We start from the raw sequence: 40,902 nt of genomic DNA on the forward strand, positions 1-40,902 counted from the left end.
CAGCACGTTGTCGAGGGGGATAAAGCGCGATCGCTTCGGTCGCATGCCCAGCAGCAGCTCGCCTTTGATCGGGTTGTTACCCGAGAAGCCGGGGAAGGGCACAAACTTGCCGGCCAGGTTCTCGACCTTGCGGGAGGTGTCTTTAAAGGCGTTGAGGTTGTTGCCGTTTTCGTCGGTAAGGCTGAGGGTTTCGGCGCTGTCGCCCAAAATCAGCACCACGCCACTCAGCAGCAGCATAATCGCATCCCACACCGGGGTGCGCTGGCGGTGGTTGAGCACCGAGAAGGGCATGTAGTGCAGGCGGCCACCGCTCCACTCGCCGCCTTCGTAGACGCGGCCATTCTCATAGCGGAAGGTGTTGCGGGCCGGGTCGATGACAATGCGCTGGACGCTGCTGGCCGAGTTGGGGTCAAACACATCGATCTGCATTTCGCTGCCGGTGTTGCGCCAGGCGATGGGCATTATGCAGTGGGGCGCGCCGGTAAAGTCGTAGTTTTGCGATAGGCAGATCACCGGGTTGAGGCCCCGATTGTGGGCATCCCAGGTGTCGTTAAAGACGCTAACCGGGTTGTGGGTTTTGCCGCTGAGAAACTGGCCTACAAACCACCAGATGGCATCGGCCCCTACTTGGTAGGTTTGGCGCACGTTAAAGTCATTCTCGACCTCGGCCCAGTTGCCAAAGCGGTTGAGGGGGCGGCTGAGGCGGCTCATGTCTTTGTAGGCGTAGATGGCCTCGGTGGCCATGCCAAAGCAGTTGCCCCCGGCGGCGACGCCCTTGACCACCAGCTCGTAGAACAGCGCCTTGAGGCCATCGTCGATCAGGCCAAAGTCAAACTCCCAGTCGGGGTCAACATCGCCAAAGGCCGCGGCGTATTCGCGAAAATCGACGGTGGGGGTGCCCTGGTTGATTGTTGAGAAGAAGTCGAGGGGCGTATTGGCTCCCAGTTGGGGCTTAATCGACCAGTCCATAAAGTTCATCCAGGGGCCAAAGTTGCTGGCCCTGAAAATGCCGTTGGCGTTGTCGCGCAGGCCCCAGGCGTTGCGAATGTTGAGGTCTTTAGTAAAGCGACCCAGCAAGTCATCGTCGCCGCCGAACAGGTTACCCGAGTCGCACTCCCAAATTTCGACCTGGAACTGCACGTTGAGGTTGGGGTCGCCGGGCAGCACAGCGTAGGGCACGTTGAAGTTGACGTCTTTGATGTTGGCGCTGCTGAAGTGCTTGTCGCCCTCGGGCAGTTTTTTGTCGTAAACGCGGTGGCCATTCACCGAGATGGCAATGCGGCAATAGAGGTCGTTTTGGCCATCGACATCGAGAAAGTCGCGGTCTTCTTCTTTGGTGTCGACTCGGCCAATAAAGAACCGGAAGGGGTAGCAGACGTGGAGCTGGCCGTTAAACCAGAGAATGCTGCCCTGCTGGAAGGTGTTGTAGCGGGCGGGGCCAGACACACCGGGAATGTCTTCTTCTGAACTGGTGGGGAAGCCCAGCGCCCCCTGGGGGCCGCCGACTTCGAGGTATTTGCGGCGGATGTCGCCGTAGATGATGTGGGCGCCGGTGGCTCCGCTCCAGTAGATCGTGCAGCTCTCAAAGTGGCTGACTTTGCCGATTACCTGACTGTCGCGGCGCACGTCGCTCTCGTGGCTGACGGGGAAGCCCCAGCGGCTGACGCCCCCGGTGGCGTCATACTTGCCGAGGATGGAGCCGTGCACCTCAAAGGCGTTGGAGGCCCCGCTGCGATAATACATGCGCCCCCCCTGAAACTGCTGCATAACGCCGCCGGGGATGGCGGTTTGAGCGGCGGTGGGCAAACCGATCGCACTGCCACCTTCGCCCAGCATTTCGTAGTCGAGGTAGAGGCGACCGAGGACGGGCACCGCGCCGGTCTGGGGCGACCAGTAAATGCAGCCTTGGGCAAAGACGCTCTTGCGTGACCCGGCCCGACGACCGTTGATCTCGTCGCTGGCCGGGGCACCGAGGCTGCGGCGCAGGTTTGAGTCGCCTTGGTAGAGGGCGTAGATAGAGCCATGCATTTCAAAGGCGACACCGTGGATTTCGGTGTAGGAAATCAGACCGCCCTCAAAGGGCTGCACGTAGCTGGAGATGGCGGTGTCGAAGTAAAAATCTGAGATTTTATTGCCCAGGTTGAGCGTGGGCCGAATCGCGTTGTGCTTGTGGGTGAGAAACCACTCGGGGGTGGAGCGCTTGGCATCGAGGGCGGTTTCGAGGTCGGCCGGAATGTCGCTGTAGATTTGCACGGCGGCGATGTCGCCCTTGAAGGGCCAGCGCAGGCCATCGACCCAGGAGCCAATCCACAGTTTGTCGCCGCTGCCCGCGTTGAGGCCACCGTTGGGGAAAGCGGTGACGGCGAGGACGGTGTCATCGACCATGAGGGCGAGGGTGTCGAGGTCGTAGACGAGGCTGACGACGTACCAGGTGTTGAAGGTGAGAGCGACACGGTTGGTGGTGTGGGCGATCGCCCAGTCGACTCGGCTATTGGCCACGGCAACGACTAGGTTGAAGCAATCGTCAGTGCTGCCGGGCTCTAAAAACATGGCAAAGGGTAGGGCGGTGCATTCAACCAGGTTTTGCCGGGTGGTGACGGGACCGTTGGCCAAAAAGGCGACGCGAATGCAGAACCGGTTGGGGGTGATGGCCCCCGGTGACAGGGTGGTTTGAATGGAGGCCCCGGTGTCGAAGTGGAGGGCTTTGTCGAGGGTGCCGAGGGCGGTTGCGCCGGGTCCGGCAGCTTCGGTGCAGTTGGTGAGGATGGCGGGCAGGGTGCCGTCGGGGTTGGTGAGGGTGGTGGCGCTGGCGAGGGAGTAGTTGACGACGAGATCGGCCATGGAAAAATCTCCTTGGGTTGGCAGGTTCCCCGAGGGCTTTCGCTGAGGGGAGAGGGGGAGAGCCGTTGGGGTGGGCTAGGGTTGTAGATGCAGAAATGCTGGGCTAAGGCTGCCCTCAAGCAGGGAATGATGCGCTTCTCTGCAGCATTTCATGACAAAATCCTAGGCTCTGCGGAGGAGCGTTGCTATTACCCGCGCGGGTAATATTGGGCGGCCTTCTCCCTAAATTTCTCTCCCGAGGTGGGAGAGGGACTTTGAAGGGCTCTTACTCCCCTTCCTCCCAGCTTGGGAGGAAGGGGCTGGGGGATGGAGGGCGAGGTTGGCGGAAGGGAACTTGTTCTATGCCGCGATCGACCCTCTCCCTAAATCCCTCTCCCAACCTGGGAGAGGGACTTTGAAGTGCTCCCTTAGAGACTTTGAAGGGTTATGGCGATAGGGTTTTGACAGCTCTGTCGATGTCTGTAAGTACTGTGGAACAGTCGTGTTCAACGGTGTCGGTTGTGAACCGCAGTACGGTGAGGCCGAGTTCTTCGAGTAGGGTTTGTCTTTGGCGATCGCGCTCTGCTCTGTGAGCATGGCTTGACCCATCGATCTCGATGACTAACTGTGCTTGAGAAATATAAAAATCAACCACGAATGGACCGATCGGCTGCTGACGGCGGACTTTGTAGCCCCGTTGTTTACGCCGCAGGTGTTGCCACAACAGATTTTCGGTAAAGGTTTGCTCTTGCCTAAGCTGGCGAGCGACTTCGACCATGCGGCGGCGCAGGTCTTCGGGAATTTGCCATCGCTCTGTCGGTTGGGCAGACACTTGAGGGACTTTGAGGGTGTCTGGCTCCCCTTCCTCCCAAGTTGGGAGGAAGGGGCTGGGGGATGGAGGGCGAGGTTGGCGGGAGGTGGCTTGCCCTTTGCTGAAGTTTTCCCTCTCTCTAAATTCCTCTCCCAGATTGGGAGAGGGACTTTGGCACCCTTCCAACCTTTACTGGGGCGAAGAAATTTGCTGCACCGTCCTGTAGTATGTATACTACAAGTCAGCCATTGATGCTTTATTAGATCCGCAAGACCCAGCTCAGGAGCGGTTTGATGCTACATCCAGGTTGATTACTTCAATACTCTTGGGCAAAGACCATCTGTCTCACCCCTTGTCTTACTCGAGCCACACTCAGACGCAGTTCTGACCAACACAATTTAGATCGTAGGTGGGGGGAGGAAGATTCAATGAAACCCGTTTTCTATGTCATTTTGGCCAACTCATTGGTGGCGATTCTAACCAACACTTTGGTCTGGTTTGGAGTCACGTTTTGGGTTTACCTGCAAACCCGATCGGTGCTGGCGACCTCGGTGATGGCTGGCATATATCTGGTCACCGTCGCTGTTTCCGGCTTTTTCTTGGGTTCGCTGGTCGATCGCTACCGCAAAAAAAACGCCCTGCTGATTTCCAGCGTTGGTTCGCTGGTGATGTATGCGCTCGCCTACCTAATTTATGCATCTACGCCAGCGGCTGTTTTTGCCGATGCGTCTAGTGCCATGCTCTGGGGATTTATTGTGTTGACGCTGATGGGGGCGATCGCAGGCAACCTGCGCACCATCGCTCTGCCAACTCTGGTCACGATACTGATTGCTGAAACGGAGCGCGACAAAGCCAACGGCCTAGTCGGCACTATCAATGGCGTGGCTTTTTTGGGGGCTTCTGTGGTCAGCGGGCTGGCGATCGGGTTTTTGGGCATGTATTGGATGCTGGTGATGGCGATCGCGCTCACTGTCCTAACCATTCTTCATTTGTGCACTATTGCTATTCCTGAAAAGCGCATTGTTCAGACTGGGGCGAAAACTGATCACATCGATATTCGAGGCACGATTCAGGTGATTCGTCTGGTGCCGGGTTTATTTGCGCTGATCTTCTTCAACTGCTTCAACAACTTTTTGGGCGGCGTCTTTATGTCGCTGATGGATGCCTACGGGCTGTCTCTGGTGTCGGTGCAGGTTTGGGGCATTGTGTGGGGCGTTTTGAGTTTGGGGTTTATTGTTGGCGGGCTGGGTGTGGCTCGATTTGGGTTGGGCAAAAGCCCGTTGCGCACCATGTTTTTATCCAACATTGTGATGTGGATAGTGGCGATGGGTTTCACAATTCAGCCGTCGATTATTTTGCTGGCGGTTGGATTGTTGGTGTATTTGTGCTTGATTCCTGTGGTCGAAGCTTCAGAGCAGCTGATCTTGCAGACGATGATTCCGCTGGAGCGTCAGGGACGGGTGTTTGGCTTTGCCCAAAGTGTTGAGCAGGCGGCCTCTCCGCTCACGGCATTTATGATTGGGCCGATCGCCCAGTTTCTGTTTATTCCTTTTATGACCACCGGGGCTGGGGTCGATTTGATTGGTCCCTGGTTTGGCACCGGCACCGATCGCGGCATTGCCCTGTTGTTCACCCTAACGGGCTGCGTGGGGCTGGTGGTGACGGTGCTGGCAATGCGATCGCGCGCCTACCGCAATCTGTCGGCAGATTATCAGCGGCGTTATGCCGAGACTGTTCAGCTTGAGGCTGGGAATTTGTGATGAGACGTTCGCAAGTAATCTAGGGATCTCTTGTGAATTTGGGTTGCTCAGTTCAGATTTTGTTTGAACACAGTTGCGTTGATAAATGCAGCTTGAAAAAGTCCATCAAGGTCTGCCAAGCGTGCTCGGCGGCGGCAGGATGGTAGGACTCGCGCTCGTGGCAAAAAAATCCGTGTGTGGCATCTGGATACACTTGCACGGTGTAGATTTTGCCGAGCTGCTGAAACCTAGTCTCGATTTGCTGCACGCGATCGCCCCCAATAAACGGATCTTGACCACCAAAAAACAACAGCATTGGCACAGTAATATCCTGCACCGCTTCGATCCACTCATCGAGCACCATGCCGTAAAAGGGCGCAGCGGCGGTAATATCGGCTGAAAAGCGGCAGGCGGTGAGAAAGCTCAACCCTCCCCCTAGGCAAAACCCGGTGACGCCAATGCGATCGGTGTCGGGGCGCGCTTTGAGATAGGCGATCGCGGCTTTGAGATCATTCTCAACCGGCGGGCCAAAATCGAGCTGCCACATCAACGCCATAGCGGCATCAACTTGGTCGTAGCTAAAGGTATGGTCGGTCGGTTCGCGGTAGTACAAGTCGGGGGCCAGGACCACATAGCCCTCCTGCGCTATCCGGGCTGCCACGTCGCGAATGTGGGCGGTTAAGCCAAAGGCTTCCATTAGCAGCAAAACAGCGGGGAAAGGTCCCGATCGCGTGGGTTTGCACAAAAAAGCGGGCATGTAGCCCTCGGGGGTGGCCACGGTGACGTCAGCCTGTTCAATGGCTTGTTTAACCGGCATTGTAGTTTTTCTAGAGACTGCTATGGCCAGCTTAGACAGGGGGCTAACCCAGGCTCTAGAACAAAGCGGTGAACCCTTAGGAGATTTCTGCGATCACGATTGGCGAAACTGGGTGGGGGTGGCCCCGGTCAGGCGTTTGAACCAGCGAGTGAGATGGCTTTGATCGCAGAAGCCAACTTTGGCGGCAATCTCGGCCAGGCCCAGGGGGCTGTGGCGAAGCCAAAACTGGGCGCGCTCAACCCGGCGTTGCAGAATGTATTGGTGGGGAGTAACCCCCTCGCTGTGCTTGAATAGGCGGGCAAAGTAGGCTGGGCTCAGGCGGGCGATCGCAGCTAGCTCAACTAGCGTTGGCTCTTGATGCAGGTGGGCATCGATATAGGCCTTGACCTGTTGGCGCTGCGTCTGAGATAGCCCCCCGGCAACGCTGGCCAGCCTCGGCTGGGTGGTGCAGTAGTGGCGCAGCAGATGAATCGCTAAGGTCGTTTTTAGGCTATCTACCAGCAGTGGGCTGCCGAGGCCACCCAGTTCGGCCTCGGTTTTTAGCGTGGAGAGTACTGTGCTCACCAACCGATCGTCGGCCTCCATAAACTGCGGCCTTAGCTCAATGCGATCGACCTGCACCCAATCTTGCCCCATCTGTTGCAGCAGGTCGGGCTCTAGGGCCAGCACCATGAACTGCGCGGCACTATCCCAGCTACAGCGGTGGGTTGTGCCGGCTGGAATAATCGATATGCCGCCCGCTGTGCGATCTTCTCGGTGGCGCTTGCCGTCTAGCCAGCGGTACCCCGTGGGCATCTGATTTGAAGGATCAGGAAAACCCAGGGCGATCGCGTGCAGGGTGTGTTGATGCTCTGCGGTACAAAACTTTGGCTGCTGGTACAGCTCCAGGTGCAATCCGTCCCAGCCAGAGCTGGTTAAGACCGCCGGTTGGGGCAGCAATCCTTCCGCTGGATTCGCCTCCCGATGGTCAAGCACTGAGACAGTTGGGTCTATGGGCAACATGCTCAATTAGAAAGATTTAGAAATCAGATCTGCACCTGCTCATTGTGGAACCACATCGTCCTAGCTGGGATAGGTAAAACCAAAGTAACTTGGCAGCAAAGCTTTTCAATAACAGCTTATGCCTGAGTGGCTTTGGTATAAACCCAAGCTACAGCTGTTTAAGTAAGTTCAGCTTTGTTTTATAACTTTTCTGCAAACCTATAAGCGGGAGCAATGTTGGTTAACTGCGATCTAGCGTTGGCTTATGCCTTTGCAGCAGAGGTATAAGCAATGGCTGCTAACCTTTGGTGCAATGCTGTTAGGGCTACAGCTTTGGCAGGTAAAGAGTAATGGGGTTATCGTTAGGGCAAGTTTTGCGGCAACTCGACGATGTCTGGAGCAGCCTCGCCCCACCCGCCCCATTTGTCAGCCATCCAGCGGCTCAATTTCATTCGTACGCTGAATGCATTGCCAGTGCCACAGTTTGAGGAGCTGGTTTTTAGCTTGAACCCACCACGGGGCATTGTTCCGCCAGATGTGGCGGCTTTGGGAAATCGCACGTCGGTTTTGCTGCAATGGGCAGAAGGCTCGACTGGCCCTGGCCTGGCTCAGGTGCAAGACCTGTTGAGCCTGATTTTGGGAGAACCTAACCCTGCTGCATCTAACACCGTCAGTGCTAGCCCCCTGTTTTTGGCTCCGCGCCGGAACCCGTTTTTTACGGGGCGAGAGGAGCTGCTAAAGCAGATTCACCAGGCGATGGCGGCGGGGGAACCGGCAGCGCTGAGCGGGTTAGGGGGCGTGGGCAAAACGCAGATTGCGGCGGAGTATGCCCATCGCCACCGAGAGCAGTATAGCGATGTGCTGTGGGTGCGGGCCGAAACTCATGATGAGCTAGTTTCGGGGCTCACGGCCCTGGCCCAAGACTTGGGGCTGGCGCTGAGCCAGGAGACCGACCAGGCGGTGGTGGTGCAGGCGGTGAAAGGCTGGTTAAGCAAAAACTCTGGCTGGCTGTTGATATTAGACAATGCCGACCATTTGGAGCTGGTGAGAGATTGGCTGGGGCTGTGCGACCATGGTCACATTTTGCTAACTACTCGCGCCTCGGAGACGCGTCCGCTAGCGGTGTGTGTTGAGGTGCTAAAAATGCCAACCCAGGAGGGGGCGCTGTTTTTGCTGCGGCGCTGCGGTCGGGTGGGCCAGGAGGGCACTTGGGCAGAGGCAACGGAAGCCGATCAAACTCTGGCCTTGGCACTGTGTGAGCAGATGGATGGGCTGCCGTTGGCCCTTGACCAAGCGGGGGCCTACATTTTAGAAATGCCCTCTAGCCTGACGGAATATTTGCGGCTTTACCAAGCAGCTGAGCCGCAGTTGTTGGCCCAGCGGGGAGACAACGCCCTCGACCATCCTTCGGTGACGATTACATTTGGTCTAGCGGTGCGAGTAGCTAGCCAGCGACTACCAGCGGTGGCGGATTTTCTGAATCTGTGCGCGTTTTTGGCCCCAGATGGCATTCCTGAAGAGCTGTTTAAAGACGGTGCAGCTGCGTTTGAGGAACTGTTGCAGAGTGTCCTGACAGAGCCGCTGGAGTATATGGCACTGCTGCGAGAAGCGGGGCGATTTTCGCTGGTGGTGCGTGATGTGCAGGAGCAGACTTTTAGCCTGCACCGGCTGGTGCAGGCGGTAGTTCGCGATGGGTTGGATGAGGCGGCGCAGGAAAATTTAGTTCGACAACTACTGGAGGCCATAAGTAGTGCATTTCCAAAGATTGAGTTTGTGAATTGGTCGATGTGCGATCGCCTGCTGCCCCATGCCTTGGCCCTAGTAGGTTGGCAACAGCACTTTGCAATTGAGATTAAATCGACTGGACGATTGCTCAATCAAATTGCATTTTACTTGAAGGAACGTGGTCGTTACAGCGAAGCCGAACCTCTCTATCAAAATGCCCTGGCGATGCGCAAACGGCTGTTGGGTGACGAGCATCCCAATGTTGCTACCAGCCTCAATAATCTGGCTGTGCTCTACTACAGTCAGGGGCGCTATGGGGAAGCCGAACTTCTCTATCAAAATGCCCTAGCGATGCGCAAACGGCTGTTGGACGACGAGCATTCCGATGTCGCCCATAGTTTCAATAATCTGGCCAGTCTCTACTACAGTCAAGGGCGCTATGGGAAAGCCGAACCCCTTTTTCAAGAAGCCCTGGCGATGCAAAAACGGTTGTTGGGTGACGAGCATCCCAATGTTGCTCGTAGCCTTAATAATCTAGCTGTGCTCTACAACAATCAAGGGCGCTATGGGGAGGCCGAACCCCTCTATCAAGATGCCCTAGCGATGCAAAAACGGCTGTTGGGCGACGAGCATTCTGCTGTCGCTCGTAGTCTCAATAATCTGGCCATGCTCTACACCAATCAAGGGCGTTATGGGGAGGCCAAACCCCTCTATCAAGATGCCTTGGAAATGCGCAAACGGCTATTGGGCGACGAGCATCCTGATGTTGCCAGTAGCCTCAATAATCTGGCCATGCTCTACGCCAATCAAGGGCGCTGTGAGGAGGCCGAACCCCTCTACCAAAATGCCCTGTCGATATATAAACAGCTATTAGGCGACGAGCATCCCAAAACTAAGACGGTTCGGCAAGATCTGAAACGCTTGCAGCAGAGGCAAGAGTCTTAAGCGTTGCAGGTCGGGCAGAACATGGAGAGGTAGCCGTAAAGCTACTGAATGCAGTAATAACAAAACTGTAGAAAAAGTACTAAAAATTCGACATTCTCACGGTGATAGCTGCCTATTTTTAAAGAATACCTTAAGAATGTTGGCGGCCATACCAACATCAACCAGCTACCTAAGGGGGTATCACTATGGCACGCAAAAAGCGTAGTTCTCTAGTGGTTAAAAAAGCCGAACGGCGCGCGGCCAGCATGGCTGCGATCGCATCCGATCTCGACCTGGGCCACGGCATGTCGGTGCAGGAATTTAATAACAGTATTGAGCGCGTGCGCGAAAGAATTGCCACCTACAACCGCCTGCTCTCAAACGTAGACCAGGTCTACAACGACATGCTGCTCGAAGAAGCCGCCCTCTCTGAACTGACGGAGCGCATGCTGGCGGCGGTGGCTGCTAGGTATGGTCGCCGCAGCCCCGAGTATGAAATGGCTGGTGGCTCTCGCCGGGGCACCCAGCAGCGGGTGCTCTCCACTACCTCGGTGCTGGATTAAATTGCAATCTAATTAATATTACTTGCGTCCGTTTTACGGGTGGGGTAATGTGTGGAGCTAAGGTTGTCTGCGGGCAGCCTGGCTTCCCAAAAATTTGGTCAAGCGCCACTGGAAGGTGTGGGGACACCAACCAGCGGCTAACCTCGTCGACAGTAGCACCTGTCTCGGAGGCTAAGGTGATTTTACCTGGCCGTCTCGAACTGCAACATGTCTGGGGCGGCCAAGTTTTTGGGATTCCTTACCCATCACAAAAAAGGAATCCTTGAATATGTTGTGTTTGCCATATCTGGTGTCGTCTGCCCAAAAACGGGAGGCGACCAATCCGCTGCTGCTAGCGAACCCAAACGAGCAGCCAGAGCGCGAGCGATTGCGCCATCTGGTGATTGGCTCACCGGGCGGGGTGCGAGCCACCATCCACCAGCTGCACGTGCTGAACTATGCTGACCAAATGACCTGGAGCCAGCTCATCACCATCCCACCCTCAGGGATTTTGATTACCCCAGCCCAGGGCGAGGTGTTTAGCTACCTAGTGCGCTACCGCCAGAGTTGACCCGTGGGATGGGCAAAGTGAACCGTGCCCATCTGCTACCCATAGCGATCGCCACAAAAAAAGCGGGAACCGTAGTTCCCGCTAAGTGCTGAGTGTTGAGGGAAAAACACTGGAAGAAGGATCGTCGTTTCGCTGTCTAGAGGCTAGACATCATACATACGGGCTTCAGGTGCCTCGGGGTTGGCCAGGCAGTACTGAGCAAAGGCCGACTGCGCGGTGGCCCGTTGCTGGCGCTGGGCCACCTGAAGTTCTTCGACGGCTTCCCATGCGATCGCAACGTCACGGTTGCAGTGCCCATCCATAGCCGACAGCCGTCTAGCGTGCTCGAGGGCGGCCCGCAGTTGGCCCTCCAGAGATGCCTTGCGATCGGCGGGGGTAGCGGTGTTGGTAAAAACAGCGGTGGTTGCACTCATGGCCTTGCTCTCCGTAGGGTTGCTTTCGAACTTGAATTCACTATATCTATAACTCAATCGGATGACTAGACCTAAAACATATAAGCTTCCTCTATCAGTCATCAGGTTCTCTTACCAGTGCCTGAGCAGGCTATGGAGACCATAGAAAGACTTCGGCAATCTCAGCGTTCTTTCCCAGAGTGTAGGTTGGGCAGAACGCAGTGGAAACCCAACACCAGACTGAGCTTTGTTGGGTTTTGCTAACGCGCCACCCAACCTACACAGTGGCTACTGCGATCGCGAACTGCCCCCGTAGGAGAAAACCCAACAAACCCTTGATTCTGTTGGGTTTTCTCTTCACTGCGAAATGAGGTTATTTCCCTTTTTCTAACTCAGCTCGTATGCGGTCTTCCTGTTCCCGCAGCTCTGGAGTAAAGGCCTCGCCAAAGTCATCTGCCTCAAAGATCGGTCGAATCTCGATTTCGTCGTTTTGAAAAGGGCTGCGCTTAACCCAGTCAATCGCTTCTGCCATCGACTGCACTTGCCAAATCCAGAACCCGGCTAGCAGTTCTTTGGTCTCGGCGAACGGGCCGTCGATAACGGTGCGAGTTTTGCCCGAGCAGGCTACCCTCACCCCTTTTGAACTCGGATGTAGTCCCTCGCCCGCCAGCATCACGCCAGCGTTAGCCAGTTCTTCATTAAACTGTCCCATTTCAGCCAAAAGTGCTTCGCTGGGCATTACCCCTGCCTCCGAGTCGGCGTTGGCTTTGACTAAAACCATAACTTTCATGGTGAATCTCCTAATTAATCGGTGTTTAGTTCTGAGATGTAGAAGAAGTGAATGCTTAAATCGGGCGTAAACCTCCATAGATGGTTTGGCAGCGGGCTAGGTCTCAACCCTTAACCCTCTTTATGCGAAGTAGTCGAACCAAGAGACGGCAGATCGACAGAGCGGCAATATTCTTTCCAAGATTTAAGCTGTTCAGGGAATGCCTCTGCCACCAGACTGGGCTTGTTGGGTTCTGCTAGCGTGCACTCAAGCTACAAGCTTCATCTGCGCCCTCTACCGGTTTGGTAACTCATTCGTCACGTACGATTCACCCATAACCGCGATCTCGAACCGGCTATGGCATCAACTCGCCCCACTTGTGGCTCTGCATAAACAGTGAAACCAAGCACGCGATCGCTCACTGCGGCCATCGCCACATTTATCCTGCTTTAATCAGCCCCATTTCATTAAGAAAGCTTATTAGCTCTTAGGATTTTAGGCTCATTTGAGCTAATCCCTTCAGAATCCTTACTGCATCAATATCAAAAGCTATTGACACTACCAATGGATAATTGCTTGAGCATTAGAAAATTGGACCGGTAGCAAAGTCTATAACCATTGGCTGAGAAAGCTTCTAGAAAGACTCATCCTTGAGACGATACACCGCTTGGTCTTGATTGATAGGCTCTAGATAGAAATAAGAGAAAGTTATCTTTCAAGGAGAATTTGCTTTATGACCAGTACAAGCAGCAATCAACATCCATCTGGAATGCCTGAAGAAAGGATTGTAATTCAGGCCACCGATTTCCCTACTGCTCAATCTGAGCAGACAGAGGAAGCCGAAAAAAATCAAAGCGGTGGGCACACCGTAGCAAAAGCCGTTGGCGCAACCGGAGGTAGTGTTGCAGGTGCGGTAGTTGGTCGAATGGTCGGCGGTAAAGTGGGCGCAGCCATTGGCGCTGTGGGTGGCGCGATCGCAGGTGCAGCTATTGGTGATCAAGCCGCTTCAGGCATGGATCAGCAAGTAGAAAATGTGGCGGGTTCAATTAAGAGTGCAGCTGAAAGCGTTACCCATCAAGTAGAAGATACTCTTGATAGCGTTAAAGCAAAGATTGATGAAACCGATGTCAAGGGGCTAGCTGAGTCTGCAAAGCAGAAGATCAACGAAGCCGATGTCCGCGGTGTTAGTCAATCTATTCAAGGCAAGATTGATGAAGCAGATGTTCGCGGCGTAACTCAGTCTGTGCAAGGCAAAATTGACGAAGCGGATGTCCGCGGCGTGAGCCAGTCTATTCAAGGCAAGATTGATGAAGCCGATGTTCGTGGTGTAAGCCAGTCTGTAAAAGGCAAAATCGATGAAGCAGACGTTCGTGGAGTCACAGAGTCTGCCAAGAGCACAATTAATAATGACGTAGCGCCTGCGATCAAAAACACCATCAACCAAACATCTCAGAAAGCTAAAAATGCTGCCAACAGCGCAGCTTCAGCGGCCAAGATGTCCCTAAAAGAATCCTCGTCCAATACGAATACGAATCCAGAGGGCTGGAAAGATCCTCTGATTGAGCAAAAGCTTCACGACAACCAAGGATACCTTTAGTCCTTCTGAAGCTTAGTAACCCATAAAATTGGGGAGCACCTGAAGGGGTGCTCCCCAATTTTTGTATTTGTTCATTGCTTACTGAGTAGGCAGATGAAATTAAACGCAAGCACAACCGACTCTGTTAAGTGCCTGCTCTAGCAAAGTGTAGGTTGGGTGAGAACGCGAAATCACCTCAGGGTTGTTTCATTGTTGAAAAGGACTATGCCTGTATGGGCTTTGGCCCCCAAACCTCCAATTTTGGGGGCTTCAGATCCCCCCCAGAATTGGGGGCGGAGGAACAAGCTGTAACATAGTTTTCCTCTCACGAACTTGAAACAGCCCTGAGAGTCGTGCAACGCAGCCTGGTTCTATTGGTTTCTACTAGCACCACCCTACCTACACAACAACTGCACTTCAAGGATTACGACTGCGTTTGCTCCGTTTGATCGCGAATTAGGGCACTCCAGTTGTCGTCATTCATCGCAGCGGCCAGGTCTGTTTTAGGGTCAGCGGCCTGGGCTGCATCCTGCTCTTTCGCCAACGAGCTATCGGCCATAGCGCGACGAAGCTTGAGCTTTTTGGCTTCGTAGGCTTCCCGTTCCGCAGCCGACATGGCCTGGGTAACGGCTTTGCCCACGGTGCCATCCCAAGTGCCATCGATATTGCCAGGTGGGGGACTGGGCAGAGCCGCGATCCATTCATCCCGCAGGGCCGCCATCACCTCTCGGTTAGGAAAGCTAAAGGGTTCCACCGTTACCAGGGCACAGACGGCCTCTCCTTTTTCGAGCAGATGGCTACGCAACGATAGGGAGACGTTGCGAGAGATGCCAATAAACTGAGTCTGACCGTCGCGATCGAGCACGGCATAAACCCCGGTGACCTTAGCATCTTGGGTTTGCTCGCACCAGTCAGCAACGGGTAGAGGGCTACTGCCGGTAGAAGCTGTGGGTGGGGCGGCAGCTGTTTCAGCAGCATGTTCGTCGGCAGCGCTATACAAAAACTCGTGGAGACTGCGATGCTCAACGGGGACATTTTGATGCTCGATCGCCTTTGGCGCATCTGGCGCGTCTGATTTTTCGGAGGTCACAGGCTTGCCTTGGTGGATAACTAGGCTTCATTATCACGCCAATTCCACCTCTTGTTCCCTCTCCCTTGGGGCTACTGTGTACACATAAGTTCTGAAACCCATGTTGCCAAGGCTTTTCCCTCATCCCCCAACCCCTTCTCCCACTTCGGGAGAAGGGGAGCCGGAAAGCCTTATCTGGCCTCCCCCTCGTCCATTTTTGGGAGAGGGGGACTGAGGGGGTGAGGGCCGAGATGTGTGTACACAGTAGCCCTTTAGGAGAGGGCGATCGCCAGCCATTCAAACGCTAATTTAGCAATGCCTCAGGGTTCAACCTCAGTTGCTGGTGCGGTTGCCGCCATCGATCGCTTGACCTTGTTAATCCACCCTTCGCTGAGCCGTAGCACCTCTGAGTAATCTAAATCGGTATCTAAAACGAGGTCAAACACAAAGGGCGAAAACCGTCGGGGAAACCACTGATGCAGCTTGCGACCCACAGTAAGCCGCAGAAAAAACTCCAGCACTAATGGTTTGCTGCGCGGAAAGGAATAGTCTGACAAATCGCGCAGGGCATGGGCTTCGACCACCCGCTGCTGAGAAAACTGGGGCAACACCTGAGCCCAATCATCCTGATACTGGTCGAGTAACTGGTTAAGCCAGGCCACATCTTGCAGAGCCGAGTTGCAACCCTGGCCAATGGAGGGCGAAACAGAGTGGGCAGCATCGCCCAAAATCAAGATGCGATCGCCCTGGTGAAAGCGATCGCAAGTCACCGTCGTCAATCGGGCAGTGGGGCGTTGCAGCAGAGCCTCGGCCTCGGTCTCGCTAAGCAAGGGGCGAAAGGTAGGTAGGTGGGTGGCAAAATAGCCGAGCACGTCGGCTTTGGTCTTTAGCCCATCGAACGGGCTATTTTTGGCATTAAAAATGAAGGCCCCATGCATTTGGTCGCCCGGCTGCGGAGCCAGCAAAATGCGCGCATCGCCCCCTACATTGCAGGCGTGGATAAAATCTAGAGCTAGCTCAACGCCCTGCTGCGGGTTGGTGCGGGCTAGGAAAATTGACTTGTAGGCATCGCGCACGTAGGTCTGTTGGCAGTTGAGACCATGGTTGGCCACCAGCGCGGCTCTGACGCAAGACCTGGCTCCATCGGCACCAATCAGGCGATCGTAGTTAACGCTGAAGCTCTGACCATCAGTAGCCTGAAAGCTCACGGTTTGTGCCTGGCTATTGACCCCCTGGCAGGTGCAGTTAAAGGTGAGGCTTAGCCGCTCTGGGTCAGAATAGCGAGCGACCAGCTGCTCTAACAGCACCAGCACCAGCCGATTGCGATCGACGGTGAGAATAGGGTGTTTGCGCGGAATGCGGCGAGCCTTGCCCTTGCGATGCAGGTAGGTGCCTCGACACATCACGCTGTATTCCGCAATCGCCTCTTCTAAGCCTGGAATGCCTTGCAAGGCCCGCCGCCCCCGATATTGTAGAGAAATGGGGAAAGACCGCTGTTCGTCAGGGGCAACCTGGCGCGGATCGGGGCGGCGATCGTAGATCTCGACGCGATCGCCCCGGCGCAGCAGGTAGTGGGCCAGCAATAGCCCAGCTGGCCCAGCGCCAACAATCACAATAGTTTGAGATGAGGTGTCGACCATTCGCACTCACCCAGAACGGCAATGTTTCGTATGCTCTATTCTCGTGATGATACGTTACTAGAGGTGCCACCCAACCGGCAAGCTACGGTAGCAGATAGGGAATGGGCAATGGAGCTAATTTGCGCTGGCGCGAAGTCTAAATATCTGTGTTCAAAAGCAGATCGTAAGTACTGGGGCAGTTTCAGCCTGGGCAATATGGGGAAAGCTCTACTGCTAGGCCATTGGTTACGACAAACTCACTTACTCAATACCGCCAACCTTGATTCTCGCTCCTTGCAATGCCTCTATGCCACCCTTCGACTGCACTGTTCTAGTCATCAGTGATGCAGATGTAACGGCGAGTTCACTTCAGAACCTGCTAGAGCAGGCTGATCAGGGTTTGGGGCAGGTGCTGGCTGTGGGCTACGACGGGCCAATTTTAGAGCTGTGCCATGCCCACAACCTACGGCTGATTTTCTTAGACGCTGATCGGTCAGATACGCGGAAATTTGATTGCCTCAAACAGCTAAAAGCTCACCTCGGCGATCGCTGCCCGCCTATTGTGGCGATCGGCCCCAACGAGGCCAACATGGCAACCCAGGCCTTAAAGGCAGGGGCGACCGACTATTGGGTGCAAGAGCGGCTTACCCCGCCTCGTCTGCGCCAGGCCCTAGAGGCTTTACCTTGGGCTGATCGCCAGCCAGCGATCGCTGAACTGGATGCTTTTCGGGTGACACTCTCCGATGCGCTACGAGCGCTGGCCGACCCGATCGAGATTCAAGTCACGGCCAGCCGCATCCTCGGTGAATATCTCAATGCCAGCCGCACCCTATACTTTGAGTGCCGCAATGACATCTACTGTGTTGAACGGGATTACACCAGCGGTGTGGCTACCATCGCGGGCTGCTATCCCGTCACCGCATTTGGTCTAGCCATTTTTTCCGAATTCTGCGCCGGGCGATCGGTAGTGGTGGCCGATGTCGGTGCTGACCCTCGGCTCTCGCCTGCCGAGCGAGCCACCTATGCATCAGTTCAAATTGTCGCTTACATGGGTATCCCGCTGGTCAAAGATGGTAATTTTGTCGCCGGTTTGGCGGTTCACTCCTCGACGCCCCGCATCTGGACCCAGGCAGAGGTAAACCTGGCAGAAGAAACTGCTGAACGCACCTGGGCAGCGGTCGAACGGGCCCGGGCAGAAGTGGCTCTAAACCAGTCAGAAGAAAAATATCGCACTCTGTTTCAAAACATCGATCAGGGGTTTTGTCTGCTTGAGCTGATCTTTGACGAGCAGGGCCAGGCGGTGGACTTTCGGTGTTTAGAAACCAACCCGGCTTTTGTGAAACATGCAGGGCAGCCCATGGCGGGCAAACGCATTCGCGAGCTGGTGCCCGGCTTTGAGCAGATCTGGATCGATACCTACGGGCAGGTTGCTCTGACCGGCAAATCGGTGCGGCTCGAACACGTGGTGAAAGGGCTTGGCGACCAGTGGTTTGAGACCTCGGCATTTCGCTACGGTGGCGCAGGGAGTCGCATTGTCGCCGTCCTTTTCACCAACATCACCGATCGCAAACAGGCTGAACTGTCGTTGAAAGACAGTGAAGAGCAGTTTCGTCTGCTGTCAGAAATCAGCCCAGTAGGAATTTTTCGCAACGATATCCACGGGCAATGCACCTACGCCAACGCCAAAACTCTAGAAATTACCGGGCTCTCCCTAGAAAAAAACCTGGGTGGCGGGTGGGGAAAGTATTTACACCCCGACGATCGCGACTGGATGTATGCCGCCTGGTCAACGTTTGTCGAGCAAACTCGCCTGGGTCAACCTGCGACCTATTATGTTGAGCATCGCTTCCTCTATCAAGATGGCTCCCTCCGTTGGGTACTAGGCCAAGCGGTGCCTGAGCACAATGCCCAGGGCGAGCTGGTTGGGTTCATTGGCACCGTCACCGACATCACCGATCGCAAACAGGCTCAAGAAAAACTGACGCGGGAGCTAAACCGCAGTAAGGCGCTTTTGGAGGGCTCCTCCGATGGCATTGTGGTTTTAAACCTGCAGGGCTACGTGGTTGCGGCCAACGAAAGCTATGCCCGCATGCTAGGGCGCACCCTAGAAGACACGCTGACGCTCCATGTGTCTGACTGGGATGCCCAATGGAGTCCGGCAGAACTCAACCATATCGTGGCCTCACGGCAGTTTGTGGGCCGCACCTTCGAGACCGTCCATCGCCGCCAAGATGGCTCTATATACAACGTCGAAGTTACTGTCAGCGCAGTCGATACCGACGATGAGTTTCTGCATCTCTGCATTTGTCGAGATATCAGCGAGCGTAAACGCCACGAGGCAAACGCAGCTTTTTTAGCCGAGGTCACAGTCGATCTATCTCGGCTGACTACCGCCGAAGAGATTATGCAAACCACCGGGGCCAAACTGGGGGCCTATCTACAGCTGTCTGACTGTTCATTTGTTGTGCTCGATCACATCGCCCAGGAAGCGACCATCACCTACGATTGGCACCTAGAGAATGGCATACCCCTAACTGGGGTCTACCGCCTCTGCGACTTTCTGACCCCCGACTTTTTGCGCGATACCCGCGACGGCAAACCCTTCGTAGTCTGCGACACGGAGACCGATCCGCGCACCAATGCTGCCAACTATGCCAGCCTCAATATTCACGCCTTCTGCACCGTGTCATTTCATCAAGATGGTCAGCTGCGATCGCTGCTGGCAATTTACGATGTCAAACCCCGCCAGTGGCGAGCCGACGAAATCGAACTGGTGGGTGAACTGACCAATCAAATTTTTCCGCGGCTGGAGCGCGCCCGGGCGGATGCAGCCCTGCAACGCTACAACGAGACCCTAGAAGCGCGAGTGGCCGAGCGCACCGCCGAACTCTCCCAAAGCCTGACCGCTCTGCAACAGTCTGAAGAACGACTGCACCACCTGGCCCATCACGACCCGCTCACCGGCTTGCCCAATCGGCTGTGGCTCAACCTTCACCTGGAGCAAAGTATTCAGCAGGCCACCCGGCAACAGACGAAGCTAGCGGTGTTGTTTGTCGATCTCGATCGCTTCAAGCACATCAACGACAGCCTGGGCCATCGGGCTGGGGATGGTCTGCTTCAGCAGCTGGGCGATCGCCTGCGCCAAGGCCTGCGGACCAACGACTGCATCGCTCGCATCAGCGGTGATGAGTTTGTCGTCGTCCTCGAAGATGTCAAAGACGTTGCCCACATCGGCACCGCGATTTCTCGACTAATGACGGTGTTTGAAGCGCCCTTCAAACTCGAAGGACAGACCGTGCACATGACCTCTAGCATTGGCATCAGTTTGTTCCCCGACGACAGTAGCGAAGCGGCGACGCTGTTGCGCTATGCCGACACCGCGATGTATGAAGCCAAGGAAGAAGGCCGCAATACCTATCGGTTTTATGCCGAAGAAATGACCGCCACAGCCTTTGAGCATGTTTTGTTTGGCAATGCGCTGCGCAACGCCCTGCAGCAGCACGAGCTACACCTGGTCTATCAGCCCCAAATTAATTTACAGTCGCAGCAATGGGTAGGGTTAGAGGTGCTGTTGCGCTGGCAACATCCAGAGCTGGGGGAGATCTCCCCCGCTCAATTTATCCCCATCGCTGAGCAAAGCGGCTTGATTCACGAGATTGGCACTTGGGTATTGCAGTCGGCCTGTTGCCAAGCCAAGACCTGGCTCGACAGCGGTTTGGACCTTGGCCGCATTGCCGTCAACGTGGCGGCCTCGCAACTCAACCACGAAAACTTTGTCCAGGTAGTTGAGGATGTGCTGCGCAAAAGCGGGTTGCCCCCTAGCCACCTAGAGCTAGAAGTGACAGAACGCTTGGTGATGCAGCGCACCGAGGCCAAAATTCAGCAGCTCAAACAGCTGCGGCAGCTGGGTATTCAAATTGCGATCGATGACTTTGGCACGGGCTATTCATCGCTGAGCTACCTAAAACTGCTGCCCATCGATAAACTCAAAATTGACAAGTCTTTTGTCTGCGATATTCCCCACGATGCTAACGATATGGCGATCGCCGCAGCGGTGATCGCTCTGGGGCAGGCCCTAGGAATGACCATCATTGCCGAAGGCGTTGAGCAGGAAGCCCAGGTGGCTTTCCTAAAACTCAAGGGTTGCCACGAAGCCCAGGGATATCTCTATAGCCAACCACTCAGACCAGAGATAGTTCCAGAAATCTGGAACCGCCGTCACCAAAGCAATGAGGCCAGTCTGCGAATTGAATGAGCGGTACTTAATTCATAGGCGTTTGTCTCTTTTTGAGACTCAATTGTCCTTTTTAAAGGCTAAAAAAGAGAACGTTAAGTCTTATTTTAAGATTGACAAGAGAGGCGCACTCTCCCTTGTCCTGAGCAGTTCTCGGAGGGGGGTAAGCATTTACCATTCCGTAGCTGGGCTGTTTACTTCAAGTCTGTTCTGTCCCATACGCTCGCTGAGAGCCCCTATCCTCTGTTGAACCCTAAAGCTCTAGTTGGTCTTTGACTAAGACGGTACTATGGAGGGGTTTCGTCGGTGTCAGGTGTTATGGATCAGGCGCTTTTAGAGCGATATCAGCAGGCCTACAAAGATTTAGACCTATTTCCGCTCGTGGAACCGGATGATATTGAACGGTTTCGCGTGGATTATGGCCTGCATATCATGGTGCGGCTGAAGCGCGAAATTGAAGCGTCAGTTAAGAACGGCAAGTTTATTTTTGCGGGCCACCGGGGCTGCGGTAAGTCTACGCTGCTGAAGCGCCTAGCGATTGATATGCAGCCCAACCATTCTGTGGTGTTTTTCTCGATCGCAGACCTGATCGAGATGAGTGCCATTACCCACGTCAATATTCTCTATGCGATTGCAATAAAGCTGCTGAGCCAAGCGAGTAAGCAAAGCAATATACGTGTCGATGAGGATATCAAACAAGCTTTGCTGGGTTGGAATACCACTGTGCACACCCAAACCTCTAGTCAGGCTATCAAGGGAGAAATGGGGCTGGGTGGAGATATCAAGGTGGTTACGGCCAAACTCCAGCAAGAAAAGAGCTTTCGCGATCAGATAGAGAAAACGTTTGAAAAGCGGATTTCTGACCTGGTGGGCAAGTGCGATCGCCTGGCGGCGGCTATCCAAACCGCGACTAAAAAGCCGGTTTTGGTAATTATTGACGACCTGGATAAGCTGGATCTGCCCCTGGTCGAACACATTTACCGCAACAACATTAAATCCCTGTTTTCACCTCAGTTTCGGGTGGTGTTCACCATCCCAGTCTCGGCGGTGCAGGAGCCGCAGGTGATGGGAGCGCTCAATTCTGAAGGGGTGGTGCGACCGCACCTGTTTCCGGTGGCGAAGTTTTTTGCTAAGCCAGACTGCCACAACCCAGAGGCAGAGCCGATTGCCAAAACCTTTGATGTTTTTTTGAAGGTGCTGTCTAAGCGGCTGCCAGAGAATTTGGTTGATCCGCAGACGGCCGAGCAGATGGTGCGGAAAAGTGGGGGCGTGATGCGAGAGCTGGTGCGCATTGCCCGCGAATGCTGCACGGAGTGCATGGTGCAGCTCGAAATTGAGCCGGACAGCGACAGCGTTAAAATTAATGATGAGATTTTGACCGTGGCGTTGCGAAATTTGCGCCACGACTTTGCCCGGCAGATTGGTAGTGATCTGTACGATCTTTTAGTGGGGGTGTATAAAACTGCTGAAACCCCCGATGCTAGCAGCGACGGTTTTGTAAAACTGCTCCATGGCTTGATGGTATTGGAATACGAAAACGATGCGCTGTGGTACGACGTGCACCCGATTGTGGTGGATTTGCTCAAACAAAAAAAACTGATTGAGTGAGGTCGCCTGTGGATAATGTCGCTGCCGCAAATCATCATCAGCTGCGCCGGTTGGTGTGGTCGATACAGTCGAGCTATGGGCGGCTGAATTTGCTGGTGGCGATTTGCGACAACTGGAAGTATCGCGACGAAATTATTGATACCTACGAGGCTGAGCTACGGGAAAAGGGGACGAGGTGCGATCGCATCCGCATTGACCTGCGCCAGCCCAGCCTAAAGCAAAGTTTGCAAGAGCATGTAGAGCAAGAGCCAGAGCTAATTACTAGCGCCGCTGCGGTAGTCACTATTTTGGGGGCCGATGAGCTGCTGGGGCTACGTCTAAATCAAGAGCGATCGGCCCTAGAGCAGTTTTTGTTTTCGCTGCAGTGGACGCGGGAATCGCTGCGGGGGTTTCAGCTGCCGCTGGTGCTGTGGCTAACGCCGCGCATTGCAGCACAGTTGGCCGACAAAGCGCCGGATTTTTGGAGCTGGCGGGGGGGCGTGTTTGAGTTTTCGCAGCCGATCGCCTGGGCGTTTGAGCCAGAGCGCAGTCAGAGCCAGACTCTAGAACAGCCCCAGACCCCAAAACCCGCTGCTGCCGACCCTGCTGATTTGCAGCGGCAGATTGATGATTTGCTGGCCCAAGACCCAGAATCACCCCTTTTAGGTAGCTTGTGCAACGACCTGGGCAAAGCCCTTGAAAATGAAGTTAGCTATAGCGAAGCTGAAATTGCCTACCGTAATGCTCTCTACCACCGAGAGCAGCAGCTGGGAACCGACCACATTGATGTGGCCACCAGCCTAAATAATTTGGCCGCATTGTACGACTTGATGGGACGTTATGAGGAAGCGAAACCTCTCTATGAGCGATCTCTTGCCATTTATGAACAACGGTTGAGGCCCGACCATCCTGCTGTAGCCAACAGTCTGAATAATCTGGCTGTGTTGTACTACTCGATGGGACGCTATGACGAGGCAGAACCCCTCCTTAAAAGATCGCTCACTGTCAAAGAACAGCAGTTGGGAGCTGACCACTTCGATGTGGCCAACAGTCTGAATAATCTGGCTGTGTTATACCGTGAGATGGGACGCTACAGCGAAGCAGAATCCCTCTATGAGCAAGCGCTCATCATTAAAGAACAGCAGTTGGGAGCTGACCATCCCAATGTGGCTACTAGCCTAAATAATCTGGCTGAGCTGTACCGTGAGATGGGACGCTACAGCGAAGCAGAACCCCTCTACGAACGATCGCTTGCCATTGATGAACAGATTTATGGAAAAGATCATCCTGAAATTGCTGCTGACTTGAATAATCTAGCCAGTCTGTACGACTCGATGGGACGTTATGAGGAAGCGAAACCTCTCTATGAGCGATCGCTCACTATCAAAGAGAAGCAGTTGGGGGCCGACCATCCTGCTGTGGCCACCAGCTTGAATAACCTAGCCATCTTATACGACTCAATAGGACGTTATGACAAAGCAGAACCCCTCTACGAGCGAGCGATCGCTATTCGAGAACAGCAGTTGGGAGCTGACCACCCCGATGTGGCCACTAGCCTGAATAATCTGGCTAGCTTATATGAGTCGATGGAACGCTACGGGGAAGCAGAATCGCTTTATCTACGGGCCATTGCCATTGGGTCTAAGGCATTGCCCGAGAATCATCCTAATAATGTAACTGTAGCTGACAACTTTAGGCTCTTGGTACAAGCAGCCTTAGAGGCCGGGCAGGCTAATCAGCTCTCCAACCATCCTATGACTCAAGAAGTCTTGAGACAGCTCTCAGAGCTTGAATAGTTGCCTACCACGCAAACAATCAAACGCCTGAAACCCTTGCAGAAAAACGGTTTTAGGAGCATCAAATTTTGAGGGGACTAAAATTGGACTAAAATTTTGAGCCTTTTTGGAACCCTATCAAGGCGTGCTGCTTCAGGTCGTTGAGACCTGGGGGTGCCGCCTCACCGCCACATAAGGATAGCTGACACGCCTCAACTCGACTCATGATGTCATTACCAAAATCTGCAATAGACTCTATCTCACAAACGGTCTCTTAGGCCTCTTAATGAGACCAGCAAGGAGATTCATAGGTCTTGCTACGAGACTATCTGGTTAGAGCCAGGCAGCTCAGCTAGAGCTAAGAGAAGTGTTGGTGATGTGATCGCACTCTCACCCCCTCCTCCCTTTAGCACTCCTCACACACACCTAAAAGCAGCAACTCTCAAAGCCAAGTCTTTTTAGTCTTGAAATAAGACTAAAATCTGTACATTAAGGTCTCAAGATGAGATTTAAGCAGGGCAAAATTAAAAATCTACCAAACCTAATTCTTTAGGCATAGGCAATTTGTCCCGAAACCTGAAATTTGAGATGGCTACTTTTAACTATCACCTAGCCTAAAGACTGAGAGAGTAGTGTGGAAAGTTTAACTTTCCTATCTTTTCCTCGTGATCCCAAAGGGTTTGGCAGCGCATCTAAGGGCCAACCTAGGCGTTTGTGCAGATTCAAAATGCTTAGTAGTTCAATCTTTACAAAAGTTATTTGCGATAGATTTCAATTATGGGTAGGGCAAATAGTGGAAAGCTATAATTAAATGAAATAATGGGTGTCTTCAAAAGAGTCAAAAAGCTTTTTGTGGCAATCCTTAATGAAATATGGCTCCCTTGAGTCATTGACTAGACCGTCCAAAGCAATCAAATGACGAAAGCTCTTGCGTCAGTTTAAAACAATTGTTGCCGGTAATCGATTAAAACCGATGCTGAAATGATTGACTGAGGCTTAAAGTATTTAGATTTTGATTGCCGACTTTAAACCATCAGGTAATAGGCTAAGGGATCAATGCCCTAACGCATCAGGCCTAATCCTTTAGCTATCGCCCCCGCCTCAAGGCCATTAAGAACGGCAATTGATTTACCTAGGGTAAGTTGCTGCTAGTTTGTCCGTGCTTCTAGTTCCTCCGTCGCTTGCTGGCGAAGGAAAACGTTTGGCAGTTTCTCTCTTCTTAATCCAACTACTCAAGTCACACAACGCGAACGGGTCACCGCTTTCGGTCTGCATCCCCTCACTTCCCAGCCGCTATGACTACCCCAACTCTCTTCAATCTCGCGCTTCGCGAAGCGTATAGCCTGTGGCATCCCAAAAACGGGAACCAACTCGAACCGAGTATCCCTACAGGAAGTGCATGTCCCAGTCCCACCATCCTTCACCGCACCCTGCCGTCTTTGCTCAATGGTGCAAATGGCTTAGCCGTTGCCAACGATCGCGCGCTCAATCAATGGCGCAAAGGGAGATGGCAGTCTTTTTCCACTGAAGCCTTTCGTCGGGCGGTGGAAGAATTTGCCTTGGGGCTAGAGACCTTTAGGTTGCAACGGGGCGATCGCGTTGCCCTAATGATGCACAGCGATGTGGGGTTTGCGATCGCCGACCTCGGCACCTTGTTGGCTGGGTTCGTCAACGTGCCCATCGACCTTACCCAGACCATCGAAAACATTCTGCTGATTTTGCAAGAGGTTGAAGCGCCACTGCTGGTGATCTCTAACCCTGCCTTGCTCGACCAAATTCGTCCCTACCTGTGGGAAGTGCCCACCCTAAAAACCGTTATTGTGGCCGAGGTGCCCGACGGTTGGCAGGCCGAGCAGACTAGAGGCAGTGAGGTTTCAGCCTCGGATGCAGTGCTACCGACACCAGCTCCTGAAACCTGCTTACAAATTCCCCATCTACTCTGTGAAACTCCTACTCAGCAGCCGTGTCTGCCAGTACCCCAAGCGCTGCGGGTGTGTGCCCTAGCCGAGGTGCGTGAGTGGGGACGACCGGGGTGGTCAACCGAGGCCGTTCAGGCTTTAGAAGATGCGGTCGCGCCCGCCGATTTAGCCACCATCATTTACATTGCTAGCGAGACCAAGCGCCCCAAGGGGGTAATGCTCAGCCATGAGGCGATCGCGGCCAACGTGCTGGCTTCGTTTTCTAGCTATCCCAACCTCCAGACCGGCCCTGACGAAGTCGCCCTGCTATTTTTGCCCCTCAACCACATCTTTGCCCGCGTGTTTTTATATGGGCATTTGGCTTGGGGGCACAGTATTTATTTCTCAGACCCCAACCATCTAATTAAGCACCTGCGTCGAGTAAAGCCCACCCTTTTAATTACTGTGCCTCGGCTGTTAGAGAAAGTGCATGAGCGCATTCTCGACCAGGTTAACCACCTCAGCCATTTCGACCGCCGGGTGCTGCAATGGGCTATCAATCTCACAGCTCGGTTCGACCCCAGTCAGCCGCCCCAAAAGCTCTACCGTCTACAAATGCAGCTGGCCGAACGGCTCGTGTTTGTCAAATGGCGCGAGGTATTTGGTGGCCGACTCAAAGCCTGTATCTGTGGTGGTGCTGCCTTATCTAGCAATCTCGTCAAGTTTTTCTCGGCGGCGGGGGTGCCCGTCTATCAAGGCTACGGCCTCACCGAAACTAGCGGTGTCCTCACCTACACTCGCGCTGGCCACAACCGTCCCGGCACCGTTGGTCTGCCCATTCCCGGCGTTGAGATTGCCCTCGCCGCCGACCAGGAAGTTCTGGTACGCGCCCCCTTTCTCATGCAGGGCTACTACCACGACCCTGCCGCTACCGCCGCCGCTCTCACTCCCGATGGCTGGCTACACACCGGCGACTTCGGCACCCTTGATGCCGATGGCTTTCTCACTATCACCGGGGTGAAGAAAGCCCTATTCAAACTCTGCACCGGCAAATATGTCTCCCCCCGCCCCCTAGAGCAAGAGCTAATGGCCTCCCCCCTGGTGGCCAAGGCCATTACCGTCGGTGCTAACCACAAGTTCTGCGCCATGGTAATCGTTCCTAACCTAGATGCCCTACGCCGCCAAGTCGAGCATTGGGACCTTGACCTCACCCAACCCGACTGGTGGCACCATCCCCGCATCACCGCCCTCTACCAAAGCTTGATCGACACCGCCAACTGCCATTTCCCCTACTGGTCTACCGTGCGCAAATTTGCCCTTGTTGATCAAATCGAGGGGCTAGACGAGGTGGTGGAGCGGTTGTATGGCGATAGCGGAGTCAGGGGAGATGGGGGAGATGAAGGGGATGGGGAGGCTTGTCCGGTGTATGCGCGATCGCTAATGCGCTACTAGGAAACGATCGGGTGATGGAGTAATGGGGTGATCGGGTCACAAGCCACTATTCACCCACCTTCCTCACATCCCCCACTCCCAACGCCCTACCCCATCACTCCCCTACTCCCCACTCCATCACTCCCAACCCACCACACAAGGAGCCAGCTATGCAAACACCATTCCGCACCGCCGCTGTTCTCGGAGCCGGGGTCATGGGTACCCAAATTGCGGCTCACTTGGCCAATGCCGGGCTTACAGTTCACCTGTTAGAACTGCCCTCCCAAAAAGGCAGCAAAAACGACTTGGTAGAAGGAGCCTTCAAAAAAGCCTGCAAGCAGTCGCCGCCGATTTTCTACAGTCAGCAAGCGGTGAAGCGAGTCATTCTGGGCAACTACGAAGAACATTTCGATCGCCTGTCTACGGTGGATTGGGTAATTGAGGCAGTAGTCGAAAATCTCGCTGTCAAGCAGGATTTGTTTGCGCGGGTTGAGCGCACCGTTGGCCCAGACGCAGTAATTTCCACCAACACCAGCGGGCTGCTGATTCGCCAAGTGGCTGAGGGGCGATCGAAATCCTTCAGAAAGCGGTTTTTGGGCACCCACTTCTTTAACCCGCCTCGATACTTGAAACTACTCGAACTCATCCCCACCGCCGATACCGACCCCGCCGTGGTTGAGCGTGTGGCGGCATTTGGCCGCGATCGCCTGGGCAAAGGCATCGTCGTCGCCAAAGACACTCCCAACTTCATCGCCAACCGCATCGGTGTCTTCGTGTCGATGTTGGGTCTGCGCTCCTTCATTCGAGGCGACTACACCATTGAAGAGATCGACACCCTCACCGGCACCCTGGTAGGGCGGCCCAAGTCAGCCACCTTCCGCACCGCCGATCTGGTGGGGCTCGACACGCTGCTCTATGTCGCCGACAACCTCTATCCCGCCATTCCCCATGACGAGCGGCGCGAGCTGTTTCAACCCCCAGAACTGATGCGCAAGCTGGTAGCCACTGGCACTCTAGGGGCCAAATCGGGTCAGGGCTTTTACAAAAAAGTAGACGGCGAAATTCGCTCGCTAAATCCCAAAACCTTTGGCTATGAATCACCGCGCCCGGTAAACCTAGGAAATTTAGACGGGCTGAAAAAACACGATTTAGCTGAACGGCTGCGTCATCTATATAGAGATCGCAGCCGAGCCGGAGATTTCTTCCGCCAGACCATACTTGAAACCTTGGCCTACAGCGCCAACCGCATTCCCGAAATCGCGGACAGCCCCGCCGACATCGATCGCGCCATGACCTGGGGCTTTGGCTGGGAAATTGGCCCCTTCGCCATCTGGGATGCCTTAGGTTTTGACCGGGTTATTCAGGATATGACCCAGGCTGGGCTGACTCTGCCCCCTTGGCTAAAGCCCATGCAGGCGACTGGTGCCACGGGCTTCTATAGCTCCGACCCCGCCATCACCGCGCCCACCGTCTACGTGCCCGGCGAAAGCTATGTTGCTCTTGAAATCCCTAGCCACGAACTTCATCTAGCCGATTTAAAGGCTAAGCCACCGCTCTGGCACAACAGCGAGGCCGCCCTGCTCGATGCCGGAGACGGAGTTACGCTGTTTGAGTTTCGCTCTAAGGCCAACACTCTCAGCACCAAAGTAGTTGAAGGCCTCGGTGCTGCCCTCGACTGGCTGGCCGCCCACGACAACTACCATGGCATGGTGATTGGCAACGAAGGCCCGAACTTCTGCGTCGGCATCAACCTGGCTGAGGTGGGCAAAATCGCCCAGTGGGAAAACCTCAACCCCCTCAACCGCAACCATCGCACCATCGCCAAGCTGCTCAATGACGTCCAGACCCTAGTGCAGCGCATCTACTACTTCCCCAAACCCGTAGTTGCTGCTATTCAGGGGCGGGCGCTCGGGGGCGGCTGCGAACTCGCCATGGCCTGCCCCCACGTGGTTGCCGATGCCGAAACCTACATTGGCCTGGTGGAACTTGGGGTTGGCCTCATCCCCGCCGGGGGCGGCCTCATGCACCTCGCCCGCTGGGCCAGTCAGCGCGCCATCTCCGACGAACCCGCTGACATACTGCCCTGGCTGAAGCAGGTGTTTCGTACCGTCGGCATGGCCCAGGTTTCTAACAGTGCCCACGAAGGTATCGAGCTAGGCTTTTTGCCTGCCACCACGCAGATCGTGATGAATGGCGATCGCCGTCTCTACGCCGCCAAACAAGAAGTGCTCTGCCTGCACCGCATGGGCTATGCGCCACCGCCTCGCCAGCCCATCCCCGTCCTTGGCCAACCCGCCCGCGCCATGCTCGAACACATGGCCTACGTCATGCACGCCGGTAGCTACATCAGCGACTACGATCGCAGCCTCGCCAACCGCCTCGCCTACGTCCTCACCGGCGGCGACCTCACCGTTCCCGCCTCTGTAGATGAGTCCTATCTCTTCAACTTAGAACGCGACAACTTCCTCCCCCTCATCGACGAACCCAAGACCAAAGAACGTCTGCTGCACATGCTGAAGACGAAGAAACCGCTGAGGAACTAGGGAGTGATGGAGTAACGGGGTGATGGAGTGTTCGTGTAATCACTCCCCCACCCTCCTACCCATCCACCCTCCTACCCATCCATCCCCACTCCCCTCCACCGGAGCCTCCTGCTATGAACACCACCGCCTACATCGTCAGCACCGTCCGTACCGCCGTCGGCAAAGCGCCCCGCGGTACCCTCCGCCACACCAGCCCCGATGACATGGGAGCCGCAGCCGTTCGGGGTGCACTAGAGCACATTCCCGCCCTTGTCTCTGACCACATCGACGATGTGATTATGGGCTGCGCCATGCCCGAAGCCGAGCAAGGGTATAACCTGGGCCGGCTAATTGCCTTGCGAGCGGGTTTGCCCGACTCAGTCTCTGGTTGCACCGTCAACCGACTGTGCGCCTCGGGGCTGCAATCTATTGCCATGGCCACCCAGGCCATTGCCTGGGGCCAGTCCGACGTGATCGTAGCGGGCGGGGTTGAGTCCATGAGCATCATCCCCATGGGCGGGCACCAGTTCTCCCCCAGCACCGAGCTGTTTGCCGAGATGCCCGATGCCTACATTCCCATGGGCCTCACCGCTGAGAAAGTCGCCGATCGCTTCCAGGTTTCTCGCGCTGACCAAGACGCCTTTGCCCTGCGATCGCACCAAAAAGCCCTCGCCGCCCAGACTGCCGGTCGGTTCAAGGCCGAAATTGTCCCCATCACCGTGCGCACCACCGAGTACCTTGACGGCCATCCTCATACCCACGAACTCATCTTTGACACCGACGAAGGCCCTCGCGCCGATACCAGCCTCGAAGCCCTAGCTCAGCTCAAACCCGTCTTCAAAGCTAACGGCACCGTTACCGCTGGCACCTCCTCCCAAATGTCTGACGGGGCCGCCGCCACCGTAGTCATGGGAGCTGACAAGGTTCAAGAACTCGGCTTGCAACCCCTCGGTCGCCTACTCGGCTTCGCCGTCGCTGGAGTCCCCCCCGAAATCATGGGCATCGGCCCCATCGCCGCCATCCCCAAAGTGCTGAAGCAGGTCGGCCTCACCTTCGGCGACATCGGCCTGATCGAGCTCAACGAAGCCTTCGCCGCCCAATCCCTCGCCGTCATTCGCGAACTGGGCCTCAACGAAGACATCGTCAACGTCAACGGCGGCGCGATCGCCCTCGGCCACCCCCTTGGCTGCTCCGGTGCCAAACTCACCGCTACCCTACTGCATGAAATGCAGCGACGCGGCACCCGCTATGGCCTAGTGACCATGTGCGTCGGCGGCGGCATGGGCGCGGCGGGGGTTTTCGAGAACCTGGTTGTGTGAGGAGTAGGGGAGTGATGGAGTGGGGGAGTAGGGGAGTGATGGCTTGATTACACAGATACTTCGTCACCCCATCACCCCATCACCCCATCACCCCATTACCCCATTACCCCGTCACTCCATCACCCGATCACTTCGAAACCTTAATCGTCCACGACGGAGCGTTTTTGATCATACTGACTAGCTTCCCCAGAATTTGGTTATAGGTTTCGTAAAGGGTTTTGCCAGTATCGCGATCAAGGTAGCCACATTTCACCGCAAACTCAATCCAAATTTGAGTCTCCGCAGCTTCCGCTTCTGAATCAGAAAGTTTTGCCACAAATGCAGCTTGATAGCGGCGTTTTCGCCAAGCCTCACCCAAGTTTGCGCACACCGATCGCGAAGACCGCCGCACTTGATCGGTCAGTGCATAGCGTTCCTCTACTGGAAAACGCTTCGAGTACTCAAAAATCTGCATTGCCGCATCAAACGCCAATCGATACACCTCCAGATCGCCATGCACTCTAGCCGCCCCCTGCCCCATATCACCCCCAAAACATTGCCCACCTAATCATTCCCCCCACTCCCCTACCCCATCACTCCCCTACCCCATCACCCCAGGCTCACCATGCTCCACTACATCCCCATTTCCCTCACCCTCCTCATCCTTCTCACCTTCTTCATCCCCCCCCTCCGTCGCACCCTCATCTCCACCCCTTTTGGCAAAGCAGCGATCAAACGCCTGCCCAAAATTTCCGATACCGAGCGGGCTGCGATCGAGGCGGGCCAGGTTTGGGTCGAGGGTGAATTCTTCTCTGGAAAGCCCGATTGGCATCGGCTGCTCAACGAGCCCTACCCTCAGGTGCCGCCCGACGTGCAGGCTTTTCTCGATGGGCCGGTAGAGCAGGTTTGCCAGATGGCGACCGACTGGGAGATTTACCAGCGCAAAGACCTACCCCCAGCAGTGTGGAAGTTTCTCAAGCACGAGAAATTCTTCGGCATGATGATTCCCCAAGAGTTTGGTGGCCTGGGTTTCTCGAATTTGGCCTACAGCGCTGTGATGGTGAAGCTGGCCTCGCGTTCCTTTACCCACGTGGCTACGGTGGGGGTGACCAACTCTCTCGGCCCGGCCAAGCTGCTGCTGCGCTACGGCACCCCTGAGCAAAAGGCCCGCTACCTGCCGCGTCTGGCCATTGGTGAAGAAATTCCCTGCTTTGCCCTGACTGAGCCGCTGGCTGGGTCTGACGCTGCCAGCCTCACCTCTCGCGGCGAAGTATTTAAAGGAGACGACGGCCAGCTGTATCTGCGGCTGAACTGGAAGAAGCGATATATCACCCTAGGAGCGATCGCAACTCTAATCGGCCTCGCCTTTCGCCTCTACGACCCCGACAACCTGCTGGGGCTGGGGCATGATGTGGGCATCACTTGCGTCCTGGTGCCGAGGGAAACCCCTGGCGTCGTCATCGACCATCGCCACGACCCCATGGGCGTACCCTTCTTTAACTCTCCCGTTGAGGGCCACGACGTGGTGCTGCCCATCGATCAGATTATCGGCGGCGTGTCCCAGGCGGGCCAAGGCTGGAAGATGCTGATGCAGACCCTAGCGGCGGGGCGGGGTGTTAGCTTCCCTGCTACCTGCACGGGGGTAGCCAAGCTGGTGTCGCGGGTGGCTAGTGCCCACAGTGTAGTGCGCCAGCAGTTTGGCCTGCCCATCGGTCGCTTTGAAGGGGTCGAAGAACCTCTCGCCCGCATTGCTGGGTTGACCTATGCAGTCGATGCTGCTCGCCTCTATACCTGTGGCGCGGTGGATAGTGGGGCGCAGCCGGCGGTGGTGAGCGCGATCGCCAAGTACCAAACCACCGAGCTGGCCCGTGCCATCGTCAACGACGGCATGGACATCCTCGGCGGCTCCGGCATCTGCCGAGGGCCGCGCAACCTGCTGGCCAATGTTTACACCGCTATCCCCATCGCCGTCACCGTCGAGGGGGCCAACATTCTTACCCGCACCCTGATGATCTTCGGCCAGGGCGTCATCCGCTGCCACCCCTACCTCTACGCCGAGATTCAAGCCCTGTATGACGCGGACTGGGTCGCCTTTGACCGACTGCTGTGGGGTCACGTTGGCGCATTTATTCGCAACGTCGGTCGCTCCATCGGGCTGGGTCTCACCCAGGGGCGACTGGCCCAAGCCCCTGTCAGCGGCCCTACCGCCCCCTACTACCGCAAACTCTCCTGGGCCTCAGCCACCTTTGCCGTGCTCACAGATATCGCGCTAATCCGCTACGGCGGCAGCCTCAAGCGCCATGAAAACCTCACCGGCCGCTACGCCGATGCCCTCTCCTGGTTATATCTGACTAGCGCTGTGCTGCGCCGGTTTGAGGCCGAGGGGAGACCCGACGCCGACTTGGCAACGGTGCAGTGGGCAGCTCAGTATGGTCTAGTTCAAATTCAAACCGCCTTTGAGGGCATCGTTGGCAACCTGTCTCTCCCCGTAGTTGGGCCGCTGTTGAAACCGTTGATGGGGCTGGGCCTGCGGCTAAATCCCCTAGCGACTTTGCCCACCGATGCCTTGGGTCACCAGGTCGCCAAGGATCTACAAAAGACTGGGGAAATGCGCGATCGCCTCACCGCTGGCATCTACCTGCCCGCCGACCCTACCGATGCCCTGGGCCGCCTGGAGCAAGCCCATGCCCTCAGTCAGCAGGCCGACGCTATTCACCATCGCCTCAAAGACGCCGTCCGCAACGGGCAGCTATCCATCGATAGCCCCAATCAAACCGAATCCCTGGAGACCCTAGCCCATCGGGCGGGTCTGCTCACCCAGCTCGAATGGGATCTGCTGATGGCAGCGGCCGAGGCCCGCAAAGATGCTATCCAGGTCGATGCCTTCACCTTTGAGGAATACGAGGCCGGCAGCACATTAGATCGGGCTAACGCCCCTCAGCCGTTGCTATCTGATCGAGGATGAGATATCCCACGTCGAGACTCATAAAATTTAAGTTGGGACTCTTTTAGAATCAAGAGAGTCTCACCATAAGATCAAGAGTCGGCTGGTGTCTTAGCGCCCATCAGCCGACTCTTATCTATAGCCCCGACAAGCGCACCTTGTAGGGAATTTCTTCGACTGGCACATCTTCAACGTCCCAGTCGTCGTAGCGCAGCTGAAGCCGCTTTTCTCCGGCGTATCCCACTAGCTTGCCCCCGTAGTGTTTGGCCTCGGTGCCCAAGCTTTGGATGCGCACCATACCGTTGAAAACCGTCGCTCGGGCCAGATAAATCACCAAGTCATCCCGAGAAGGGCGATTCACCGTCGTACTGGCGGTCAAGTGGCCCAGGCCGCGCTCATCCATTTCTTGCCCCAGGGCCAGCGCCGTGTTGCGAATGCCGCGAATCGCCACGATCGCCGCCGCCACCGCCATGGTGATATCAACCCCTTCATCGGTCAAAATTTCTTGGGTAGATAGAAACTGAAAATTGCGTTCGCCCAAATCATTGCGAATGCGGCGGTGAATCAAATTCTCTGACTGATAGTTGGTCAGGGCACCCACGATCGCACCACAGGCCGCCCGAGGTTCCCGCCAGGGAGACTCACGGGTTTTGCCATAGACCTGCTTGCCATCTTCTTGAATGCGCCCCACGTGGGTTTTGAGATCGATCGCCACCAGCGAAATCGACTGCGGGTTGCCCTCATAAACCCGCCGCTTGAGCTTCTCATCCAGCTCGTGGGCAACCGTTACATGGGCTAGAGTGGCCCCATTGTCAGTGCCGCCCCCGGCGGGGAAAAACGCCTCCAGCTTGAGTTCGCCAATCTCCGACAGGGTCGCAAACCGGGAAGCCACCACATCGCGGTAACGCTTCGTCGCTTCACCCTGGTGAATGCGATCGCCGCAGTTGGTATAGGCCAGCGTCGTCACCGCGCTGGGTAAATTCATGTCGGCTCCGCAGGCCTGAATATCTGTCGGGCTAGCCCCGGCAAATTGCAGCTCGTCGCGCAACAGTTGCAGCCCCTTGATCAGCGCGTAGCGATCGCTGACGATCTCGTTTAGATAGTTGTGGTAGGCATTGCGCTCCATGCCGAAGCTGGCGGAAAGCTGCCAAAATCGCTCAATTCGCGCCTGGCTTGGGGCAGCGTCAAAGGGCAAAGTCATGGAAAGTAGACCCTTTTGGATGAGATAGCTGATTTAGACTCATGCCATAGTAAGCGGTCTAGCTCAAAAATCATCCTCTGAGTGACCCTAAACCGAGGTGAGATTTCTTTACGTCTCAATTGTCTTATTCTAAGTCCATGAAATATTTAAATGAGACTGGTTAAGGGATGCATGAGTCTCATTGTGAGACTTCGGCCTCTGAGTTGTTTGGAATGCGATCGCACCTTTCTACTCCAGCACTTTGTAATTTGGGCACCTTGCATACCCTTGAACAGTCGAGACAACTGTGCTGCATTATTTAATTCTTAATCCCTAACTCTTGCCCATCAAAAATTTTCGTTAATCAAAAGTTTCGGTAATTAACAACAGCGTACGCAAAGCCGATATCGTCCTATATTTTCAGTATTTTGTTGTCATAAATACATTACTAAGCCCTTACCGAGATAAAAGCATGCTTAAACCCTCTATGATTCCTGCCCTGGCCGCCAGTGCGCTGTTGATTACTTTGGTGGCCTGTCAGCCTACGGCCACCACCCCAGACACCAGTGGAGACACCACCACTGAAACTCCCGTCGCGGAGGCACCAGACAGTGATGCCGTTGTTGGCGATCGCGCCGACTACATCGAAGTGCCCTTGCCTGGGGGAGCCGTCGGGGAAGACCCCACCGAAATTGCCCTTGCCGCCTTTGGCAGCACCGAACCGGGGGAAGGCAACTTTGAAGAAGAGGTTGAACTGGTAGACCAAACCGACGACCAATCCCTAGTGATTCTCACTCAAACTGGCCTCGCTGACGACTCCGTCAACGGCACGCGCTATCGCCTGGAGTTTGTGCCCGAGGGCGACCAGTGGCGGCTCGACTGGGCTGGTAGCCAGGTGCGTTGCCAACTTGACCGGGGCTCTCAAGAGTGGTCCACCGATTTGTGCAAATAAGCCAGCCCTAATGCTGTCAACCCCTTCCTTGCGCTTACCTCCTGACCCAGTTAACCGGTCTGGGTCGGTAAGCCTGGCTAATATCCGTTCAGCAAGAGCACCATGTGTCTGTAAGCGGTCTACGCTTTAGAAGCTATGAAATTATCTGGATCTTCGGCCTGTCCGTTGCTCTCAAAACCGCCTGCTTCTACATGGCGCAAAATGGATTGCACGATCGGCAGCGCAATGCTAACCCCAAAAAGAGCATTAAAACCAGCGATCACAGCGGGCGCTGATAAAACGACCGCAATTTCTGGAAAAAGCGCGATTACAGTAATCAAAATTAGAAAGAAAATCGGGGTAGCAATACCCGCACTGACAGCCGCTGCCACGATTTTGTCTCGAAATTCCTCTGCTGTAATGTCTCCACGGTGGAGATCTAGCGTGTAGGCCACGGCTGTGACTACAGCCTGAGTTAGCACAGCAGTGCCGGTCGCGGCTAACCCCAGTTTGCCAATGGTCAACGAATTTTTGAGCACCGAGTCGACAGCGTTATAGAGCCGAATGTAGACCTGCTCTTGCCCCGTCATCATGTCGGCACCGCGTCGCAGGTTATTCGTACCAACTTCCCAAACGATGTTCTCAGCGCCGTTGCTGCCACCTCGGGCATGGGGTCGAATGTGGCTGCCGTGCTTGTCGGAGAGAAACACCCGAATATCGCGCTCGCTCGCCCCCAATTTAGAGGTGCCCGGAATTTTGTTAAACAGCGCCATAACATCGGCTTCAGACCGAGGCGTATCGCCAAGTCGTACTCCCGCTGTTTGCACTCGCCGCGCCAGCTTGGGCATTTCTGCGGCTAGCTCCTGAGCGGTGCGCGGCAGATCCTGCAATGCTTGAGCGATCGCAGCGCCGGAGGTTGCCGCACCCGCCAGGGTAGTTTGCACAGAGCTGACAGCAATTTTGGCTTCCGAAGCCGCAGTCTCAATGTGAGTGCCAAGCTGATGTGCGGCCTCAGCCGCTGTGTCAGAGAGCGCTTTGGCAGGGTTGAAAAAATTCATTAGGATTTAGCACTATCTCTCATCAAACGTAAGCGTACCCTTCACGTCCTAGGAGAATCTGCAATTGGCAGCGCTTCATAGAGCCTCGACCGTGAGGTCAAGAATTTGTTTGGGTGCTCCACCAAATCGGCAGGCGGCGGATGCACCGCCGGCAATTGGGCTGAAGTCGGCATAGCCATCATCGTTAACGAAGATTATTCTCCGTTAAGACTGTTGAAGACTGTTGAAGAAGGCAATCCCCAAGGCTCGATTGGCTTGAGGATTGATGAGATTAGCCCTTCGGATACCGTTCTATGACCTCCATTCAGCGCATTGGCATTCTCACCAGCGGCGGCGACTGCCCCGGCCTCAACGCCGTCATTCGAGCAGTGGTTAAATGCGCTAATCGGCGCGGGTGGGATGTCATTGGCATACCCTACAGCACCGATGGCTTTATGCAGGTGGCCGACGGGCAGTACGAGCCTGAAAACTTACTGCTCACCGACCACGGCTACGATATCCCCGGCATTTTGCAAGGGCTTGACGTGCTGCAATTTCTTAGCGGCACCATCCTGGGCTCGCTCAGCAAAAGCCGCTTTGACGGGCCTGACCAGGTCAGCAAAATTTTGGCGGGCTACGAAAAACTCAACCTTGACGCCCTGATTGCCATCGGCGGCGACGGCAGCCTTGACATCATCTATGACCTAGCTCAGCGCGGCGGCTGGAACCTGATTGGCATTCCTAAAACCATCGACAACGACGTACCGTTCACCGAAAAATCCATCGGTTTCAACACGGCGGTGCAGACGGTGAACAGCGCCCTCTACGATCTCACCTTTACCGCCGCTAGCCACGATCGCGTCATGGTAGTCGAGGTTATGGGTCGAGATGCGGGGCATTTGGCGCTTCACGGCGGCATTGCGGGCGGGGCCGACGTCATTCTCATTCCTGAACTGGTGCCTGACTTGAGCCCCCTGGTGGTCACTCAGATCTGTCAGCACATCGCTGATCTGCGCCAGCGGGGCCGCAAGTTTGCTCTGGTGGTGGTGGCCGAGGGCGTTCACGGCGAAGACGGCAAACCCAAACACCTGATTGGTGAATCTTTGGCGACTGCGATCGCCGATCGCAGCCGCACCCTTTGCCAAACCGGCGATACCGCCTATTGCGACATGGACCGAGTCGAAACCCGCGCCATGGTGCTGGGCCACATTCAGCGCAGCGGTATCCCCACCGCCAGCGATCGCCTGCTGGCCTCGGCCTTTGGTCGCAAAGCCGTCGATCTGATCGCTGAAGGCCGCTACAACCGCCTGGTGGTTTGGGAAGCGGGCCGCGTCCGCTCCAAAGACCTGAGCGACGTGATTGCCACCGTGCGCGAGTGCCATCTGCGCGGCACTTGCCCCAGCCCCGTAGAAACAGACAGCACTATGGTAAAAGTGGCCAGGTCGCTGGGCATCTACGTGGGCGATCCCGATACGCTGCCTGACCCGAAAGCGGTGATGACAGAGATTCACGAGGTCTCTGCAATGGCCTAATCGACCCACCCGTAGGGGCAAATGCCATTTGCCCAGCCCTAACCCTGATTGGCTACAGCCACAAATGCTGCATAGGGGCGCGAGCCTTGCGCCCCTATGGTTGCCGCTAGCCAGTCGATCAGTAAACCAAGGTTGGATACTCCGTCACGTCAAACTCAAAGCAGTGCCGCCCCTCAGGGTGCTGCCATCGCCCTGCATCGGGGTTTGACTCCTGAGGGCTGAGGCGGTGGGTGCTGCTGTCGGTATCGAAGGTGGCACAGAGGTTAAAGTCGCGATCGCCCAGCCGCTCATATTCGTAGGGCTGGTTGGTCAGCGGGTCGTTGCGCAGTTCGATCGCATCTAGGGTGGCGGGCAGCTCAAAGCTGTCGTCATCGGCCAGATATTGCTCGTGGAGGCGTTGGGCGATCGATGCCACATCCTGCAACCGCTGGCGATCGGCGGCGATTTCACGCTGCCGTCCTGGTGTACCCAGCACCCAGAAGCCTGCAACGATCGCCAGCCCTACTGCCGCCGTGGCTACCGCTGCAAATGCCCGATCAAAAGTCCGATTATCAAACGTCTTATTCATGGGCCAAATTTAGAACCTTAGGGGCAGGCTTGCGCCGAATCCAGTCGAAGTAGTACCACAGCACCCCGCCGTCGAGCACCAGCACTACCAGCACCTTGAGCAAAAAGCGCGGCGTCAGCTCGCCTCGCAAAAACGAGGTCAAAAAGGCAATCACTGCGCCAATGGCAATGATGGTAGCGATCAGCAAGGTTAGATAGGTGAGCACCTTGCGCACCTCCGAGAAATGCTTTTCGCGGTGGGCCGCCAGGTCGCGGTTGATCTGCCGCATCAGCCCCAGGTACACCGGGTAGGCCACCAGCAGCCGGGCTAGGGCAAAGGCTACCTGCCAGGATGGGTCGCCGTAGTAGTTGTTTAAACTGTCGGGAATCAGGTGGTTGATGAAGATGAAGGCCATCTCACCGAGCGCTTGAATCCAAATGCCCAGGGTGACAAAGGCCAATAAGTAAAAGAAGGCATCGCGCGCTAGCTCGCCCGATCCGCCGCGCGGTGTGGGCAGTGGGCGACCCACCAACCCTTCGTACACTTCGAAAAAGGCGCGCTCTACCTCTCGCGAGGGCCAGCCGTAGTCGCGCAGCAGTCTGCTGATGAATTCGTCGGAGGAGCCGCGATCGCGCGCCAGCAAAATAAATTGCACTAGCTCGCTGCGACTGTCGGGGGTAGGGGGAAGATCTGTACTCATGGGCCTACGGTAATCCGCCATAGATATTCTAAAAAGAATGAGTGATCCACCTGTTTAACTGTCCTTTAACACCGGAATCAGAGGGAGGCTCAATTTGACATTGCCTCCTGTAGGGGCATTGCAGTGCAATGCCCCTACGCCGATCGCTGCAATAAACGGCAAATTTGAACCAACACGGTTTCACAAGGGCATCCTCAAGGCACTGACCGTCAACCCTGCCGATGAAGTATAACCCCGACAAACATCACCGTCGTTCCTTGCGCCTCAAAGGGTACGACTACTCATCCGCAGGGGCGTATTTCATCACGATCTGCACCTTTCAACGCCATTGCCTATTTGGACAGGTAGTCAATGGTGAAATGCAAATCAGTGAATTTGGTTCTATCGCAACAGAATGCTGGCAAGCAATTCCCGAGCATTTTCCACATATCGAACTTGATGGATACATTGTGATGCCTAATCATGTCCATGGAATTTTGTTTGCCGAGGATCCCCGTGGGGGCATTGCACTGCAATGCCCCTACACCTCTGCATTTGGCAAGATGTCCTCCGGTTCAATTTCAACAGTTGTTCGTTCCTACAAATCTGCCACGACCAAACGCATCAACACCCTGCGCGATGCAGCAGGCACACCGGTTTGGCAGCGCAACTATTACGACCACATCATTCGGAACGAGCGATCGCTCCAGCACATGCGTCACTACATCACAAACAATCCTGTATCCTGGGCCGACGACCAACTGCATCCATGCAACCCATCAAAATGGTGATGACTATCTCAGTGGAGAGGAATGAAATTTTGGTTGCCGAAGACACCTGTAGGGGCATTGCAGTGTGTCATCCGACGTAAGGTTGTACCCCCAAGGCACGACATAAAGTTGTGCCCCTTCGGCGCCTTAGCGGTAGAACATAAGACGTTATAAAGCTGTCG

Annotated in this window: 28 protein-coding genes (1 of these 28 running past the window's edge); 15 read left to right on the forward strand and 13 right to left on the reverse strand. The window is 55.4% G+C overall.

Translation table 11 applies throughout. The annotated features are described in order from the left end of the window. Positions 1–2,841, reverse strand: the 5' portion of a protein-coding gene (locus H6F59_RS20820; protein WP_190704941.1) for a LamG-like jellyroll fold domain-containing protein. 705 nt of this gene lie to the left of the window's left edge; the window shows 2,841 of its 3,546 coding nt (coding positions 1–2,841); it begins with the start codon at positions 2,839–2,841; the stop codon falls past the left edge of the window. 424 nt (positions 2,842–3,265) lie between these two features. Then, entirely contained in the window at positions 3,266–3,652 is a 387-nt protein-coding gene (locus H6F59_RS20825; protein WP_190704944.1) for an endonuclease domain-containing protein, read from the reverse strand. 407 nt (positions 3,653–4,059) lie between these two features. Between H6F59_RS20825 and H6F59_RS20830 the strand changes: the two genes are divergently transcribed. After that, positions 4,060–5,391: an MFS transporter gene (locus H6F59_RS20830; protein ID WP_190704948.1), complete on the forward strand. Its 1,332-nt coding sequence runs from the start codon at positions 4,060–4,062 to the stop codon at positions 5,389–5,391. A 52-nt stretch (positions 5,392–5,443) separates the two neighbouring features. Here the strand turns inward: H6F59_RS20830 and H6F59_RS20835 are convergent, their stop codons facing one another. Both H6F59_RS20835 and H6F59_RS20840 read right to left on the reverse strand, forming a co-directional pair. After that, complete coding sequence (locus tag H6F59_RS20835) at positions 5,444–6,187, reverse strand: dienelactone hydrolase family protein (protein ID WP_199325903.1); 744 nt, start codon at positions 6,185–6,187, stop codon at positions 5,444–5,446. Positions 6,188–6,280: 93 nt separating this feature from the next. Next, entirely contained in the window at positions 6,281–7,189 is a 909-nt protein-coding gene (locus H6F59_RS20840) for an AraC family transcriptional regulator (RefSeq protein ID WP_190704951.1), read from the reverse strand. A gap of 369 nt (positions 7,190–7,558) precedes the next feature. On the opposite strand from H6F59_RS20840, the gene H6F59_RS20845 reads away from it, so the two are divergent. The 3 genes from H6F59_RS20845 (at position 7,559) to H6F59_RS20855 (ending at position 10,930) form a co-directional block, all read left to right on the forward strand. Beyond that, positions 7,559–9,838, forward strand: a complete 2,280-nt coding sequence (locus tag H6F59_RS20845; protein ID WP_190704954.1) for a tetratricopeptide repeat protein — start codon at positions 7,559–7,561, stop codon at positions 9,836–9,838. A 185-nt stretch (positions 9,839–10,023) separates the two neighbouring features. After that, positions 10,024–10,380, forward strand: coding sequence for a hypothetical protein (locus tag H6F59_RS20850; protein WP_190704957.1), 357 nt, complete (start codon positions 10,024–10,026; stop codon positions 10,378–10,380). Between the two features lie 268 nt (positions 10,381–10,648). Next, positions 10,649–10,930, forward strand: coding sequence for a hypothetical protein (locus tag H6F59_RS20855; RefSeq protein WP_190704961.1), 282 nt, complete (start codon positions 10,649–10,651; stop codon positions 10,928–10,930). Positions 10,931–11,073: 143 nt separating this feature from the next. Here the strand turns inward: H6F59_RS20855 and H6F59_RS20860 are convergent, their stop codons facing one another. Further along, positions 11,074–11,343 carry a CP12 domain-containing protein gene (locus H6F59_RS20860; RefSeq protein WP_190704964.1) on the reverse strand — a complete coding sequence of 90 codons (270 nt, stop codon included), beginning with the start codon at positions 11,341–11,343 and terminating at the stop codon, positions 11,074–11,076. A 352-nt stretch (positions 11,344–11,695) separates the two neighbouring features. After that, positions 11,696–12,112: a YciI family protein gene (locus tag H6F59_RS20865; RefSeq protein WP_190704967.1), complete on the reverse strand. Its 417-nt coding sequence runs from the start codon at positions 12,110–12,112 to the stop codon at positions 11,696–11,698. Between the two features lie 712 nt (positions 12,113–12,824). On the opposite strand from H6F59_RS20865, the gene H6F59_RS20870 reads away from it, so the two are divergent. After that, complete coding sequence (locus H6F59_RS20870; RefSeq protein ID WP_199325904.1) at positions 12,825–13,688, forward strand: glycine zipper domain-containing protein; 864 nt, start codon at positions 12,825–12,827, stop codon at positions 13,686–13,688. 403 nt (positions 13,689–14,091) lie between these two features. On the opposite strand, the gene H6F59_RS20875 is transcribed toward H6F59_RS20870, so the two are convergent. Then, on the reverse strand, positions 14,092–14,757 hold the full coding sequence (locus H6F59_RS20875) for a GIY-YIG nuclease family protein (RefSeq protein ID WP_242021600.1): 666 nt from the start codon (positions 14,755–14,757) through the stop codon (positions 14,092–14,094). Positions 14,758–15,056: 299 nt separating this feature from the next. After that, complete coding sequence (locus H6F59_RS20880; RefSeq protein ID WP_190704970.1) at positions 15,057–16,376, reverse strand: NAD(P)/FAD-dependent oxidoreductase; 1,320 nt, start codon at positions 16,374–16,376, stop codon at positions 15,057–15,059. A 286-nt stretch (positions 16,377–16,662) separates the two neighbouring features. On the opposite strand from H6F59_RS20880, the gene H6F59_RS20885 reads away from it, so the two are divergent. The 6 genes from H6F59_RS20885 (at position 16,663) to H6F59_RS20910 (ending at position 31,121) form a co-directional block, all read left to right on the forward strand. Further along, entirely contained in the window at positions 16,663–20,610 is a 3,948-nt protein-coding gene (locus H6F59_RS20885) for an EAL domain-containing protein (protein ID WP_190704973.1), read from the forward strand. Positions 20,611–20,907: 297 nt separating this feature from the next. Next, on the forward strand, positions 20,908–22,197 hold the full coding sequence (locus H6F59_RS20890; RefSeq protein WP_190704976.1) for an ATP-binding protein: 1,290 nt from the start codon (positions 20,908–20,910) through the stop codon (positions 22,195–22,197). A gap of 8 nt (positions 22,198–22,205) precedes the next feature. Continuing rightward, on the forward strand, positions 22,206–23,972 hold the full coding sequence (locus H6F59_RS27415; protein WP_313887277.1) for a tetratricopeptide repeat protein: 1,767 nt from the start codon (positions 22,206–22,208) through the stop codon (positions 23,970–23,972). Between the two features lie 1,274 nt (positions 23,973–25,246). Then, on the forward strand, positions 25,247–27,301 hold the full coding sequence (locus tag H6F59_RS20900; RefSeq protein WP_199325905.1) for a long-chain fatty acid--CoA ligase: 2,055 nt from the start codon (positions 25,247–25,249) through the stop codon (positions 27,299–27,301). 149 nt (positions 27,302–27,450) lie between these two features. Next, entirely contained in the window at positions 27,451–29,823 is a 2,373-nt protein-coding gene (locus H6F59_RS20905; RefSeq protein ID WP_190704979.1) for a 3-hydroxyacyl-CoA dehydrogenase/enoyl-CoA hydratase family protein, read from the forward strand. A 113-nt stretch (positions 29,824–29,936) separates the two neighbouring features. Beyond that, a complete protein-coding gene (locus tag H6F59_RS20910; RefSeq protein WP_190704982.1) occupies positions 29,937–31,121 on the forward strand; it encodes an acetyl-CoA C-acyltransferase in 1,185 nt (394 codons plus the stop codon). Positions 31,122–31,248: 127 nt separating this feature from the next. On the opposite strand, the gene H6F59_RS20915 is transcribed toward H6F59_RS20910, so the two are convergent. After that, a complete protein-coding gene (locus H6F59_RS20915) occupies positions 31,249–31,641 on the reverse strand; it encodes a four helix bundle protein (protein ID WP_190704985.1) in 393 nt (130 codons plus the stop codon). A gap of 84 nt (positions 31,642–31,725) precedes the next feature. Here H6F59_RS20915 and H6F59_RS20920 point away from each other — a divergent pair, with 84 nt between their 5' ends. Then, positions 31,726–34,065 (forward strand): acyl-CoA dehydrogenase, encoded by a 2,340-nt coding sequence (locus H6F59_RS20920; RefSeq protein ID WP_190704988.1) that lies wholly within the window; start codon positions 31,726–31,728, stop codon positions 34,063–34,065. A gap of 115 nt (positions 34,066–34,180) precedes the next feature. Here the strand turns inward: H6F59_RS20920 and H6F59_RS20925 are convergent, their stop codons facing one another. Further along, positions 34,181–35,245 (reverse strand): hypothetical protein, encoded by a 1,065-nt coding sequence (locus H6F59_RS20925; RefSeq protein ID WP_190520797.1) that lies wholly within the window; start codon positions 35,243–35,245, stop codon positions 34,181–34,183. Positions 35,246–35,696: 451 nt separating this feature from the next. Between H6F59_RS20925 and H6F59_RS20930 the strand changes: the two genes are divergently transcribed. Beyond that, complete coding sequence (locus H6F59_RS20930) at positions 35,697–36,176, forward strand: hypothetical protein (RefSeq protein WP_190704991.1); 480 nt, start codon at positions 35,697–35,699, stop codon at positions 36,174–36,176. Positions 36,177–36,295: 119 nt separating this feature from the next. Here H6F59_RS20930 and H6F59_RS20935 read toward each other — a convergent pair whose 3' ends face one another. Beyond that, on the reverse strand, positions 36,296–37,213 hold the full coding sequence (locus H6F59_RS20935) for an HNH endonuclease (RefSeq protein WP_190704994.1): 918 nt from the start codon (positions 37,211–37,213) through the stop codon (positions 36,296–36,298). Between the two features lie 293 nt (positions 37,214–37,506). Between H6F59_RS20935 and H6F59_RS20940 the strand changes: the two genes are divergently transcribed. After that, on the forward strand, positions 37,507–38,724 hold the full coding sequence (locus H6F59_RS20940; RefSeq protein WP_190704997.1) for an ATP-dependent 6-phosphofructokinase: 1,218 nt from the start codon (positions 37,507–37,509) through the stop codon (positions 38,722–38,724). Between the two features lie 118 nt (positions 38,725–38,842). Here H6F59_RS20940 and H6F59_RS20945 read toward each other — a convergent pair whose 3' ends face one another. Beyond that, on the reverse strand, positions 38,843–39,292 hold the full coding sequence (locus tag H6F59_RS20945) for a hypothetical protein (protein ID WP_190705002.1): 450 nt from the start codon (positions 39,290–39,292) through the stop codon (positions 38,843–38,845). Then, positions 39,285–39,971 (reverse strand): DUF5671 domain-containing protein, encoded by a 687-nt coding sequence (locus H6F59_RS20950; protein WP_190520807.1) that lies wholly within the window; start codon positions 39,969–39,971, stop codon positions 39,285–39,287. The genes H6F59_RS20945 and H6F59_RS20950 overlap by 8 nt, the downstream gene beginning before the upstream one ends. Positions 39,972–40,192: 221 nt before the next feature. On the opposite strand from H6F59_RS20950, the gene H6F59_RS20955 reads away from it, so the two are divergent. After that, positions 40,193–40,741: a transposase gene (locus tag H6F59_RS20955; RefSeq protein ID WP_190705019.1), complete on the forward strand. Its 549-nt coding sequence runs from the start codon at positions 40,193–40,195 to the stop codon at positions 40,739–40,741. Positions 40,742–40,902: the final 161 nt, after the last annotated feature.

It is taken from the genome of Nodosilinea sp. FACHB-141, from assembly GCF_014696135.1.
Classification (GTDB): domain Bacteria; phylum Cyanobacteriota; class Cyanobacteriia; order Phormidesmidales; family Phormidesmidaceae; genus Nodosilinea.

Bases quoted from the DNA above. Each gene is read 5' to 3' on its own strand.
- H6F59_RS20830 (WP_190704948.1), top strand. From the start codon at position 4,060: ATGAAACCCGTTTTCTATGTCATTTTGGCCAACTCATTGGTGGCGATT.
- H6F59_RS20835 (WP_199325903.1), bottom strand. From the start codon at position 6,187: ATGCCGGTTAAACAAGCCATTGAACAGGCTGACGTCACCGTGGCCACC.
- H6F59_RS20840 (WP_190704951.1), bottom strand. From the start codon at position 7,189: ATGTTGCCCATAGACCCAACTGTCTCAGTGCTTGACCATCGGGAGGCG.
- H6F59_RS20845 (WP_190704954.1), top strand. From the start codon at position 7,559: ATGTCTGGAGCAGCCTCGCCCCACCCGCCCCATTTGTCAGCCATCCAG.
- H6F59_RS20850 (WP_190704957.1), top strand. From the start codon at position 10,024: ATGGCACGCAAAAAGCGTAGTTCTCTAGTGGTTAAAAAAGCCGAACGG.
- H6F59_RS20855 (WP_190704961.1), top strand. From the start codon at position 10,649: ATGTTGTGTTTGCCATATCTGGTGTCGTCTGCCCAAAAACGGGAGGCG.
- H6F59_RS20860 (WP_190704964.1), bottom strand. From the start codon at position 11,343: ATGAGTGCAACCACCGCTGTTTTTACCAACACCGCTACCCCCGCCGAT.
- H6F59_RS20865 (WP_190704967.1), bottom strand. From the start codon at position 12,112: ATGAAAGTTATGGTTTTAGTCAAAGCCAACGCCGACTCGGAGGCAGGG.
- H6F59_RS20870 (WP_199325904.1), top strand. From the start codon at position 12,825: ATGACCAGTACAAGCAGCAATCAACATCCATCTGGAATGCCTGAAGAA.
- H6F59_RS20880 (WP_190704970.1), bottom strand. From the start codon at position 16,376: ATGGTCGACACCTCATCTCAAACTATTGTGATTGTTGGCGCTGGGCCA.
- H6F59_RS20885 (WP_190704973.1), top strand. From the start codon at position 16,663: ATGCCACCCTTCGACTGCACTGTTCTAGTCATCAGTGATGCAGATGTA.
- H6F59_RS20890 (WP_190704976.1), top strand. From the start codon at position 20,908: ATGGATCAGGCGCTTTTAGAGCGATATCAGCAGGCCTACAAAGATTTA.
- H6F59_RS20900 (WP_199325905.1), top strand. From the start codon at position 25,247: ATGACTACCCCAACTCTCTTCAATCTCGCGCTTCGCGAAGCGTATAGC.
- H6F59_RS20905 (WP_190704979.1), top strand. From the start codon at position 27,451: ATGCAAACACCATTCCGCACCGCCGCTGTTCTCGGAGCCGGGGTCATG.
- H6F59_RS20910 (WP_190704982.1), top strand. From the start codon at position 29,937: ATGAACACCACCGCCTACATCGTCAGCACCGTCCGTACCGCCGTCGGC.
- H6F59_RS20915 (WP_190704985.1), bottom strand. From the start codon at position 31,641: ATGGGGCAGGGGGCGGCTAGAGTGCATGGCGATCTGGAGGTGTATCGA.
- H6F59_RS20920 (WP_190704988.1), top strand. From the start codon at position 31,726: ATGCTCCACTACATCCCCATTTCCCTCACCCTCCTCATCCTTCTCACC.
- H6F59_RS20925 (WP_190520797.1), bottom strand. From the start codon at position 35,245: ATGACTTTGCCCTTTGACGCTGCCCCAAGCCAGGCGCGAATTGAGCGA.
- H6F59_RS20930 (WP_190704991.1), top strand. From the start codon at position 35,697: ATGCTTAAACCCTCTATGATTCCTGCCCTGGCCGCCAGTGCGCTGTTG.
- H6F59_RS20935 (WP_190704994.1), bottom strand. From the start codon at position 37,213: ATGAATTTTTTCAACCCTGCCAAAGCGCTCTCTGACACAGCGGCTGAG.
- H6F59_RS20940 (WP_190704997.1), top strand. From the start codon at position 37,507: ATGACCTCCATTCAGCGCATTGGCATTCTCACCAGCGGCGGCGACTGC.
- H6F59_RS20945 (WP_190705002.1), bottom strand. From the start codon at position 39,292: ATGAATAAGACGTTTGATAATCGGACTTTTGATCGGGCATTTGCAGCG.
- H6F59_RS20950 (WP_190520807.1), bottom strand. From the start codon at position 39,971: ATGAGTACAGATCTTCCCCCTACCCCCGACAGTCGCAGCGAGCTAGTG.
- H6F59_RS20955 (WP_190705019.1), top strand. From the start codon at position 40,193: ATGAAGTATAACCCCGACAAACATCACCGTCGTTCCTTGCGCCTCAAA.